This window comes from Amycolatopsis pretoriensis, from assembly GCF_900107925.1.
Taxonomy (GTDB): domain Bacteria; phylum Actinomycetota; class Actinomycetes; order Mycobacteriales; family Pseudonocardiaceae; genus Amycolatopsis; species Amycolatopsis pretoriensis.
The window spans coordinates 1-56,324 of record NZ_FNUJ01000001.1 but is presented as its reverse complement, the minus strand read 5'-3'; the positions used below and the strand labels follow the sequence as shown (position 1 = coordinate 56,324).

Genomic DNA, 56,324 nt, shown 5'->3' with positions numbered 1-56,324 from the left:
CGAAGTTCGAGGAGTCCCAGAGCCTGCCGGACGTCGACTACGCCGGCTTCGCGCTTTCGCTGGGTCTCACGGCCGTCACCGTCGACAAGCCGGACCAGCTCGCGTCGGCGTGGGACACCGCGCTGTCCGCGGGGAAGCCGGCGGTGCTGGACGTCCGGTGCGACCCCGAGGTGCCGCCGATCCCGCCGCACGCGACGTTCGAGCAGGTGAAGTCGGCCGCGCAGGCGGTGCTGAAGGGCGACCCCGACGCGTTCCACCTCGTGGCGCAGGGGGTCAAGACGAAGCTGCAGGAGCTCCTGCCCGGGAAGAAGAACTGATGACCACGATCGAGCGGGTCGGCGCCCGGGCCTACCGGGTGCCGACCACGGCGCCCGAGGCCGACGGCACGTTGGCCTGGGACGCCACCACGATCGTCGTCGTGCACGCCGAAGCCGGCGGAATCCGGGGGCTCGGCTGGACCTACGCCGACGCGGCCTGCGTACCGCTGGTCGAAGGAATGCTCGCGAACGCCGTCCGGGGCCGCGAAGTGCTCGACGTCCCCGCCTGCTGGGCGGCCATGCGGCACGCCATCCGCAACCTCGGGCGGCCGGGCCTGGTCTCCTGCGCGATGTCCGCCGTGGACATCGCGTTGTGGGACGCCGCGGCCCGCTCGCTGAACCTGCCGGTGAGCAGGCTGCTCGGCCGGGTGCACGACGAGGTCGCCGTGTACGGCAGCGGCGGGTTCACCACGCTCACCGACGGCGAACTGGTCGCGCAGCTGGACCACTGGGTCCGCCGCCAGCGCATCCCGCGCGTGAAGATCAAGATCGGCGAGTCGGCGGGCACCCGCGTGGACCGCGACCTGGACCGGGTGGCCGTGACGCGGGACAAGGTCGGCGATGACGTCGAGGTCTTCGTGGACGCCAACGGCGCCTACTCCCCCGGCCAGGCCCGCCGGGTCGCCGAACGGCTGCTGGAGTGGGGCGTCACGTGGTTCGAGGAGCCCGTTTCGAGCGACGACCTGCCCGGGCTCGCCGCGACGCGCTTCCCCGGTGGCCCGGACATCGCCGCCGGCGAGTACGGCTACGACCTGCCCTACTTCGCGCACATGCTGCCGTCGGTCGACTGCCTGCAGGTCGACGTCACCCGCTGCGGCGGCTACACCGAGTGGCAGCGCGCCACGGCGCTCGCCGCGGCGGTGAACCGGGACGTGTCGGCGCACTGCGCCCCCAACCTCTCGGCGCACGCCGCCGTCGCCACGCAGAACTTCCGGCACATCGAATGGTTCGCCGACCACGACCGGATCGAGCGGCTGTTCTTCGACGGCTGCCTCGACCCGGCCGGCGGCACCGTCACCCCCGAGCTGACCGCGCCCGGCCACGGACTCGCGTTCCGGGCCGAGGCCGCCGCCGAGTACGCACTCTGAAGGAGGATCCACGATGGGAACCGTCCAGCTCCCCGACCCCGTGGTGCGCCACCCCGACCACGAGGACCTGGACACCGGCGCGCTCGCCGCGGCCCTGCGCGAGCGGGTCGCCGGTGAAGTGCGCTTCGACCGCGGCACGCGCGCGGCGTACTCGACCGACGCGTCCAACTTCCGCCAGGTGCCGATCGGCGTCGTCGTGCCGAAGACGCCGGACGACGCCGTCGCGGCGATCGCGGTGGCGCGGGAGTTCGGGGCGCCGGTGCTCTCGCGCGGCGGCGGCACGAGCCTGGCCGGCCAGTGCACGAACACCGCCGTCGTACTCGACTTCTCCAAGTACTGCACGGAACTCGAGTCGGTCGACGCCGACGCGCGCACGTGCGTCGTGCAGCCGGGGATCGTGCTCGACGAGCTGAACCGGCAGCTGGCCGACACGGGCCTGCGGTTCGGGCCGGAACCGGCGACGCACATGAACTGCACGCTCGGCGGCATGATCGGCAACAACTCGTGCGGCGCGACGGCCCAGCGGACCGGCAAGGTCGTCGACAACATCCGGCGGCTGGAGGTGCTCACCTACGACGGAACCCGGTTCTGGTGCGGGGAAACGACCGACGAGGAGTACGCCGGGATCGAGCGCCACGGCGACCCGCGCGCGGCGATCTACCGGCAGCTGCGGCGGTTGCGCGACACCTACGCCGACGAGGTCCGCCGCCGGTTCCCGGACATCCCGCGGCGCGTGTCCGGCTACAACCTGGACTCCCTGCTGCCGGAACACGATTTCGACGTCGCCGGGCTGCTGGTCGGCAGTGAGTCCACTTTGGTCACCGTGCTGCGGGCCGAGCTGGAACTGGTGCCGGTGCTGCCCGAGCGGACGCTGGTGGTGCTCGGCTACCCGGACATCGCGAAGGCGGCCGACGCCGTCCCGTCGATCCTGCCGCACGAGCCGGTCGCGCTGGAAGGCGTCGATCACAAGCTGATCCGCGACCAGCAGATCAAGGACATGAATCCGCAGGCCCTGCGGGAAATGCCCGAGGGCCGGGCGTTCCTGATGGTCCAGTTCGCCGCGTCGACGCACGACGAGGCCGACCGCCAGGCCCACAAGATGCTCGAGGCCCTGCACGACACCGAGCACGAGGCCGACGTCGAATTCCTGGACGACCCGGCGCGCGAGAACGAGCTGTGGCAGGTCCGCGAAGCCGGGCTCGGGGCCACCGCGCACGTGCCCGGCAAGGCCGACACGTTCGAGGGCTGGGAGGACTCGGCCGTCGCGCCCGAACGGCTCGGTGAGTACCTGCGGAAGCTGACCGCGCTGTACCAGGAGTTCGGGTACGCCGGCGACACCGGGCCGAGCCTGTACGGGCACTTCGGCCAGGGCTGCGTGCACACGCGGATCCCGTTCGACCTCTACAGCGCCGACGGCGTCGCGACCTACCGCCGGTTCATGGAGCGCGCCGCGGATCTCGTCGCCTCGCTGGGCGGCTCGTTCTCCGGCGAGCACGGCGACGGGCAGTCGCGCGGCGAACTGCTGCCCAAGATGTTCGGGACCGAGCTGGTGACGGCGTTCGGGCAGCTCAAGGCCGTCTTCGACCCCGGGAACCGGATGAACCCGGGCAAGGTCGTCGCGCCGGCGCGGCTCGACGAGCACCTGCGCCTCGGCAGCGGCTGGAGCCCGGCGGACCCGCAGGACCTGCACTTCCGGTTCCCCCACGACGGCGGTTCGTTCGCCCAGGCGGCCAACCGCTGCGTCGGGGTCGGGCGGTGCCGCCAGCACACGACGAGCGGCGGCCAGGTGATGTGCCCGTCGTACCAGGTGACCGGCGAGGAGGAGCACTCGACGCGCGGCCGCGCCCGGCTGCTGTTCGAGATGCTGGACGGGCACGGCGACAGTCCCGTCGCCGACGGCTGGCGCTCCACGGAGGTCCGCGACGCGCTCGATTTGTGCTTGGCGTGCAAGGGGTGCAAGACGGACTGTCCGGCCAATGTGGACATGGCGACGTACAAGGCGGAGTTCCTGGCGCACCACTACGAGGGCCGCCCGTGGCGGCGTCCGAGGTCGGACTTCACGATGGGCTGGCTGCCGGCGTTCGCGCGGATCGTGGGCCGACTGCGGGCCGGCCGGGTCGTGAACGCGGTGACGCACGCACCGGGCCTGTCCCGGCTGGCGACGCTCGCGGCGGGCGTCGAGGATCGCGAAGTTCCGTTGTTCGCAGGGGAAACCTTGCGACAGTGGTTCGCGCGGCGCGGGCCGTCCGGAACCGGGGCGCGCGGCACGGTGGTGCTGTGGCCGGACACGTTCACCGACTCGTTCCACCCGCACGTGGGGCAGGCGGCGGTCCGGGTGATGGAGGACGCGGGCTGGCGGGTGACGATGCCGTCGGCGGAGTTGTGCTGCGGGTTGACGTGGATTTCGACGGGGCAATTGGCCGTGGCGAAGCACATCCTGGCGCGCACGGTCCGTTCGCTGGCCCCGCACTTGCATTCCGGCGGGTTGGTGGTGGGGCTGGAACCCAGCTGCACGGCGGTCTTCCGGTCCGACGCGGCGGAGTTGTTCCCGGGTGACCAGGACGTCCGGCGGCTGGGGGCGCAGACGGTGACGTTGGCCGAGCTGTTGACCGAGCATTCGCCCGGCTATCGGCCGCCCCGGGTTTCGGCGAAGGCGATCGCGCAGGTGCATTGTCATCAGCACGCGGTGCTGGGGTGGGACGCGGACGCGCGGTTGCTCGCCGCCGCCGGGGTCGATGCCGAGCAGCTGGATTCCGGGTGCTGCGGGCTGGCGGGGAACTTCGGGTTCGAGAAGGGGCATCTGGAGGTTTCGGAGGCTTGCGCCGAGCGGGTTTTGCTGCCGCGGGTGCGTTCGGCCGAGCCGGAGACCGCGGTGCTGGCGGATGGGTTCAGCTGCCGGACCCAGCTGCATCAGCTGGACAGCGGGGGCCGGGAAGGGATGCACTTGGCGGAGCTGCTGGCGAGCGGGTTGGAGGCACCGGCGGAAGTGCCGAGGCGGAAGGGAAAGGCGCTGGTTTCGGCGGCCGGCCTGGCGGCAGCGGCGGGCATTGCGCTGGCGCGACGGAGGTCCCGATGACGCGTGGGATCGCAGCGGCGCGAATGGTCTGGGGTAGCGGGGTGCTGATCGCCTCGCGTTACCTGCCGGTTCCGCGGAAACTCGCGGTGGCGCTCGCCGCTCGCCACCTCGCACAGGGCGCGGCCACGCTGCGGCGCCCGGACGGCGTGGTCGCGCGGTGGGGCTGGACGGCCGATGCCGCCCACAGCTTGAGCATGCTCGGCCTGGCCGCGGTGTCACCCCGATGGCGGGCCGCGGCTTTGGCGAATGCGGTCGTCGCGGCCGTTTGGGCTCGTGCGGCCCGAATCCACACCGGAGAACGGAGGTAATCATGTCCAGCAACCAAGTCGTCGTCGTAACCGGGGCCAGTGGGGGCATCGGCCGGGCCGTCGCCCGCGCCTTCGGGGCCCGGCACGCCCGCGTCGCCCTCCTGGCCCGCGGGGAAAAAGGCCTCCACGAGGCCGCCGACGACGTCACCGAAAACGGCGGTACCGCCCTCGAAATCCCCACCGACGTCGCCGACTTCGAGCAAGTCGAAGCCGCCGCCGAACGGGCCGAAAAGGAACTCGGCCCCATCGATGTCTGGGTCAACGTCGCCTTCACCTCGGTCTTCGCGCCCTTCGCCGAAATCGAGCCCGACGAGTTCCGGCGCGTCACCGAGGTCAGCTACCTCGGCTACGTCCACGGCACCATGGCCGCCCTCAAGCACATGAAACCCCGCGACCGCGGCACCATCGTCCAGGTCGGCTCAGCCCTCGCCTACCGTGGAATCCCCCTGCAGAGCGCGTACTGCGGCGCCAAACACGCCATCCAAGGCTTCAACGAGTCCCTCCGCTGCGAACTCCTGCACGAAGGCAGCCGGGTCCGGACGACCATGGTGCAGATGCCCGCCGTCAACACGCCCCAGTTCTCGTGGGTCCTCTCGAAACTCCCCGATCACGCACAACCCGTGCCGCCGATCTACCAGCCGGAAGTCGCCGCGCGGGCCGTCGTGCACGCCGCCGATCACCCGCGGCGGCGCGAATACTGGGTCGGCGGGAGCACCGTCGGCACGCTCGTCGCCAACGCCGTCGCCCCCGGGATCCTCGACCGCTACCTCGCTAAGACGGGCTACAAGTCCCAGCAGACCGGCGACGCGAAACCCGCGGACCAGCCCGCCAACCTCTGGGCCCCGGCCGACCGGACGCGGGACTTCGGCGCGCACGGCGAGTTCGACGCCCAGGCCACCCCCCGCAGTTTCCAGCTGTGGGCGAGCCGCCACCACGGCCTGCTCGCCGCCGGCGGGAGCGCCCTCGCCGCGACGGCGCTGGCGGTGTGGCGCCGAGCGCGGTCGTGACCGGCTTCGCCCCGCACGTCCTGCGGGAATACGCCCTGCTGGCCGACGGCGAGCGCGGTGCCCTCTGCGGCCCGCGCGGGGACATCGCCTGGCTCTGCGCGCCCGGCTGGTCCGACAGCGCGGTGCTGTCCTCGCTGATCGGCGGCACCGGCAGCTACACCGTGAGCCCGGCCGAAACCTGCGTCTGGGGCGGCTACTACGAGCCCGGCACGCTGATCTGGCGCAACCGCTGGGTGACGACGTCGACCGCCGTCGAGTGCCGGGACGCCCTGGCCTACCCCGGGGATCCGCACCACGTCGTGCTGCTGCGCCGGGTCGAGGCGGTCGAGCGGGACGTGCGGGTGCGCGTCCGGCTCGACCTGGCCGACGGCTTCGGCCGCCGGTCGCTGCGGGAACTGCGGCGCCACGACGACGGCACCTGGACCGGCCGCACCGGCGACCTGCGGGTGCGGTGGACCGGCGCCGGAGACGCGACGCCGAGCGAGAACGGGCTGGGCTTCGAGCTGACCGTGCCCGCCGGCGGGCACCACGACCTCGTCCTCGAAATCGGCGGCCGCCTGCCGGACCCGGTCGACGTCGAATCCGCGTGGCTCGCGACCGAAACCGCTTGGCACCGAACGGTTCCCGAGCTGAAGCAGACCGTCGCTCCCCGAGACGCGCAGCACGCGTACGCGGTCCTGCGCGGCCTGACCACCCGCGGCGGCGGCATGGTCGCCGCGGCCACCCTCGGCCTGCCGGAACGCTCGGAAGCCGGCCGCAACTACGACTACCGGTACGTCTGGCTGCGCGACCAGTGCTACGCCGGGCTAGCCGCCGCCGTCGACGAGCCGCACCCGCTGCTCGACGACGCGCTGCGGTTCAGCACGGCCCGCGTCCTCGACCACGGCGACCGGCTCCTGCCCGCCTACCGCACCGACGGCACCCCGCCACCCGACGAAACGACGTTGAAGCTGCCCGGCTACCCCGGCGGCTCGGACGTCGTCGGCAACCACGTCGCCCACCAGTTCCAGCTGGACGCCCTCGGCGAGCTGCTGCAGCTGCACGCGGCCGCGGCCCGCCACGGCCGGTTCGACGGCGACGTCCAGCGCGCCTCCGACGTCGTCGTGCGGCTGATCACCGAACGCTGGGACCAGCCGGAAGCCGGCGTCTGGGAGCTGGAAGACGACTGGTGGACGCACTCGCGGCTCGCCTGCGTCGCCGGCCTGAACGCGCTGGCGCGGGAGGTGCCCGCCCACCACGGGGCGCGGCTGTCCGGCCTCGCCGACAAGCTGCTCGCGGAGACGACGTCGCGCTGCCTCGACGCGCGCGGGTTCTGGCGGCGCGGTCCCGCGCACACCGGGACCGACTCGGCGCTGCTGCTGCCGCCGGTCCGCGGCGCCCTGCCCGCCGACGACCCGCGGACGCGCGCGACCCTGGACGCCGTCCGCGAAAACCTCACCGAAGACGGGTACGTCTACCGCTTCGCGCCCGACGAGCGGCCCCTCGGCGAAGCCGAAGGCGCGTTCCTGCTGTGCGGGTTCACGATGGCGCTGGCGTACGCGCACCAGGGCGAGCGGACCGAGGCGTTCCGCTGGTTCGAACGCAACCGCGCCGCGTGCGGGCCGCCGGGGCTGCTCGCCGAGGAGTACGACGTGCGGCAACGGCAGCTGCGGGGGAACCTGCCCCAGGCGTTCGTGCACGCCATGCTGCTCGAGGCGGCCCAGCGGCTTTCCTGACGGGTTCCCCCGGACCGGTGACGCCGATCGCGCATACTGGGAGGCGTCCTCGGTACTCGGAGGAGGCCAGTTGAGCGCGCCCGCGGATCCGTTCGTCCACCCCGCCTTGTTCTACCGCGACGACGCCGAGTACGTGGCCGGATGCGTTCCGTTCGTGTGGGCCGGGCTCGCCGCCGGCGAGCCGGTCGCCGTCGCCGTGCCGGGGCCCCACCTCGAGCTGCTGCGCCGCGAGCTCGGCGCGGACGCGGGCAAGGTCCGGCTGCTGGACATGACCGACGCCGGGCGCAACCCCGGGCGGATCATCCCGCGCGTGCTGCGGGCCTTCGCCGACGCGCACTCGGCCGGGCCGGTGCGCATCATCGGCGAGCCGATCTGGGCCGGCCGCTCGGATGTCGAATACCCGGCGTGCGTGCAGCACGAGGCACTGATCAACCACGCGTTCACCGGCCGGGACGTGACGATCCTGTGTCCCTACGACGTCTCGCGGCTCGACCCGGCCGCGCTGGCCGACGCCGAGGCCACCCACCCGGTCCTGATCGACGGCGCCGGCCGCCGCCCCAGCACGGCGTACGCCCCCGACGACGTGCTGACCCGCTACAACCGGCCGCTGCCGCCGGGGCCGGCGGCGGACCGGGTGGTGGAGCTGGCGGACACGACGGACCTCGCGGCGGCCCGGGCCCTGGCCCACGTGCACGCGGCGGCCGGTGGGCTGGACGCCGACCAGGTCGCCGACGTCGAGGTGGTCGTGACGGAGCTGCTGTCCAACTGCGTCGAACACGGCGGTGGCACGGGCACGGTCCGGCTGTGGAACGAGGACGGCGAGTTCGTCTGCGAGGTCGAGGACAGCGGCACCCTGGCCGATCCGCTGGCCGGCCGCCACCCGGCGCCGCCCGAGCAGCCCCGGGGCCGCGGGCTGCTGCTGGTCAACTACCTGGCCGACCTGGTCCGCCTGCACACCGGCGACCACGGCACGACGTTCCGCGCGTACTTCCGCGCCTGAGAGCGGCTCAGGGCAGGCCGGCCAGGCCGGCCAGCAGGGCCATGTGGTGCTCGAAGTACTCCGCGCGGGCCTGGATCATGTCGTCGAGGCGGTGGAAGACCTCGAAGTTGACCTGGCCGAACAGGTGCGTCCAGGCGAGCAGCACCCGGTCCAGGCGCTCTTCCGGCAGTTCTCCCGCCTGCTCGTCGACCAGGCGGCGCAGGTCGGCGCGGACCGGGGCCGGCGGCGGCGGGCCGGCCGGGGCCTCCGGCGCCTCGGCGACGATGGCCGCCAGCAGCAGGATGACCTTCGACGCCGGGGCCACGGTGTCCGGCGGCGCCGCGTAGCCGGGGACCGGGTCGCCGTAGAGCAGGCCGTACTCGGCCGGGTGCGCGAGCGCCCACGACCGGACCGCGTGGCAGGCCGCCAGCCACCGGCCGCGCAGGTCGTCGCGCGGGAGCGCCGCTTCGGCTTCGGCCGCCGCGTCGCCCAGTGCGTCGTAGGCGTCGATGATCAACGCCGTCAGCAGCGCGTCGCGGCTCGGGAAGTACCGGTACAGCGCGGAAGCGACGATTCCCAGGTCGCGGGCCACGGCGCGCAGGGACAGGTTCGCGCCCTCCTCGGCGAGACGCCGGCGGGCGACTTCCTTGATCTCCTGGTGCATCTCCGAGCGGACCCTGGCACGCAGCGACGAGGCGGACACGGCCCCAGTGTCGCACAGGCGAGAACACTGTTCTTGACTTGGCGAGCCCGCTGCTCGTACGGTGTTCTTGTTCGAGAACAGTGTTCTCTCCTGGGGGTTCCATGGCTCTGCACGTCATCGTCGGCGCCGGTCCGGTCGGTTCGGCCACCGCGCGCCTGCTCGCCGCCCGCGGCGACGAAGTCCGCTTGCTCAGCCGGCGCGGTGGCGGCCCGGCTGTCGAAGGCGTCGAGCTCGTGGCGGCGGACGCGACCGACGCCGCCACGCTCGCGCGGCACACGGCCGGGGCGGCCGCGCTGTACAGCTGCGCGGGACCGGCGTACCACCGCTGGTCGACCGACTGGCCGCCACTGGGCGCGGCGCTCCTGCACGCGGCCGAGGCGAGCGGCGCGGTGCTCGTCACGACCGGGAACCTGTACGCCTACGGCGCGGTCGACGGCCCGATGACCGAGCAGCTCCCCCCGCGCCCGAACTCGGTCAAGGGCGAGGTCCGGGCCAGGCTCTGGGCCGACGCGCTGGCGGCCCACGAGGCCGGCCGGATCCGCACGGCCGAGGTCCGCGGCTCGGACTACCTCGGCGCGAACGCGTTGTCGGCGTTCACGGCGCTGGTCTTGCCGAAGGTCCTGGCGGGCAAGCGCGCGGCGGCCCCGGCCGACCTCGACGCGCCGCACAGCTGGACCTACGTCGGCGACGTAGCTCGCACGCTGGTGGCGGTCGCGGCGGACGAGGGCGCATGGGGCCGGCCGTGGCACGCGCCGACCCCGCCGCCGATGTCGGTGCGAGCCTTGGCGACGCGGGCGGCGGAGCTGGCGGGAGCCCCGGCGGCCCGCGTGACGACGATGCCGCGGATCGCGTTGCGGCTGGCGGGAGTGTTCAACGTGACGGCGCGCGAGATGCCGGAAGTCGAGTACCAGCTGCGCGGGCCGTTCGTGCTGGATTCCTCGGCGGCGACGGCGAGGTTCGGCATCGAGCCGACCTCGACCGACGACGCCCTGCGCGAGACGATCGAAAGCTTGCGCGAAGTGGCCGGCGAAAGCGCCGCGACACGATGACGGCCAGGATCGACCACCCCGCGGCGGCGAGCGGCCCGGAACCTTCGAACGCCGGCCAAGCGGAGTGAGCCGACTCCGGTCCGCGCACTGATCCGCCCCCGAGGTGGTGCGGCGTGTGCGGCGAGCCGCCAAGTCGGCCGAGTGCTGCGCCCGCCCGCTAGTTCGGGATCTCCGTCGCCCGCTCCCAGCCCGCCGGCAGCGGGCTCAGGTTCAGCGCGTGGTCGAGGCCGCTGCCGGCCAGGGCGCGCCGGACGACGCGGTTCTCGCCGGTGACGATCCGGAGGGTGGTGTTCTCGCGGACCGTCCGCACGTGGATGTCCGCGAGCACGGAAAGCCCGGCCGAGTCCAGGAAGTCGACCTCGGAGAGGTCGAGCACCAGCGTCGGGAACCGCCGGTGCGCCCAGGTGGCGAGGACCGAGCCGAGCTCGGCGGCGCTGTCCTCGTCGAGCGCGCCGCTGATCCGGACCATCACCGCGCCGAAGTACGGCCGGATGACCTTGATGGCGGAGGAACTGCGTTCCACACGGGGAGACGGCACGGGGATCGCCGTCGCGGGGTGCTGCACGACCAACATTGTGTACGCCTTCACTAGCGGATGGCGGTTCGAGCGGTGTCCACTGCCCGCTCGAACGCCGGCAAGTCTGGGGGAGGGCGGCTGCTCCTGAACCGCACCTACGCAGCCTAGTACTTGATCCAAACGGCGCAACCCCGCCAACGGCCGAACCGACGGTGAACGACTGTCGGCCGAAAGCACGTCTTCCCGGCGTAGGCACCAAAAAACCCGCTTCCGGACGGCCCACCCTTGACAGCCCGCGCGGGTGACGGTCATGCTCGTGAGTATCTCAGGGTTCCTGACATAGGAGGTGCGCGGCATGACCCACGGCCCGGCCGGCTTCGGCCTCGGCAGCTGGCCCGCGCGCCGGGCCCGGATCTCCCCCGGGCGCACCGCGCTCGTCCAGCCCGGCCGCACGCGCACCTACGCCGGGCTCGCCGAGCGCGTCGAACGGCTGGCCGGCGCGTTCACCCGGCTCGGCGTGCGGCCGGGCGACCGCGTCGCCTACCTCGGCGTCAACGACGTCACCGTCTTCGAAACGCTCTTCGCGACCGCCCGCCTGGGCGCGCTCTTCGTGCCGCTCAACTACCGCCTCTCCCCCACCGAAATCCGCTACATGCTCGAAGACAGCGGTGCTTCGGTGCTGGTGCACAGCCCGGACACCGACGAGCTGGTGGCCGGTCCGCTGCCGGAGACGCTCCGGCACGTCGTCGCGACGGACCCGGCGTCGTGCCCGGCGGGCGGGCTGGACTACGAAGCCGAACTCGCCGCCGCCGGGGACCCGCCGGTCACCGGCGTGCGGCTGGACGACCCGTGCCTGCTGCTCTACACCTCGGGCACCACGGGCCGGCCGAAGGCGGCGGTCCTCACCCACGGGAACCTCACCTGGAACACCGTCAACCAGCTCGCCCACCTCGACGTCCTGGGCACCGACCGGGCGCTGTGCATCGCGCCACTGTTCCACTGCGTCGGGCTGGGCCAGATCACGCTGCCGACCCTGTTCAAGGGCGGCAGCGTGGAACCGGTGGCGAAGTTCGACCCCGGCACGATCCTCGGCCGGATCGGCGAGGCCGGCATCACGAGCTTTTCCGCCGTCCCGACGATGCTGGAACTGCTGTGCCGCCACGAAGACTGGGACCGCACGGACCTGAGCTCGCTGACGTGCGTGCTCTACGGCGGTTCGCCGGTCGCCGAGCGCGTCGCCCGCGCGTGGCTCGACCGCGGCGTGAAACTCCTTCAGGGCTACGGCATGACCGAGGCCTCGCCGGGTGTCTCGATGGCCACCCACGAGGGCACGCTCGACCACCCGGTCGCCGCGGGGGTGCCGCACTTCTTCACCGACGTCGCCGCTCTCGGCCCCGGCCTCACCCCCGAGCCGGTCTCCGGGACACCGGCGGAGCTGCTCGTGCGCGGCCCGCACGTCTTCGGCGGTTACTGGAACCGGCCGGAAGAATCGAAGGCGAGCTTCGTCGACGGCGACTGGTTCCGCACCGGCGACGTCGTCAAGGTCGACGACGACGGCTGGGCCCACGTCGTCGACCGCGTCAAGGACCTGATCATCTCCGGCGGCGAGAACGTCTACCCGGCCGAGATCGAGGCCGTCGCGGTCCGGCTCGACGCGGTCGGCGACTGCGCCGTCGTGGGCGTGGCCGACGAGCGCTGGGGCGAGGTCGGCGCCGCCTTCGTCGTCCGCCGCGCCGGCGCCGAACTCGACGAAGCCACCTTCCGCGCCCACCTCGAACTGCACCTCGCCCGCTACAAGGTCCCGAAGTACATCCGGTTCACCGATGCCCTGCCCCGCAACGCCACCGGCAAGATCCGCCGCGTCGAACTCCGCGCGCGGGCCGCCGAAGCCCTCCCGAACGGACCCGCATGACCACCGCTTTCCTGCCCCCGTCCCTGCGTCTCGAACTGCACGACGACATCGCCGTGCTGCGGCTCGCGCGGCCCGAGAAGCGCAACGCCCTCGACGACGCCACCGTGCTGGGCCTCGAAGCGTTCTTCGGCGCCCCGCCCCGCGGGGTCAAGGCGGTCGTGCTCGACGCCGTGGGCGAGCACTTCTCCGCCGGGCTCGACCTGTCCGAGCTGACCGAGCGCGACACGTTCGAAGGCCTGGAGCACTCGATGATGTGGCACCGCGCCTTCGAGCGGCTCGAACGCGGGCGCGTCCCGGTCGTCGCCGTGCTGCGGGGCGCGGTCATCGGCGGCGGCCTGGAACTGGCGGCGGCCGCGCACATCCGCGTCGCCGAGCCGTCGGCGTTCTACGCGCTGCCCGAAGGTCAGCGCGGCCTGTTCGTCGGCGGCGGCGCGTCGGTGCGGCTGCCGCGGCTGATCGGCGCGCACCGGGTGGCCGACATGATGCTCACCGGCCGCGTCCTCGACGCCGGCGAAGGCCACGCCGCCGGGCTGTCGCACTACCTCGTCGACGACGGCTCCGCGCACGCGCTCGGCCTGGCCCGCAAGATCGCCGCGAACTCCCCGGTCACGAACTTCGCCGTGCTGCAGGCGCTTCCCCGCATCGCCGAGGCCAACCCGGCCGAGGGCTACCTGCTGGAGGCGCTGATGGCCGCCGTCGCGGGCGGCAGCCCCGAGGCCAAGGAACGGATGCAGGCGTTCCTCGACAAGCGCGCCGGGAAGGTCGGCCGATGACCGAAATCGACCGGTACCTGGCGTGGCTGGCCGAGCGCGGCCACCCCTTCGACGGCTACTCGGCGCTGCACCGCTGGTCGGTGACCGACCTCGACGGCTTCTGGGCGTCGATCAAGGACTTCTTCGGCGTCCGCTTCCACTCCCCGGCGAGCGCGGTCGTCCCGGACCGGCGGATGCCGGGCACCGAGTGGTTCCCCGGCGCGACCCTCAACTACGCCGAGCACGCCCTCGGCGGCCCCGCCGGCGACGTCGCCGTGATCGCCTACTCGCAGACGCGCGACCGCACCGAACTGACCTGGGGCGAGCTGCGCGACCAGGTCGCCCGCGCTCGCGCGGGCCTGATGAGGCTCGGCGTCGGGCGTGGCGACCGCGTTGTGGCGTACCTGCCGAACCTCCCCGAAACCGTGGTCGCCTACCTGGCCGTCGCGAGCCTCGGGGCGATCTGGGCCTCCTGCGCGCCGGAGTTCGGCGCCCGCTCGGTCGTCGACCGGTTCGGCCAGATCGAACCGCGGGTGCTGCTGACCGTGGCCGGCTACCGCTACGGCACCAAGGACGTCGACCGCCGCGCCGAGGTGGCCGAGATCCGCGCGGGCCTGCCGACCGTCGAGCACGTCGTCCACGTCCCCTACGGCGGCCACGACCTCCCGGACACGCTCGCCTGGAACGACCTGCTCACCGAAAGCGCACCCGGGTTCGAGCCGGTCGGCTTCGCGCACCCGCTGTGCGTGCTGTTCTCCTCGGGCACCACCGGCAAGCCGAAGGCGATCGTGCACGGCCACGGCGGGATCCTCCTCGAACACCTCAAGAACCACGCCCTCAGCTGGGACCTGCGCCCCGGCGACCGGATCCTGTGGTTCTCCACCACCGCCTGGATGATGTGGAACGCGCTGGTCTCGGGGCTGCTCACCGGCGCGTCGATCGTGCTGGTCGACGGCAACCCGCTGCACCCCGACCTCGCGTGGCAGTGGCGCCTGGCCGCCGAGACCCGCGCGACGCTGATGGGCGCGAGCCCGGGTTTCCTGATGGCGTGCCGGAAAGCGGGCCTCGACCCGGCCGCGTCCCACGACCTGAGCGCGCTGCGGCAGCTCGGCGCGGCCGGCAGCCCGCTGCCCGCCGAGGGCTACCACTGGGTGCACGAGCGATTCCCGGGCGTCCTGCTCAACGTCGGCAGCGGCGGCACCGACGTCTGCAGCGGGATCGTCCAGGGCGGCCCGCTGCAGCCGGTCGTCGCCGGGGAGATCTCCGGGCCCTGCCTCGGGGTCGACGCCAAGGCGTTCGACGAGCACGGCGCGCAAGTCGTCGGCGAACTGGGCGAACTCGTGATCACCGCGCCGATGCCGTCCATGCCGGTCGGGTTCTGGGGCGACGACACCGGTGCGCGCTACCGCGACACGTACTTCGGCACCTACCCCGGTGTCTGGCGCCACGGCGACTGGATCCGGTTCTCCCCCGAAGGCAGCTGCGTCATCGCCGGGCGCTCGGACGCCACCCTGAACCGCGGTGGCGTCCGGCTCGGCACCGCCGAGTTCTACGCCGTCGTGGAGGAGCTGCCGGAGGTCGACGACTCGCTCGTCGTGCACCTGGAAGACCCGGCGGGCGGCAACGGCGACCTCCGCCTCTACGTCGTGCTCCGGGACGCCGTCCTGGACGCGCCGCTGCGGGCGAAGATCGCTTCGGCGTTGAAGAGCGCGCTGTCGCCGCGGCACGTGCCGGACACGATCACCGCCGTCCCGGTGATCCCCCGCAACCGCACCGGGAAGAAACTGGAGCTGCCCGTGAAGAAACTCCTGCTCGGCGCCCGGGCCGGCGACGTCGTCGGCGCCGACGTCCTGGCCGATCCCACCGCGCTGGACCACTTCGGGGCACGCGCGTGACCACGGTCGCGGTCGTCGGCACCGGCGTGATCGGCGCGAGCTGGACACGGCTCTTCCTCGCGAACGGCCTCGACGTCGTCGCCACCGATCCGGCACCCGGTGCCGAGGAACGCTTGCGAAGTGCGCTTGAGGACCCGGATCGGCTGCGGTTCGTCGCCGACCCCGGCGAAGCGGCCTCGGTCGCGGACTTCGTCCAGGAGAACGGACCCGAGCGCGAGGACGTCAAGCACGCGCTGTTCGCCGTCCTCGACGAGGCCGCGCGGCCGGACGTGGTGCTGGCGAGCAGCTCGTCCGGGCTGCTGCCGAGCGCCATCGCGCGCGGCTGCCCGCGCCACCCCGAGCGGGTCGTCGTCGGGCACCCCTTCAACCCGCCGCACCTGATCCCGCTGGTCGAGGTCGTCCCCGGCCGCGACACCGCGCCCGGGGTCGTCGACCGGGCCGTGGCGTTCTACACCTCGATCGGGAAACGCCCGATCCGGCTGGCGCGCGAGGTGCCCGGCCACGTCGCGAACCGGCTGCAGGCCGCGCTGTGGCAGGAGGCGTACTCGCTGGTGGAACGCGGCATCGCGACCGTCGCGGACATCGACACCGCGATCGCCAACGGGCCCGGTCTGCGCTGGGCGGTGCTCGGCCCGTTCGTCAACCAGCACCTCTCCGGCGGCGCGGGCGGGCTCGCGCACGTCCTCGCGCACCTCGGGCCGCCGACGGAAGAGTGGTGGCGCGACCTCGGCCGCGTCCACCTGACCCCGGAGCTGGCCGACACGCTCGTCGCCGGCGTCGACGCCGAACTGGCCGCCACCGACGACCGATCCCTCGCCGCCGCCCGCGACGCCGTCCTGCACCAGCTGCTGGCCGCCAAGGCCGCGCAGCCCGACCTGCCCTGAGCACCGGAGATTCCCGTGGACCTTTCCGCACTGACCGCCATCGACGTCCACACCCACGTCGAACAGGACGGGCACGGCTGCTTCGCCCTCGACCAGGAGCTGCTGGACGCCTCGGCGAAGTACTTCCGCGCCGACCAGGACCGCACGCCGACGGTGGCCTCGATCGCCGAGCACTACCGCGCGCGGAACATGGCGGCCGTCGTCTTCACGGTCGAGGCGCCGGCCGCGACCGGGCACCCCGCGCTGTCGAGCGAGGAGATCGCCGACGCGGCGGCCGAGCACGCCGACGTGCTCATCCCGTTCGGCTCCGTCGACCCGCACGCCGGGAAGGCCGCCGTGCACCGCGCGCGGCGCCTGGTCACCGAGCACGGCGTCCGGGGCTTCAAGTTCCACCCGAGCCTGCAGGCGTTCGAGCCTCATGATGTGCGCTACTACCCGCTGTACGAGGCGATCGCCGAACTGGGGGTGCCGGCGCTGTTCCACACCGGGCAGACCGGGATCGGCGCGGGCCTGCCGGGCGGGCACGGCATCAAGCTGCGCTACTCGAACCCGATGCTGCTCGACGACGTCGCCGCCGACTTCCCGGAGCTGACGATCATCCTGGCCCACCCGTCGGTGCCGTGGCAGGACGAGGCGATCTCGGTCGCGACGCACAAGGCTAACGTGTACATCGACCTCTCCGGCTGGTCGCCGAAGTACTTCCCGCCCCAGCTGGTCCGCGCGGCCAACTCGCTGCTGAAGCGCAAGGTGCTGTTCGGCTCGGACTTCCCGGTCATCACCCCGGACCGCTGGCTCGCCGACTTCGCCGCCCTCGATCTGAAGGACGAGGTGCGCCCGCTGATCCTGAAGGAGAACGCCGTCCGGGTACTCGGCCTGGGCTGAACGTTTGTCCGGTCCGTCCCCGGGCACCCGGCAGGTCTGGCGGATTGCGGACGGAGGCGGACGTCGTGGCCGAAGGTGACGTGCACACCTACTTCGAGGACGGGCTGTGGAAGAACCGCGTCGAAGGCGGCAGCCGGGCGTCCAACACCTCGCCCCGCCGGACCGACGCGGTGCTGGCGGGCCGGCTGATCGCGAAGAAGCGGCGGGTCGGGCACGTGGTCCACACGCCCGAGGGGGACGTCGAGACCGAGCGCGACTTCCGGCCGCGGGTGAAACGTCCACAGTAGACGGAAGGCCGGCCCCGCCCGGCGAAGGCTGGGGGTTACCTGCGAGCGGGAGCCGGTACTCGTTACAACGCAGGGGAAACGGCGGTGTTCCCCGACGTGACGCGGGCCTCAGCGACGGGCCAGCACGGCCCACACCGTCTTGCCGCCGGAGCGGCGCCGGCTGCTCCCCCACGTCGTCGCGACCTTGGCGACCATCCGCAGGCCTAGTCCCGTCTCGGTGAGGTCCAGCCCTTCGCGGACGACGGCGGGGCGCGAGCTTCCGTCGGCCACCTCGACGGCCAGCCGCCCGCGACGCAGCTCCAACCGCAGCCGGGGCACCGAATCCGTGTGCCGCAACGCGTTTTCGACGAGTTCGGTCGCGATCAGCTCGGCGTCCTCGGCCAGTTCGGGCACCCGCCACTCGGCGCACGTGCCCCGGACGAACTCGCGGGCGCACGCGGACGTGCGGGAGGACCGGACCAGGACCCGCCGGGCCCGTTTCCGCGCGGGGCGGCTCAGCGCGGCTCGGGCCGCGGCGACGTCGGCGTAGACGGGCACGCGCTGGCCGGCCAGCACCGCCCGCTGCTCGGCCCGCGCGGTCACGAGAGCGAAGGGGACGGCGGGCCAGTCGCCGACGCGCAACGCGACCAGCGCGAACACCCGCAGCAGCTCCGGGTCGCGCAGGGCGAGGCGCTCGACGTCGACGAGCACGGTGTCCTGGGAGTCGGCGACGAGCTCGAGCAGGCTGTCGCGCAGCCGCGGATAGGTGGTCCGGTCGAGGACGCCGAGAACGGATGCGGTGACGGCCGAGCGCGCCGGGGAAACCAGCCACACGGAATTGTGCCGGACGAGCACCGGGGACCTCCTCCTGGTGAGTACAGAACCGGATATCCGGTCCCGGAGCGCTCAAACGGCCGGTTTCGGCGGTTGATCGCGGCGAACGGGGGAACTCGCGCGGTTCGGAAGGGAGACGACCTTGTTCCGTCACACGAAACTGCTGCAGTTCGAAGCCAAACCCGAGAAGCCCGATCCCGTGTACGCCCACAAGCTGCAGGAACTGATCGGTGGCGCCTACGGCGAAATGACCGTCACGATGCAGTACCTGTTCCAGGGCTGGAACTGCCGCATCGAGGGCAAGTACAAGGACCTGATCATGGACACCGCGACCGAGGAGATCGGGCACGTCGAGATGCTCGCCACCATGGTCGCTCGCCTGTTGGAGGGCGCTCCCGCGACGGCGACCGCGGAAGCCGTGAAGGACCCGGTGATGGCTGCGGTGCTCGGCGGGATGGATCCGCAGCAGGCCATCGTCGCCGGTGGCGGGGCGCTGCCGGCCGACAGCAACGGCATCCCGTGGAACGGCGAGTACATCGTCGCCTCCGGCAGCCTGCTCGCCGACTTCCGCGCCAACGCCGCCGCCGAAGCCCAAGGCCGCCTCCAGACCGCGCGGCTGTACAACATGACCGACGACCCCGGCGTCAAGGCGATGCTCAAGTTCAACCTCGCTCGCGACACCGTCCACCAGAAGCAGTGGCTGGCCGCGATCGAAGAGCTGGAAGCCGACGGGCTCGAAGGCCCGATCGCGCCGACCGCGCTGTTCGACGAAGAGGACCAGACCCACAACCGGACGATCTGGCACCTCTCCGACGGCCCGGACGGTGCTGCGGTGACCACAGACCTCGAGTATCTGATCGACCCGGAACCGCTGGGCGGCCCGGGAACCGCGCCGAAGCCGGACCCCGCGCTCTACAGCACTCACACGACGGCGTCGTCGTCGCTCGCACCGGCGGAGGGCGACATCGAGACGTTCCACGACGGGGAAGTCTGGAAGAACAAGGTGGTCGGCAACGCGCGGGCGTCGGGCAGCGCGGAGAAGAAGTCGGACGCGGTGACGGCGGGCCGGAAACTGGCGATCAAGCGCGGCACGGCCCACTTCATCCACACGAAGGACGGCCGGATCGGCGAGCGCCGGACGTACCCGCGGGCCCGCTGAGGCGCTGCCGCGACCGAGGTCGCGAATGACCCATTGGGGACCTCCGAAGCCCCGAATGAGTCATTCGCGACGCCACGGCCGGCGGTCCGCTTCGTCCGATCGGGCGAAACCGGGGCACCCCCGGCGGCCGAAGCGGTACCACGCGTTTGCCAGGCCCCGCGCCGGGCATGCCGCCCCGGCGCGGCCCCCGGCCGAGGGCCCGTCCCATCCGAATCGGAGGAACCACCATGGCATCGACGGAGACCGCCGTCCGGCGGACCCCGCGCCAGCTGCTCGCGGCGATCGTGGGAGTGGTTTTCCTGCTGGTCGGCGTGCTGGGATTCATCCCCGGCGTGACGACGAACTACGACATGCTCACCGGTGCCGGGCACCACTCCGGGGCGCTTTTGCTCGGGATCTTCAACGTCTCGATCCTGCACAACATCGTGCACCTGGCGTTCGGCGTCGCGGGCCTCGCGCTGGCGCGGACTCCCGGCGGCGCCAAGGCGTACCTCGTCGGCGGCGGCGTGATCTACCTGGTGCTGTGGCTCTACGGCCTGGTGATCGACCAGGACAGCGCGGCCAACTTCGTCCCGGTCAACACGGCCGACAACTGGCTGCACTTCGGCCTGGGCGTCGGCATGATCGCGCTCGGCCTGATCCCCCTGGGCGCGACGCGCAGCCCGATCGCCGACTCGCGGTGAGCCGCACGGGCCGGGCGGTCGTCACGACCGCCCGGCCCGGCTGCCCGCGTAAGCCCGTTCCCGCAACCCGGCCAGCCATTCCGGCGCCACGTCGACGCCATCGGGACGGTGCAGCACCGGATCGAACGCCGGCGCGTCCCCTCCGGCTTCCGACAACCTCAGCTCCGCACTGTCGCACCAGCGCCCGTCCTCCCGACCGGTCCGGAGCACGAACCCCAGGCCACCCGCCGCCGCGACGGCTTCCAGTGACGCTTCGAGCCGCGGCGAGTCCGCCGTTGCCCACGCCCCCAGCCAGATCAGCCGATCCGCGCGGCGGTAGGGCACCAGGCTGCTGTACGCGCCGCCGGTCCACGTCGCCACCGGGCGAGGCAGCATCCGGCCGAGGTGCCCACTGCCCGCCGTCGTCAGGGTGAGGTCCCACGGCTCGCCATCGCGGCCCGCGCCGGGGATCCGCACCGCCAGGCCGAGGGCGTCCGGCAGCCGCCCCGGCGTGCCCGCGCCCTTGGACAGCCGCGCGACGATCGCCGTCGGTGCGGACGGCCACGGCAGGTCGTCGTCGACGGCACGCAGCTCGCCGCGCAGCGCCAGCCCGGTGGGGTGGAACGCGCGGGCGCGGCGCACGGCAGCGAGCCCGCGGAAGCCGGCCGCCACCAGACCGGTCAACGGTCTTCGGTCGCTTCGCGCTCGGCCGCCTCGCGCTGCTCGCCCGGCTCGAGCTCGGCGGTGTCAGCGAGCTCGCGGTCCAGCTCGGTCGCGGCGTCGCGGTCGTCCGGCGTCGTCATGTGTAGGTCCTTTCGCGTCGGGTACCCGCTCGGCGATACCCGCCCGGAGCCCGCCGAAACCCGAGGAGCCCACCATCGCCACCGCGGTCCTGTTCGACGTCGACGGCACGCTCGTCGACTCCAACTACCTCCACGTCCACGCCTGGCGGCGGGCCTTCCACGAGCTGGACCGGAAGGTCGACTCCTGGCGCGTGCACCGCGCGATCGGCAAGGGATCGGGCAAGCTGCTGAGCACCCTGCTGGGTGACGAGGACGCCGAGCGCGTCGGCGACGAGGCCAAGGAACTCCACAGCCGCTTCTACCTCGAGACGGCCGAGCTGCTGCGGCCGTTCGACCAGGCCCCGGAACTGGTGCGGGCGCTCGCCGCGAAGGACGTGCGCGTGGTCCTGGCGACGTCGGCGGGTCCCGACGAGCTGGACGTGCTGCGCAAGGCCCTCGGCGTGGACGACGTGGTCAAGGACATCGTCGCGGGCTCGGACGTCGAAGCGACGAAACCCGACCCGGAACCGGTGAAGGTGGCCCTGGAGAAGGCGGGCACGGCACCGGAGGACACGATCTTCGTCGGCGACGCGGTCTGGGACGTGCGGGCCGCGACGAAGGCCGGCGTGCGCACGATCGGCGTGCTGTCGGGCGGGGTCAGCGCGGCGGAACTCGAAGAAGCCGGCGCGATCGCGACGTACGACGACGTCGCCGCGCTGCTGGCCGACCTCGAGAAGAGCCCGTTGGCGACGTTGTTCAGCTGACTTTCCGCGCCACCAGCCGCTCGACCAGGCCCAGCTTGAACCGCTCCCGCCGCTCGATCGGCATCCCGAGCGCCTCCACCAGCTTCAGCGGCCGGCGCCGGAAGTGCTCGCCCGCCAGCGGGACGCTCGCCAGCTCCACCAGCCACTGCGCCGCGCGGACGACGACCGGTGAGCCGGCCACGTGGTCGACCAGGATCAGCCGGCCGTCCGGGCGCAGGACGCGCTGCATCTGCGCCACCGCCGCCGCGGGGTCCGGGATCGCGCAGAGCCCGAACGTGCACACGACCGTGTCGAACGACGCGTCCGCGAACGGCAGTTCGTGCGCGCTGCCCTCCCGGAACGTCACCTCGCGGCCCAGGTCGCGAGCGCGGGTGCGGGCGATTTCCAGCATCCCGGCGCTGAGGTCGAGGCCGGTGAGCGTCACTCCCGGCGGGTACCAGGGCAGGTTGAGGCCGGTGCCGACGGCGACTTCCAGGACGTCGCCGGTCGCCTGTCCGCAGGCCCACTCCCGGGAGTCGCCGAAGAGGCGGCGGTCCCAGACGCCCATCTCCGCGTCGTAGGTCACCGACTTGCGGTCCCAGTACCGGTTCCACCGCTGCGTCTTCGCCATGTCCCCCAGCGAAGCACGAACCGGCCCGGGATCGGGTGATCCCGGGCCGGAAAGCGTCAGCCGAACATGCCGGGCTCGTAGGAGCCACCGCGCTGGTGCAGGATCACCGCGAGCCGGTTGGCCGAGTTCATCTGGGCCACCAGCGCGACCAGCGCGGCGGTCCGGTCGTCGTCGAAGTGCTTGCGCACGCTCTCCCAGGTGTCGTCGGAGACGCCCGGGGCGGCGTCGGCGACCCGGGTGCCCTCCTCGGCCAGCGCCAGCGCGGCCCGCTCGGTCTCGGTGTAGACCGTGGCTTCGCGCCAGGCCGCGACCAGGTTGATCCGGACCGCGGACTCCCCGGCGGCGGCCAGCTCCTTCGTGTGGATGTCGACGCACCAGCCGCAGCCGTTGATCTGGCTGACGCGCAGCGACACGAGCTCTTGCGTGACCTTCGGCAGCGGCGACTGGATGATCGCCAGGCTCGCGGTGCCGAAGCGCTTGGCGAACTTCGCGCCGATTTCGTTGTCGGTCAAGGTGAACCGGGGTTCCATGGTTCCTCACTTCGTGGTCGCGGAACGGTCGACCAGGAGATGCCGGACCACCCCGGTCCCGTGACAGTGACCACCGTCACGGTCACAGCCGGGGCGTGGCCGGCATCTGGTGGGAAACTCGACGGCGACCGAGGAGTCACCCATGGCCGACCCCGCGACCGAGGCGTTCCTCGCCCACCGCAACCTGCTGTTCACCGTCGCCTACCAGATGCTGGGCTCGGCCGCCGACGCCGAAGACGTCCTGCAGGAGACGTGGCTGCGCTGGGCGGGCGTGGACCTCGGTGAAGTCCGCGACGAGCGCGCGTACCTGGTCCGGATCACCACCCGTCAGGCGCTGATGCGGCTGCGAACCCTGGGCCGGCGCAAGGAGTCCTACGTCGGGCCGTGGCTGCCGGAGCCGCTGCTGACCACGCCGGACGTCGCCGAGGACGTCGAGCTGGCCGACAGCGTTTCGATGGCGATGCTGCTGGTGCTGGAGACGCTGACCCCGGCCGAACGCGCGGTGTTCGTGCTGCGCGAGGTGTTCGACCTGGGCTACGCCGAGATCGCCGAGGCGGTGGGCAAGACCCCGGCAGCGGTCCGCCAGATCGCCCACCGCGCCCGCTCCCACGTCGCCGCCCGCCGCCCCCGCGGCGACGTGTCACCGGCAACGTCCCGCGACGCATTGGAGGCGTTCCGGCGCGCGGTGGAAACGGGCGACCTTCGGGAACTGCTGGACGTCCTCGCGCCGGACGTGGTGTTCCTCGGCGACGGCGGCGGAGTGGTCCAGGCGGTCCTCGAACCGGTGGTCGGATCGCCGGCGGTGTCCCGCCTGCTCACGGCGGGCCTGGGCAACTTCGCGACCGGCGCCCTGGCAGCGGCCCAGGTCAACGGCCACCCGGCCCTGGTCCTCCGCCGCGACGGCGAGGTGGACACGGTTCTGGCCCTGCGCATCGACGACGGGCTCATCACGGGCCTGTACGCGGTGCGCAACCCCGAGAAACTGTCCCGTTTGGACAAAGAAACCCCGCTGCGGCGATGACCAGGACAAGAGCAACCACCACCCACGGGGCAAAGGCGGTGTCGCTCGCACCCGCCAGGACAGAAACGATCTCGACTACGGCACCCAAGCTGTTTCGGCCGGAAGTACCTTCACGCGCGCTCATCATCCACGACCTTTCCTCTGCGTGAACCCCGGGAAGGGTTTCGCATTCGAGGTATAGCGGCGCATTCGGTTGCCGGGGAGAGGTCCGGGCGATGCCGCGGAGTGACCGGACTACAACGATCTTCCGCAGGCATGCGCGGATTTACGGGGACTTCGCGGACAATGACGGGCAAAGGCGGACCCGCCGTTTTCGGAGGCCACACCATGCCGGCACAGCCACGTCGCCTGGACCCGGATCTGCCCGTCGAGCGGTTCGCCCTCGCACTCCGCGATCTCCACCGGCAGGCGGGGCGCCCGAAACAACGGCAGCTGGCCACTTCGCTGCACGCCAGTCACGCCACGGTTTCGGCCATTCTCAACGGCCATCGGTTTCCTTCGTGGGAGCAGACCGAGGCGCTCGTTCTCGCCTGCGACGGCGACCTGGCCCGGTGGAAACGACGCTGGCTGCAGACGAGCCGGGAGATCGACTCCGACACGACCCTTCCGGATGCCTCGCCGGGCCTTTCCGCCCTGCGCCCGCTGTCCGGCGGCGAGTTCTACCGGACCATGCTCGAGGAGGTGGACCGCGCCCGGCACCGGATCATGACGACCTTCCTCCGGCGCCGACCGCCGGCGTACTTCCTCGGGTTCACGGACGAGGAGACCAGCCGGGCCGCGTCGGCCTACTTCGAGGGTGTTCTGGCGTGGTCGGACCGGCCTGGCCCCCGATCGGTCAGGCGCCTCATCTGTACGCCCAATGTCGAGATGCGGGACTGGGCCGAGCAGTTCCGCCGCGAAACGGCCGGCCACTTGCATCACGAAATCCGCGTGGTGGACTGGCCGTTCGCCACCGACGCCGTGAACATGGCCATCTTCGACGACTCCGTGGCCCTCCTCGCCTTCACGGCCGGCTCCGCCCAGCAGCTCGTCGCCTTCCGGGCGGATCAGCCCGACTTCGTGCGCTGTTGCGTCGGGCAGTTCGAGTGCCTGTGGCTCGAATCCCGCGCCTAGTCGTGCTTTTCCTTGAGGTCCTTCGCTTTCACCCCGACGAGCAGCACCACCACGGCGAGCAGCACGATCCCCGAGCTGATCACCAGCCCCAGCGACAGGCTGCCGGTCGCCGACTGGATGAACCCCAGCAACGACGGTGAAGCCGCCGCCGCGAACGAGCCCATCGACGTCACCACCGCGATGCCCGTCGCCGCCGCGCTTTCGCTCAGGTAGATCGACGGGATCGAATAGAACACCGTCAGGCCCGAATAGTGCGCCGCCGCCATCACCGCCAGGAGGACGACCACCACCAGGACGCTGCCGCCCGAGAACGCCAGTGCCAGCATCGCCGCCGCCGCCACCAGCCAGCTGATCGCCGCGTGCCAGCGGCGTTCCAATGTGCGGTCCGAATGGCGGCCGACCAGCAGCATCACGACGATGCCGAGCAACGGCGGAATCGCCGAGAAGAACCCCAGGTTCAGCACGTCGCCGACGCCGGCCTCGGCGATGATCCGCGGCGTCCAGTACGACACGGCGTTGGCCAGCGTGTAGGCGCCGCACGCGCACAACCCGAGGATCCAGACCTTCGGATCGCGCAACGCCGAGAGCATGCCGCCGTGCTGTCCGGCCGGCTTCGACGACCGCTCGGCCTCCAGGTCGGCCCGGACCAACGCCTTCTGCGCCGGCGTCAGCCACTTCGCCTGCTCCGGCTCGTCGACCAGGAAGAACGCCACCAACACCGCCAGCAGGATCGGCGGGATCCCCTCGATGAGGAACAGCCACTGCCAGTCCGCCAGGCCCGCGACGCCGCCGAGCGCGTGCATGATCCAGCCCGACACGAGCGAGCCGAGCACACCCGACACCGGGACACCGATGAAGAACACCGCCGTCATCCGCGTCCGGCGCGCGGACGGGAACCACCGGGACAGCAGGTACAGCGCGCCCGGGAAGAACCCCGCTTCGGCCACGCCGAGCAGGAACCGCGCGACGTAGAACGTGATCTCGTCCTGCACGAACAGGGTCGCGATCGTGACGACACCCCAGGTCGCCATGATCCGGACGAGCGTCTTCCGGGCGCCGATCCGAGCCAGCAGGGCGTTGCTGGGGACCTCGAACAGGATGAACCCGACGAAGAACAGCGTGACGCCGAGCCCGTAGACCGCCGAGCCGAAGCCGAGGTCGCGCTTGAGGCCCTGCTGCGCGATGCCGATGTTCGTCCGGTCGATGAAGCTGACGACGTAGCAGACCACCAGCAGCGGCATGACCCGCAGCGCGATGGTCCGGTAGGTGGACGCGCGGCCGGCGACCGCGGGAGGCCGTCCGGTGACGGCGGGGTGTTCGGCCACGGCTACTCGACTCCTTCGTCAGGCGGGGCGTGCGGCTGAAGTGTTGGCATCAGGTGTTGTGTTTGTCAACACCTGATGCACAGCGGCTACGATGACCGGCATGGCGGAACGCGCGGACGGCCGGGACCTGGTGCCCATCTCCGGACTCCTCTCCTACCGGCTCTCCCGCACGTCGTCGGCGATGTCGCGCAGCGCCGCGCTGCGCTACCGGCGGGAGTTCGACGTCAGCCTCGGCGAATGGCGGGCGATCTCGCTCATCGCCGCCGACCCCACCTTGACTCTCAACCGGCTCGCCCGCCGTGCGGGCCTGGACAAAGCGCAGATGAGCCGGGTGGTTACCCGACTGACCGAACGCGGGCTGGTCGACCGGACGGCCGGCTCGGGCCGCACGTCGCAGCTCGCCCTGACCCCCGAGGGCACCCGCGTCTACCGGGGGCTGATCGCCGCGGCGAACGAGCGCGACGCCGAGTTCCTGGCCGCGTTGACCCCGGCCGAGGCGGCGACGCTGAGCGGGGCGCTGGACAAGCTCGCCGACCTGGCGCTGGCCGTCGAGGAACGTGAGCGCGCCCACCCCGTCACCGACGACTGTTGACTTTATCAACACAGCCGCGTAGTTCTGGAGCCACCGAACAGGAGGTGGCCCGATGCCCGACGCCGTCACGATCTGCGAGTGCTTCGCCCGCGACGGGCTGCAGCACGAACCGGAGTTCGTGCCGACCGCGACGAAGGTCGCGCTGCTGGACGCCTTCGCGGACGCGGGGTTCCGGCGGATCGAGGCGACCAGCTACAGCCACCCGGAGCGCGTTCCCGGTTTCTCGGACGCGTCCGAGGTCCTGGCGAAGGTCAGCCGTCGTCCCGGCGTCAGGCTCAAGGCGACCTGCCCCAACCCGCGTGCCGTGCACCGGGCGCTGGCCGACCTCGACGCCGGCCACGGCGCCGACGAGCTGAGCCTGCTGGTCTCGGCCAGCGAGTCCCACACCGAACGCAACCTGCGGACGTCGAGAGCCGGGCAGTGGGAGCGGGTCGAGGAGATGGTCCGGCTGGCCGGCGGCCGGTTCAAGCTGGTCGGGGTCGTCTCGGTGGCGTTCGGCTGCCCGTTCGAGGGCGCGGTCGACCCCGCTCGCGTCGCCGAGGACGTCGCGCGGTTCGCCGACCTCGGCGCCGGCCTCGTCACCCTGGGCGACACGACCGGCGTCGCGACTCCGCCCTCGGTCGAAGCGCTCTTCAAGCGGCTGGACGCCCAGGTGCCCGTGGTCGCGCACTTCCACAACACCCGCGGCACCGGCGTCGCCAACGCCGTCGCCGCCCTCGACGCCGGCTGCCGCAACTTCGACACCGCGATGGGCGGCGTCGGGGGTCACCCGAGCGCGATCCGGTACGGCGCCGGGCTGACCGGCAACGTCTGCACCGAGGACCTGGTCAGCCTGTTCACCGCGATGGGCGTCGAGACCGGCCTCGACCTCGACCTGCTCGCCAAGGCCTCGGCGGCCTGCGAGGACGCGCTCGGCCGTCCGCTGCACAGCATGGTGGCCCGCGCCGGTTTCACCCCGACCCCGAACCAGGAGACCCCGTGACCGTCATCGCCGAGGACCACGGCCCCGTCCGCGTCCTGACGCTGAACCGGCCCGACAAGCTCAACGCCCTCGACACCGCACTGACCCGGGCGCTCAGCGAGGCGCTCACCGCGGCCGACGCCGACCGCGACGTCCGCGCGCTGGTGCTCACCGGCGCCGGCCGCGGCTTCTGCGCGGGAGCGGACCTCGGTGAGTTCGCCGACCTGACGCCCGGCCGCGCCGACGCCGTCCTCGAGCGGGCCGCGCTGACCGCGAAACTGCAGGTCCAGGCGCGACAGCTGCGGATCCCCGTGGTCAGCGCCGTGCGCGGCGCGGCGGTGGGCGGCGGCGCGGGCCTGGCGATCGGGGCGGACATGGTCGTCGCCGGGACGGACCTCAAGTTCGGCTACCCCGAGCTGAAGCACTCGATCGTGCCCGCGCTGGTGATGACCGGGCTCGTCCAGCACCTCGGCCGCAAGCTGGCGTTCGAGCTGGTCAGCACCGGACGCCTGCTCACCGCCGCCGAAGCCTTCGAACACGGCCTGGTCAACCGGGTCGTCGCGCCTGCCGACACCCTTCCCGCGGCCCTGGAGATCGCCGAGCGGTGGGCCAAGGTCGAGCCGCGCGCGATCGCCGCCGCGAAGGACCTCCTCTACCGCGTTGCCGACCTGCCGACCGACGCCGCGATGCGCGCCGGCCAGGACGTCAACGCGCTGATGCGGGGGTTCCGCGCATGACCGGCCCGCTCACCGGAATCACCGTGCTCGACTTCTCCCGCGTGCTGGCCGCTCCCCTGGCCACGCAGGTGCTGGCCGAGCTGGGCGCCACCGTCGTCAAGGTCGAACGGCCCGGCTCCGGCGACGAGACCCGCGGCTTCGAACCCCGCCTGCCACACGGCGAAAGCGCGTACTTCTTCGCCTTCAACCGCGGCAAGAAGTCGGTGACCCTGGACCTCAAGGATCCGCGCGGCCAAGAGGTGGCGCGACGGTTGGCGTCCCGTGCGGACGTCGTCGTCGAGAACTTCCTGCCCGGCGCGATGGACCGCCTGGGCCTCGGCTACGCGGACCTGGCGCGGCCGGACCTGGTGTACGTGTCCGCGACCGGGTTCGGCCAGACCGGCCCGGACCGCGACCGCAAGGGCTACGACACGGTCTTCCAGGCGCTGTCCGGCGTGATGGCGATGACCGGCGAGCCGGACGGGCCGCCGGCCAAGACCGGGATTCCCGTGGCGGACATGACGTCCGGGCTCTGGGTGGTCATCGCGGTGCTGTCCGGACTGGCCGGGCGCGCGGCTTCGGGGCGGGGCCGGCACCTCGACGTGTCCATGATGGACGTCCAATTGAGCCTGCACGCGCTCAACGCGGCCCGGCTCTTCGCCCTCGGCGAGGACCCGGTGCGCACCGGCACCGAGCACCCCGGGCGCGTGCCGTCGGCGGCGTTCCAGGCCGGCGACGGCGCATGGCTCCACATCAGCGGCAGCGACCAGCACTGGGGTCCACTGTGCACGGTCCTCGGGCTCGACGACCTGGCCGCGGATCCCGCGTTGCGGGGCAATTCCGGCCGCGTCGAGCAGCGCGCACGCGTCATGAAGGCCCTGCGCGGAGCCATCGCCCAGCACGACCGCGACCCGCTCGTGAAGGAGCTGCGCGCCGCCGACGTCCCGGCGGGGGCGGTCCGGTCGGTGCGCGAGGCCCTGGCCGACCCGCACGCCGTCGCGCGCGGGGTCGTCGGCCAGTTCACCCACCCCGTCGAGGGGAAGTTCCCGGCATTGCGGACGCCGTTGCGCGAGACTGCCGGGGACGCCCCGGCGCCCGGCGTGCCGCCGCTGCTCGGCGCCGACACCGACGACGTCCTGGCGGAGCTGGGGATCTCTCCGGCCGAAATCGGAGAACTGCGTGCCGAAGGGGTGATCCGGTGACCGAGCGCGTGTCCGTCTCCGTGGCAGGTGGGATCGCCCGGGTCGAACTGGCCCGGCCCGAGGCCCGCAACGCCCTCGACCTGCCGATGTGCCACCAGCTGCGGGAGGCGTTCGAGTCCCTGCCCGACGACGTCCGCGTGGTGCTGCTGAGCGGGCGCGGGCCGGTGTTCTGCGCGGGCGCCGACCTCAAGGAGCGCACCGGCAAGGACGCCGCGTGGGTGCGACGCCGACGTCTCGCCTCCTTCGCCGCGTACGCCGCCATCGAGGCGTGCCCGGTGCCGGTCGTCGCCCTGGTGCAGGGCGCCGTCGTCGGCTCGGGCGGTGAGATCACGCTGGCCGCGGACTTCGCGCTGGCCGCTTCGGGAACCGTGTTCCGGTTCCCGGAGCCGCACTGGGGTACGGTCGGCGCGACCCAGCGCCTGCAGCGCGCCATCGGCAAGCGCCGGGCCAAGGAGCTGCTGTTCACCAACCGCGCGCTCGACGCCGCCGAGGCCGCCAACCTGGGCGTCGTCACGCGCGTCGTCCCGGCCGAGGCGTTGTCCGAGGCCGGCGACGAGACGGCCGCGAGCATCGCGAAGGCGCCCCCGCTGGCCATCGCGCTCACCAAGCGCGCGGTCGACCTCGGCTCGGAAACCGACCTGGACCGCGGGATCCGGATCGAGCTGGCGGCGATCGAACAGTGCCTCGCCGACGGCGGCTGGCGCGACGGCGTCGCCCGCTTCACCGCCGGGAACGGAGAACCGCGATGACCGACCTGCGCACCGCCTGCCCGCTGACCACGCACGAGGTCCTGGCGCGCGCGGCCCTGCTCGCGCCGGACGTCGAAGCCGTCGTCACGGCCACCGAACGGATCACCTACGGCGAGCTCGCGACGCTCGTCGCGCGGATCCGGGCCGGGCTCGCGGCCGCCGGGATCGGCCGCGGCGACCGCGTCGGCCTCTGCCTCGGCAACGGGCCGGACTGGGTGGCGCTGTTCCTGGCGATCGGGGCGGCGGGCGCGGTCGCCGTGCCGGTCAACACCCGGTTCACCGCCGACGAAGTGCGCTACACCCTCGACCACGCCCGCGTGCGGACGCTGTTCGTCGCGTCCCGGGTGCTCAACGTGGATTTCGCGGCCATGCTGCGGGAACTCGACGTCTCGTCGATCCCTTCGCTCGAAAAGGTCGTCGTGCTCGGCGAGGATGTCCCTCCGTTCGCTTCTTCGTGGAACGAGTTCCTGTCCGGTTCTTCCGAGGTGCCTCCCGCTGTCGGTGCACCGGACGACATCCTGCTGGTGCAATACACCTCAGGGACGACGTCGCGGCCGAAGGGTGTCCTGCTCACCCATCGCGGCATGTGCGCGGACGCGTTCTTCTCCGGCGCGCGGATGGGCCTGCGACCGGGCGACCGGTTCCACTCGGCGCGGCCGTTCTTCCACGTCGCCGGCAGCACGCTGTCGGTGCTGGCCTCCCTCCAGCACGCGACGACGTTGGTCACGATGCCGAAGTTCGAGCCCGAAGAAGCGTTGCGGCTGCTGGAAACCGAGCGTTGCACGCACTTCTCCGGCAACGACACCATCGCGCTCCTCCTGCTCAACCATCCCTCTCTGGCCCAGCGCCGGCTGTCGCTGCGCGGCGCGTGGGTGGCGGCGTCGCCGACCGTGATCCGGCGGGTGATCGACGAGCTGGGCGCTGCCGAATGCGTTGCGGGGTATGGGCTTTCCGAGGCGTCTCCGAACGTCGCGCAGTCGGCGTGGTGGGAGCCCGTGGAAATCCGCGCGTCCGGGGCGATGGCCGTCCAGCCGGGGGTCGAGGTGCGGATCCGCGCGTTCGACGGCGACCGCGACTGCGGCCCCGGCGAGCCGGGTGCGGTGCTGGTGCGCGGCTGGAACGTGATGGTGGGCTACCTCGACGACCCGGCGAAGACGGCCGACACGATCGACGCGGACGGCTGGCTGTCCACGGGGGACGTCGGCCTACTGGACGCGGGCGGACGGCTGCACTTCACCGGGCGCACCAAGGACATCATCCGCGTCGGCGGCGAGAACGTGGCCCCGGCGGACATCGAGGACACGCTGCACCGGCACCCGCTGGTCCGGCAGGCGGCCGTCGTCGGCGTCCCGGACGCGCGGCTGGTCGAGGTGCCGTTCGCGTTCGTCGTCGTGACTTCGCCCGAGGTCACCGAAGCCGAGCTGCTGACGTGGGCGCGCGAGCGGATGGCGGGGTTCAAGGTGCCTCGGCACCTGCGGATCGTCGAGGGCTTCGAGGGCATCGGGATGACGGCGAGTTCGAAGGTCCAGAAGAACCGGCTGGCGTCCCACGCGCGTTCGCTGCTGGAGCGGGCATGACCCGCATCCCGACGTCGGTGACCCGGCTGCTGGGGATCGACCTGCCGATCGTGCAGGCCGGGATGTCGTGGGCGTCCTCGTGTTCGGCGTTGCCCCTGGCCGTGTCGAACGCGGGCGGGCTCGGCGTGGTGGCGGCGGGACCGATGCGACTGTCCGATTTGGACCGCGTGCTGACGGAGGTGGCGGCGGGCACTTCGCGGCCGTGGGCGGTCAACTTGCCACTGTACCGCGCCGGTGTCGACGAGGTGATGGACCTGGTGCTGCGGCACCGGCCGCCGGTGCTGATCGCGTCGCAGGGCGGGCCGCGGAGGTACCTCGACCGGTTCCACGAAGCCGGGACGCGCTGCCTGCACGTGGTGGCCGGGGTTCCGCACGCCCTCAAGGCCGCTTCGGCCGGCGTCGACGGCCTGGTCGTCGTCGGCGCCGAAGCCGGTGGACACCCACCGCCGGCCATGGTGACGACGACGGTGCTGGTGCGCGCCGTGACGCGGGCGGTTTCGCTGCCGGTGATCGCGTCCGGCGGGATCGCGGACGGTTTCGGCTTGGCGGCCACCCTGGCGCTCGGCGCCGGCGCCGCCCAGTTCGGCACGCGGTTCCTGGCCAGCGCCGAGGCTTCCGTGCACCCGGCGTACAAGGAGGCGGTGGTCGCGTCCGATGTGGACGGCACCCGCACGGTGGGCCACGGCCTGGGCGTGATCCGCGCGCTGTCCAACGACTTCACCTCACGCATGGCGGCCCTGGAGTCCACGGGTGCGGAAGAATCATTGCGGCACAAGACGTTCGAGGCGTCGACGTTGAAGGACGCGGCCCTGCACGGCGACGTCGTGGACGGCAAGGTCGAGGCGGGCCAGTCGGCCGGGCTGGTCGACGCCGTGCTGCCCGCGGCCGAAATCGTGGCGAACATCGTGCGCGAGTACGGCGAAGCACGCGCGGGGCTCCCGCCGGTCGGTTAGATTGCCGAGGTGCGGCGGGTGGTGGACTCGGAGTTCCTCGGGCCGCTGCGGGCCGAACTGGCTTCGCACGGGATCGAAGCGGCCTGAGCGTGCGGACCGGGGCGGCGCCCGGTCCGCACGGCGGGTCACTCGGCGGCGGCCGCCGCGATCACCTCGGCGACGACACCGGGCTGCGACACCGCGACGGCGTGCGAAGCGTCGATCCGCCGGACGGTCGAGGACGCGCGCTCGGCCATGAACTCCTGCGCCGCGGCGGGGATGGCGTTGTCCCGGTTGGCGATGAGCGTCCACGACGGGAGCTTCGACCAGGCCGGGGTGCCCTCGAACGGCGCGGCCAGGGCCTGCTGGGCCACCGGGCGCTGGGTGACGGCCAGGATCGCGGCCGTCTCCGCCGGGACGTCGGCCGCGAAGACCTCGGAGAAGTCCGCCGGCTTGATCGACAGTTCGGGCGTGCCGTTGTGGACCAGGACGTTCGTGGTCTCCGGGCCGAGCTTCGCGCCCGGGTAGCGGCCGGACAGCTCGAAGACGCTCTCCCCCGCGTCGGGCTGGAACGCGGCGATGTAGACGAGGGCGCGGACGTTCGGCGTCTCGGTCGCGGAACGGGTGATCAGGGCGCCGCCGTAGGAGTGGCCGGCGAGGACGACGGGGCCTTCGACGCCCTTGACCACGTCCGCGACGTACGCCGCGTCGGATTCGACGCCGCGCAGCGGGTTCGCCACCGCGACGACCGGGAAGCCCTGCTCCTGCAGCTTCGCGACGACGCCGGTCCAGCTCGACGAGTCGGCGAAAGCGCCGTGGACCAGGACGATGGTGGGCTTGCTCATGGCTGGCTCCTTAGGTAGAACGATCGGTCTTTCTGTCTCCATACTCTGGCCGTTCGCGGGCAGCGTGACAATGTGACGTAGCCAATCTGGCAGAACGACTGTTCTTTCTCTATGCTGGCCGGATGACGACTGCCGACGTGCACCCGAAGGACCGGCTGCTGGCGACCGCGTCGCGGCTGTTCTACGCGGAGGGCATCCACGCGGTCGGGGTGGAGCGCCTGGTGTCCGAGGCATCGGTGACGCGGGCGACGTTCTACCGGCACTACCCCACGAAGGACGACCTGGTGGCGGCGTACCTGGCGGAGACGAGCCGCCGGATCCGCGCGGCGGTGGACGCGGCGAGGTCGGGCAAGCCCCCGCGCGAGGCGCTGGCGGCGGCGCTGTCGGTGGTGGGAGAGGCAACGTGCGGAGAGGATTTCCGCGGCTGCCAGTTCCTCAACGCGGCGGCCGAGTACCCCGACCCGGAGAGTGAGGTCCGCCGGGTGATCGAGGACCACCGGAGGTGGTTCTTCGAGGTGTTGAGGTCCGACGCGGCGGAGGCGGGCCACCCGGAGCCGAACCACGCGGCCCGTGTGTTGGTGTTGCTGCGCGACGGAGCGTTGCACGGCGGCGAGCTGGACGACGCGGAAACGGTCCGAGCGACGCTACGGCGGGCGGTCGAGGACTTCTTTCCGGCCTGAGCGGGTCCGGCCCCGCCGCACCTCCGCGCCGAGGCCCGCAGCGCCCGGCGACCTCACGCCACCCGAGCCACCTCCGCTCGCACCTACCTCGCGGCGAGCGAGGCACCTTTGCGCCGCCACCGCCCACCCCGCGGCATCGCGCGCGGAGCCCTGAGCACTCGCAAATCTCGCGCCACCCAAGCCACTCCCGCCACCACAACCGGCCACCCGCACACCGAAGCCTGCAGCGCCCGCCAAACTCACACCACTCCAGCGACCTCCCCTCCGCCGCCGCACCCACCCCGCCGCGAACGAAGCCCCCGCGCCGCCACGGCCCACCCCGGCGGCATCGCGCGCCGAAGCCCGCAGCACCCGCCAAACGCACGCCAACCAAGCCACCCCCCACCCCGCCACGAACGAGGCACCCCCGCGCAGCATCGCGCGCCGAAGCCGGCAGCGGCCGCGAAACTCACGCCACCTAGACACCTCCGCACCGCTGCAGCCGCCTCGGTCCCGCCGCACCCCGCACACCGAGGCCCGCACCGCCCGCCAACCTCACGCCACCCGAGCCACCGCTCGCAACCACCTCTCCCCCACCACCCGCGCAGCGACGCACCTCACCCCAGCGCTCGGTCCACCCGATCCCTCCCCACCCCGCGTGCTGGAATGTCAGCCGTGCGTCCGAGGATCCGCTTCCCCGCATCGCCCGCCCCCGGGCCTTGCTCTTCGCGCTCCCCGCTGCCGGCCGGCGGTGGAGCGCCGGGCTGCGGGCCGCGACTGTCGTCCTCCTCGCCGGCGCCATCGTCGTCCTCACCGGACACCCCACCGAAGCCCTCTTCGTCACCTTCGGCGCCTTCGCCGTTCTCTACGGCGAAGGCCGCCCCTACCGCGTCCGCGCCCGTGTGGTCCTCACCGCCGCCGCCACTCTCCTGCTCGCCGCCGGGCTCGGGACCGCCGTCGGCACCGAAGCCGGCACCAAAGCCGGCGTCGTCATCGTCGTCACCGCGGTCGCCGTCCTCGCCGTCTACGCCGTCGATGCCCTGCGGCTCGGCCCGCCCGGCGCCCTCTTCTTCGCCCTCGTCTGCGGTGGTGCGCTCATCGCCACCGAAGCCGGCGCCGCGCCGCTCTCCCTGCTCCTCTGCACCGCGCTCGGCGGCGCGTCCTCCGTCGTCGTGTCCATGGCCGGCGCCCTCGCCGACCGGCACAAGCCCGAACGCACCGCCGTCGGCAAGGCCGTCAAAGCCGTCGATACCTTCCTCGAAACCGGGACGCCCACCCGGCACGCCGCCGCGTCGGCCATCTCGGCCGCCTGGAACGCCGTCCACGACGCCGGCCACGGCCCCGGCTCCGAACTCGCCACGACGCTCATCGCCGCCCACCGGCGCTTCACCGCCGCGACCGACGAGGAAACCGCGGCCCTGCCCCTGCCCCGCCCCAGCGTCGGTTACCGGCTGCGACGGTCGGCGTCCCTCCGTTCCCACGCCACGGTGACCGCCCTGCGCGTCGGTGCCACCTGCGTGATCGCCGGAACCCTCAGCGCGGCGCTGGGCCTGGACCGCCCGCACTGGGCGGTCCTCAGCGCGCTCGTCGTCCTGCAGCAGGGCACCGATCGCCTCCACGCGAACGTGCGAGGCCTGCAGCGCTTCGCCGGAACCGCCGTCGGCCTGGGCCTCTTCGCCGCGCTCTCCCTGCTCGCTCCCACCGGGATCGCGCTGGTCGCCGCCGTCGCGGTGCTGCAGTTCTGCATCGAACTGTTCGTCCCGCGCAACTACGCGGTCGCCGTCGTCTTCATCACGCCGGTCGCCCTGCTGGCCGGCGGCGCCGCGGCGGCCGGCTCGATCGGCCCCGTCGTCCGCGACCGCCTGGTGGAGACGCTGATCGGCGTCGCCCTCGCGGTGCTCGCCCAGTACCTGCTCGCCCCGAACGCCCACCGCACGACGTTCGGCTGGACCGAAGCCCGCGTCCGCGCCGCCGCGCTGGCCCTGCTCGCGGCCGGCCCGTCGGCGATGGAACTCCGCCGCGACCTGCAGTTCGAGCTCGAAGGCACGACGCGCGCGGCGGTCGACTCGGCCCACAACGACCTCGCCTGGACGCGCCGGCACTGGCCGGCGCACGCCGAACTCGTCCACCGCGGCTATGACATGCTCGCCGCGTGCTGGGCGGCCACACCGCTCGCCCCGGAGTGGGAACAAGCGTTCCGGTAGCTTTCACCTGCACAAACCCAGCGAGGCTAGGCCGAACGGGTTACCTTCGGGAGGCACACACGGAGGTTCGGCATGGCTGGTCACGACGCACCCGGCGTCCCCGCGTGGGTCGAGCCGATGCTGGCCAAGGCCGACGGCGGCCGGCTGCGCAGCGGCGCCGAGTGGGCGTACGAGTACAAACTGGACGGCTACCGCGCCGCCATGCGGATCGCCCCGGACGGCACCACCGTCCTCACCAGCCGCAACAACATCGACTTCACCGCCGAGTTCGCCGAGCTCGCCGGGGTGCTCGCCCCCGCGCTCGACGGCCGGGCCGCCTACCTCGACGGCGAGGTCGTGGTCTACGGCGAAGACGGCCGGATCGACTTCGAGCTCATGCAGGAACGCCGCGGCCGCTGGGTCCGGCACCAGAGCGGACCGAAGGGACGGCCGTTCGACGACGTCGCGGTCCGGTTCCTCGCCTTCGACCTGCTGCGGCTCGGCGACCGCGACCTGCTGAAGGAGCCGTACGACGAGCGCCGCGGCCTGCTGGCCGGCCTGCCGATGCCCGATCCGTACCGCGTCTCGGTGGTCCGCGCGGTCACCTTCGACGAGCTCGCCGCCGACCGCCGCACGCCGGCGGACTTCCTGGCCCACGCCGCGTCGGCCGGCTACGAGGGTGTGGTCGCGAAGCTGCGCGGCTCCGCCTACGTTCCCGGGCAGCGGCCGGATTCCTGGCTGAAGCACCCGCTGATCCGCACTCAGGAGGTCATAGTCTGCGGCTGGCGCCCCGGCCAGCGCAGCTTCACCGGCACGCTCGGCGGCCTCCTGCTCGGCGCGCACGACCCCGGCACCGGCGACCTCGTCTACATCGGTGACGTCGGCACCGGCTTCAGCCAGGCCACCCGCGCCGACCTGATGGCGCAGCTGCAGCCGCTCGAACGCCGCACGCACCCGTTCGCGACGACACCGCCGCGCGAAGACACCGTCCGCGCGCGCTGGGTCGAGCCGCGGCTGGTCGGGGAGATCGTCTACCGCCAGTTCACGCGCGGCGGCCGCGTCCGCCACACCGCCTGGCGCGGCCTGCGGGCCGACAAGGAGCCGGCCGACGTCGTCGCCCCGCGCGCGACGGAACCCGCCGCCGCTCCACCCCCGCCTCCCGAACCGGCCGGCCAGCGGATCACCGTGCAGGCCGGAAACCGGCGGCTCACCTTGTCCAATTTGGACAAAGTGTTGTACCCGGCGGACGGCTTCACCAAGGGCGAGGTGATCAACTACTACTCGCGGATCGCGCCGGTCCTGCTGCCGCACCTCGCCGGCCGCCCGGTGACGTTCATCCGCTACCCCAACGGGGTTGCCGGCGAGAAGTGGTTCGAGAAGAACGTCCCGAACGGCGCGCCGCCGTGGTTGCGCACGGTCCGGCTGCCGAGCACGGGTTCGCGCGGCAGCGGCGACACGATCGACTACCCGCTCCTCGACGACCTCCCGGCGCTGGTCTGGTCGGCGAACATGGCGGCCGTCGAACTGCACGTTCCCCAGTGGACGGTCGAACCGGACGCGACGCGCCGGCCGCCCGACCGCCTGGTGTTCGACCTCGACCCCGGCCCGGGCACGACGGTCGTCGACTGCGCACGCGTCGCCGAACGCCTGCACGACGTCCTGGCCGCCGACGGCCTGACCGCGTTCGCGAAGACGTCGGGGTCGAAGGGGATGCAGCTGTACTGCGGCATCCGGACCGACGACCCGGCGGCGCCGTCGGCGTACGCGAAGCGGCTCGCGCAGCAGCTCGCGAAGGAGACGCCCGGCGAGGTGACCGCGGTGATGGCCAAGGCGCAGCGCGGCGGCCGGGTGTTCATCGACTGGAGCCAGAACAACCCGGCGAAGACGACGGTCGCCCCGTATTCACTGCGCGGCCGCGATCATCCGACGGTGTCGACGCCGGTGACGTGGGACGAGGTCCGCGCGTGCCGGCACGTGAACCACTTGACGTTCACGGCGGAGGAGGTCCTCGACCGCATCGACGAGCACGGTGACCTGCTCGCCGGTTTGGCCGAGGACCGGGCGCCGCTGCCCTAGTGCCGGTTGAGGATGCGCTTGGCTTGGTGCAGGAGGCCCTGCACGCCTTTGCGGCCGCCGGTGGTCTTGCCCGGCGGCGGTTTCTCGGTCGGGGTTTCCTCGACGGACTGGGTTCGCGGCGCGGGGATTTCGCCGGCGATGGTTCCCGACTCGCTCGCCGAGGCTTCCGGGCGCGGCTCGACGGGTGGGGCTTCGACGGGCCGCGGTTCGGCGCCACGGGCCGGCGCGGCCGCCGATCGCGCGGCGACGGGCGCCTGAGCACGAAGGGGCTGTCGCGGGAGTTCGGGTGCGGCCTGCGGCTCGGTGCGAGGCTGGGTTTCGGCGGCGGGCTGCGCCTCCCTTCGAGGCTGGAGCCGGCTCTGCGGCGCGGGTTCGGGTCGCGGCTCGGCACGGACCTGAGGCTGGGTTTCCGCCCGCACCTTCCCTTCAGCCCGGATCTGGCTCTGCGGCGCGGATTCGCGCAGCGGCTCGGCACGGACCGGAGGCTGGGTTTCCGCCCGCACCTCCCCTTCAGCCCGGATCTGGCTCTGCGGCGCGGATTCGCGCAGCGGCTCGGCACGGACCTCAGGCTGAGCCTCCGCCCGCACCTCCCCCTGATCCCGGAGCCAGCTCTGCGGCGCAGATTCGGGCAGCCGCTCGGCACGAACCTCACGCTGAGCCTCCGCCCGCACCTCCCCCTGATCCCGGAGCCAGCTCTGCGGCGCAGATTCGGGCAGCCGCTCGGCACGAACCTCACGCTGAGCTTCCGCCCGCACCTCCCCCTGATCCCGGAGCTGGCTCTGCGGCGCAGATTCGGGCAGCTGCTCGGCACGGACCGGAGGCTGCGTTTCCGTCCGCACCTCCCCTTCAGCCCGGGTTTGGCTCTGCGGCGCGGAATCGGGCAGCGAGGCGGCACGGACCTCAGGCTGAGCTTCCGCCCGCACTTCCCCCTGCCCCCGGACCTGGCCCTGCGACACGGAATCAGGCACCGGCTCGGCACGAACCTGAGGCTGACCTTCGGCCGCAGGCTGAGGCGCAGCCCGCACCTCCTGCCCCCGAGCCGGCGACTCGACCGGCCGCTGCGCCCGGACCTGGTTCAGCGGCTGCTCCGACCCGAGCATCTCCGGCGTCACGACCGGCGTCATCAGCGGCGTGTGCGCGGCATCGGCGTTCGGCCGCGCCGGTTCCTGCGCCTCCGGGTAGCGGGCCAGCGGGTCGGTCTCCGTCGGCACCGTGCGGCTTCGCAGCAACCCCACGCACCCCAGCAGGCCGAGCAACCCGATCAGACCCCAAAACACCGTCATGACGGTCCTCCCTTTCCACGCTCCCGCCTCGGATAACCGGCCACGCGCGGCCCAACCGGACCGCTACCCGTGTGAGTGACAGCTCAGCCCAGCTGCGGCACATCGCCCGGGAACGAAATCGGCAGTTCGTACATCCCCCTCGCCGTGCGCGCGCCGCCGAGCCAGCCGTGGAAGTAGATGTGGCCGTCCACGACGTCGGCGCCGCCCGGGGCGTCCACCTTGGCGCCGAGCAGTTCCGTCGACAGGAACTGGGCGTCCGCCTTCACGAACGGGCCGGTCACCGTCGGCGCCGACGCGTAACACGTGTGGTAGCCCGAACTCTGGAACGTGTCCGCCGAATAGAACAGCAAGAAGCGGTTCGCGGTCTTCACCACCGACGGTGCTTCGACGACCGCCTTCTCCGCGTTCAGGTCCGCGCGCAGCAACTCGGTGCGCGCACCGGTGAGCGTGCGCCCGTCGGCCCCGAGCTTCTGCAGCCAGATCGCGGCCGGCACGCCGGTCGCGGCGCCGTCGGCCTTGTAGAGCAGGTAACGGGTTCCGTCCGCGTCGAGGAACGTCTGCGGGTCGATGTCGCCGTGGTCCTCCGGCACGCAGACCAGCGGCTGGTCACCGGCCGGGGTGTAGGGGCCCGCCGCCTTGGCCGCGGTCGCCGCACCGAGGCACATCTCGCCGCCCGCCGTCTTCGCCGCCGAGAAGTACAGGACGAAGGTGCCGTCCGGCAGCTGGGTGACGTCCGGCGCCCAGAACCCGCCGTCCGGTTTGGCCCACGCGGGGACCGCGCCGAGCGCGTCGCCGGTGACGCGCCACGGCCCTTCCGGCGCCGTCGCCGTCGCCACCGGGACCCGGCCCGAGCCGGTGCTCGTCGAGAACGCGAAGTAGCCGCCCGGCGTCTTCACGACGTCCGGGTCGGGGAAGTCCTGGTTGATCAGCAGCCGGGGTTCGCTGGCCGCCGCTGCCGCCGGGCAGACGGCGAACGCGGCCACGAGCGCGATCACGGGAGCGAGCAGGAGTTGCCGGGTGCGCATACGCGATTCTGGTGACATTCCCAGGCTCTCGGCAGTATCAGGTGGACGTGGTCACCGGGAAGCGTGGACTTGCCCGCGCGCCCGGATCGGGTGGATTCGACCGGCCGCCAAGGGGTAGCCGCCAGCGCATGCACGCACCGAAAGGCCGTGGCGCCTACCGCGCCGGGCACGCCGTCGGGGAAGCCGAAGGCGCGGCCACCCGGCAGGAGAAACCCCTGGGCACGCCGGGAAAGCCGCTCGACCGCCGGTCGCCGTTCTTCGCCGGGCTGACCGCCGCGGCCGGGGTGGTCGTCACGGTCGCGATCGTCGAGGTCGTCCTCGCGGCGTCCGACGTGCTGCTGCTGATCGGCATCGCGTTCTTCATCGCGGTCGGGCTGGAACCGGTGACCGCCCGGCTCACCCGCCGGATGCCCCGCGCGCTCGCCGCCGGGGTCGTCGTCGTGACCGGGCTGGCCGTCTTCGCCGCCGCGGTCGCCGGCGCCGCCGTTCCGCTGTCCGACCAGATCGGGCAGCTGCGCGACGGCGCGCCGCACTTCCTGGCGCTGCTGCGCGACCCGGGCACGCTCATCGGCCGCGCGAACGAGACGTTCGGGCTCGAAGCCGCCCTCCGGGGCATCCACCTGACGGACGTCGCGAAGTCGGTCGCCGGCGTGCTGGGTGACGCCGCGATCGTCGTCGTGCTCAGCACGTACTTCGTCGCTGACTTCCCGCGGGTTCGCACGGCGCTCTACCGGCTGGCTCCCCGGTCGCGACGCCCGCGCGTGATCCTGATCGGCGATGCCGTCTTCCGGAAGGTCGGTGCCTACCTGGTCGGCAACGTCGTGGTGTCGCTGATCGCGGGGGTCCTGACGTTCGCGTGGCTGTGGTGCTTCGGCGTGCCCTATCCGCTGGTGCTCGCCCTGCTCGTCGCCGTCCTGGACCTCGTGCCCGTCGCCGGTTCGGTGGCGGCCGGGATCGGCACCACGCTCGTCGCGCTGACGGTTTCGGTGCCCGCCGGTCTCTCGACCGCCGGCTTCTTCGTCGGCTACCGCGTGCTCGAGGACTACGTGCTGCTCCCGAAGATCGTCGGCCGGGCCGTGCGGATCCCGGCGCTCGTCACGGTCGTCGCGGTGCTGATCGGCTTCGAGCTGCTCGGCGTGGTCGGCGCCTTCGTGGCGGTGCCGGTTGCGGCGGCCGTCCTCCTAGTGCTGCGGGAAGTGGCCGTGCACCGGCTCGACCGGACGTGAAACCGCCGCGCGGGGGGCAACCGCGCGGCGGCTTCGACCAGGACCGGTCAGTTGTCCTGCGCGGTCCCGCCGTCGGAGATGGCACCGCTGGCGCAGTTGAACGGGGACTTGCCGTCCGCCTCGTGCTCGCCCGGGGAGAGCACCGGCACGCCGACGCCCTCGGCGACGTGCTGGACCGGCACCTGGACGCCGAGCACGTTGACGTTGTCGTCGCAGACGCCGGCGACCGCGTCCAGGTTGTGCACCGCGTCGAGGTTCTGCACGTTGGCGAGGCCGACCTGGTCGCTGTGGTCGATCGGGTGTCCGGCGACGGTGACGCCGGCCGCGGACGCGGACCCGCCGAGCACCGCCATCCCGGCGGCGAGAGCGGTGGCGACGAAGCCGAGCTGCTTGATCACTTGAAGAACTCCTTTAAGCGACCCACCGGACCGTCCGGTGGGGGATCAGGGGACGAGAACGGGGCCCGGCTTCGGTTCGCCGGACCGCGGCAAGTCGGTTAGGGTGCGGTTCACGCCGGGTGGGACCGGCGCACTTTCTCCAGGTCGTGACCGGTCCCACCCGTGCCGGCGACGTCCGGCGTCGCGGCGGGCCCGGGACGCGGAACCGGAGTGTGCAGCTCGCTCCGCGTTCCGGGCTCGCGTCACGACGTCGACGCGGATCGCCGTTTCCCGTGCCGGCCGCCGGCGTCCGCACACACAGCGGGCGGCGGCGGCACGGAACCTCAGTTGCTCTGGCTCGTTCCGCCGTCGGCCAGCTCGCTGGCGGCGCAGTTGTACGGCGCCTTGCCGTCGGCCTCGTTCTCGCCCGGCGACAGGATCGGGACACCGATGCCGTTGAGCGACTCGCGGATCGGCACCTGGACGCCGAGGACGTTGACGTCGTTGCCGCAGAGGCCCGGCGTGACGTCGACGTTGTGCAGCACGTCGGTGTTGTTGAGGTTCACGAGGCCGACCTGGCCCGAGTAGTCGTAACCGCCGTGGGTGTGGCCGTGGTGGCCGTGCTCGTCCGGGGTGCCGGCGGCGGCGACCCCGCCGGCCAGGAAGGCGCCCGCCGCGGCGGCGGCCGTGACGAAGCCGAGCTTCTTCAGCATGGGAATTCTCCTCGATCGACAATTGCGTCGGATGGGCGGCAGTGAAGGTGTGTTCTCCGCCTGGTGTGAGGGAAACGTACTGATCTCGCCGCACCGGTTCCACTCCATGCCACCATCGTGTGGGTGCCGCAAGCCCCTGACCGGCCTACTAGTGGTCCGAACGGGTTAACCGCATCCGTTTCGCCGCAACTGTTCGCCCACCATGGTGCGCCCGCATTCCTTGTGCGGCAAGGGCGTTCTCCGGGTACGACGAAGAGCCCTGCGCCGCCTCGGTGGAGGCGACGCAGGGCTGGTGTGCCGGGGTTTCCTAGCCGGGCCAGGCCTCCGCTTCGGCGGTGAGGGCCGTCGTCACGTCGATTTCGCCGGACCGCACCCGCCACGCGAGCGAGCCGGGGCGCGGTTCGAGCAGGTGCCAACCTGTGACGTTTTCGTCGGTGTAACAAGGGTTTTCGTCATCACCGATGCCGAGCGCGGCGAAGTACTGACGGGCGGGCCAGGTCTCGGGCACCCAGGCGCGCGCCCAGCGCACGACGATGCGCGCGAGGTCGTTGCGGCCGTCCGCCGGGTGGATCAGGCGGTCGCCGGTGGTGCAGATCAAGCGTGCGGAGAAGGTCGCGCCCAGCGGGGCGACCACGAGCTGACTGTTCATTACTCCCCCGGGTCCACGGCGGTGGACGGTATTTCCCGATACGGATGCGCACTCGCGAGAAAAGGGGAAGGACTCAGGTGGCGGACGCACACGTCCTTCCATGGCTCCTGCTTGAACCGACGGCCATTCTACAAACGGCGCCCGGGCCCCGGAATCGGGGTCGGGTCGCCCGTTCCCGTGACAGCGGGTGTGAACGCGGACGGCCCGGGTAAGCGGCCGGTGACCGCCCGCCCGAACGGAAGGAAGAACCGAGATGAACCGAACGGCACGAAACCTCCTGGCCGGCACCGCCGCGGCGGCCGCCATCGCGATGACCGGGACTTTCCCGGCCGCGGCGGCGCCGAGCACCCCGGTATCGGCGGCGCAATCGGACAACGACGGCACCGTCCGGGACGACAACGACGGCAACGGTTTGTGGGGCCTGCTCGGGCTGGTCGGGTTGCTAGGCTTGGCCGGGTTGGCCCGGCGCGGGCCGAAGACCGGAGCCATGGCCGGGTACCCCGCCGCGGGAGGGACTGCCCGTCCCGAGGCGGTTCCGCACGCGGAGGCGGCTCCGCGGGCCGGACAGGCTCCGCCGGTGAACACGTACCCGCCCGCGGAGCCGCGTCGCACGCCGCCGGGAGCCTGAGGTTCGGGGGACTCGGCGGGGCGGCCGGGTTCGCGGAGGGTCGGGTTGGCGACCGCCGCGGCGCGACCGGTCCCGCCGGTTTCCCGGGTTCGCGGGGCCCGCCTCGGAGAAGCAATTCTGCAGTGGAGTTCCGCGACCAGGCGCGCGACCGCTGCGCCGCGACCGAGCCCGCCAGTCTCCCGAGATTCCGGAAACCGAGCACCGCAGCCGAACTCACCGGCAACCAGTCGGGCGACCGCCGAGCCGCGACTAAGCCCGCTAGGCTCCTGACCACCGCAGCCAAACCCACCGGCGACCAGGCGAGCGGCCGCCGGGCCGCGACCTAGCCCGCCAGGCTGCTGACCATCGCAGCCGAACTCACCGGCAACCAGTCGGGCGACCGCCGGGCCGCGACCGAGCCCGCCAGACTCCTGACCACCGCAGCCAAACCCACCCGCAACCGAGCGAGCGGCCACTACACCACGACCAAGCCCGCCGGTCTCCTGACCGCCGCAGCCGAACCCACCGGCAACCGAGCGAGCGGCCCCACCCGTCACCCGAGGTCTCGGCCACACGAGGCCACCCGCGGGATCGGCTGGGCCGGCACCGCCAAGCGCGTCGGCACAGCCGGGCGCGTCGGAACTCCTCCCGCGCACCGCTTCCGGTGGCCGAGTTCCCCTGCCGCGCCGCACCTGATCCCCTCTTCTCCCGCACAGAACGTCCCGGCACCAGCGGTGCCGGGACGTTCTGCGTTTTGGTGTTCTCCAGAAGGTGTCCAAGTTGTCAGGTCTCGGCACCGAGGAAGCCCCGGAAGACCGGAAACCGGGTCCGGCGGCCGCCGCTCAGATTAGCGAAGCACTCAGCGCGCAAGAAGTGGTTTCGCATCGTACCCTTCTTAAGAGTGGCTTTCCCCGTGCAGGCAAATGCGCATGGTTACCCATGAAAAACCCTGACAAACCTCACAATCGAGTGAAACTCGCCTGCCACGCGAGAACCACTCCAGTCATACCTTCCGTGAAGAAACCAGGCTCATTTCAGCCGTTCATCGTAACGAACACTCACCAACGAGTGATGCGATCACACTTCGTAATCGGCGTGCGGAATTGTCGATCACCGGCTTCACGCGAACTTGATGTTTGTTCCGCGGATCCCGAACCGCCGTGCACCGAGCGAAATCGCCGGGTCCGCCGAGGTCAGAGGATCCGCTCGCGGTATTCGCCGCACGCGATCACGATGATCTCCAGTCGGTATCGGAATTCCGGAGGAGTACGACATGAAAAGTGCACTGGCCCGGGCGGTCACGGTTTTCCTCACCGCGACGGCGGTGACCCTGACCGGGGTGGGCGTGGCGTCGGCGGGTGGACCCGGCGGCAGCGGCTCGTCGAGCACGACGAGCGCGGCGGCCCAGGTCCAATCCCTGCGCGACCAGCTGGTCTCGCGAGCGGACGACGGCGACGTCGCCGGCACGCGGGTCACCCTGACCAACCTCGATCCGGTCCTCACGGATCTGGCCCAGGGCAAGCGGTACACCATCCAAGCCGACACCCGCGACAAGGCGGCGACGGCTCAGCAAGACACCACCGAAGCACGCGACGGCGTCGACCGGCTGGCCGCGGACCTGAAGGCCCGTCAGAGCCTCCCGCCGGTCTCCGCGCTCCTCAACGCGTTGCTGCAGCGCGTGCTGATCTCGCTGTCCGCTCTCGTGAACGACCTTCTCGGCGGGCTGCCCGTCCCGATCGGCTAGGGAGCGATCGGAACCCCGGACGGACAGCCGGCGATGGCCCGGTGCGGCTCACCTCCCCGCACCGGGCTTTCGTCGTCTCCGGAAACCCGGTGCGGACCCACGAAAAGCCCGGTGCGGATCCGCACCGGGCTTTCGCGCCACCGCTCCTATTCGTAGACGACGTAGGCGGGCACCGGGCTCAGCGCCAGCACGTCCGCCGGGGTCATCAACGCGGCGCCGCGGCGGGTGTCCTCGTCGAAGAACAGCTTGAACCCGGGCCGCACGTGCTCCGGCCTGGTCCTCATGAGCGTCTTCCACGTCGCCTTCTTCGCCGCCGCCGAACCTATTCCGTCGACGACCTTCACCGGCGCGACCCCGGCGTGCGCGAGCAGGAGCTCTTCGTCGCGCACCACCGACGACGCCACCTGGTGGTACACCATGACCTTCGCCGGCAGGCGGTGCGCTTCGGCCAGGTCGCCGAGGTAGCGCGCGACGCCGTCGAGCTCGTCCCCGGTCGTGCGGCCGAACTTCTTCCCCGGCACGACACCCGGTTCCACCGCCCACTCGGGGTCGAGCGCGACGCCGACGTCCGGCTCGGTCAGCCACCGTTCGTACGCCCGCACCTCCGGCAGGAAGTCGGCGCGGCCGGGCTGGATGTTCAGCAGCAGCAACCCGTTCAGGGCGCGCGCGGCGTCGAGGTAGTCCCGGACCGTCTCCTCGCCGCAGCGGCTGCGGTACATGCCGTCCTCGCCGGGCGAGCGGTGCACGGTCGTCGCGATCAGCTCGACGACCGGGGTGACGGGCCGGCCCGCCGGGAAAGCGCGGATCCGCTGGCGGAGTTCGCGGCTCGCCGCCGCCAGGTCGCCGGTCATCCGGCCGAGCGCCGGGGACCCGGGCGCTCCGCAGAAGCCGACGAGCAGCCCTTTGTCCAGGGGGTTCGGCGGTGGCGTGGGCGGGGCCGGCGTCGCGGTGACCGGCACGACGAGCGCCCGCCCCGCCTGGCGTGCGCCGCACGCGCTCGCCGCCAGACCGGTGAGGGCGGCGGTGAGGACCAGGCGACGATCGAAGGTGCGTCCGGCGGCGGACGGCGTTTTCGGGACCATCGCAGGGAAATACCCGCGTCGATCTTCGCGCAAACGTCGTGGGCGATGATCACCGCATCGTGCCGGAGGCCGATTCGTGACCATGCCCGCGGCCTGCGGAAACATGGAAATCCGGACTGTGGCGGGGAAATCCGCGCTCACCCGACCCGGTGCATCGGGCCGCGCCGCGGCGGGCCCGCCCCCAGACTTCCCGCATGCGTAGCCTTTTCCGGTTCGGCGCCGGGTTCGCCGTGGTGGCCGCCGTGACGGCGTGCGGCGCCCCGGCGCCCGCCGAGACCCCGGTGCCCCGGCCGGCGCCCGCCGCCGCCACGCCCGCCCGCGTCACGCCCGCGCTCGCGCGCCAGGTCGGCGCCGACGAGCTCGGCCGGGTGCCGATCCTGATGTACCACCGGATCGTCGAGCGGCCGCGGTCGGTGTACGACCGCACGCCCGCCGACTTCACCGCGGAGCTCGAGCGGCTGGCGGCGGAGGACTACGTCCCGGTGACGACGGCCGAGCTGGTGTCCCGCCGGCTCGACCTCCCGGCCGGCGCGCACCCGGTGGTCCTGACGTTCGACGACGGCGACCCGAGCACGTTCGCGTTGACGCCGCAGGGACAGCCGGCGGCGGGAACGGCGATCCGGATCCTGCTGGACGTCGCGGCGGCGCACCCGCGGTTCCGCCCGGTGGCGAGCCTGTACGTCAACGAGCACCCGTTCGGCGCGCCGGACGACGGGCCGGCGCTGCGTTGGCTGGCCGCCCACGGCTTCGAGATCGGCAACCACACGCGCCACCACACGAACCTGCGCACGGCATCGGAAAGCGAGGTGACGACGGCGATCACGGAGGAGGACGCGGCGATCCGCGCGACCGGCTACCAGCCGCGGACGCTGGCGCTGCCGTACGGGACGCACCCCCGCCACCCGGAGTCGGCGTTGCGGGGACCGGGCTACGCGTACGAAGGGGCGTTGCTGGTGGGGGCCGGGCCGGCGCCTTCGCCGTGTTCCGCCGATTTCGACCCGGGGGCGATCCCGCGGATCCGGTCGCAGTCGAGCGGCACGGAGGCGGAGTACGGCTCGTCGCACTGGCTCGACGTACTGGCCGCACCCCACGGCAACCGCTACACGTCCGACGGCGACCCGGCGACGGTGGCGTACCCCCGATCGGCGGAGGCCCCGGGCCCGGCGTGCGCGAGCGTGGGCCTTGCCTACTGAACCGGCGCGCGTCGATTGGCTGCCCCAGCCCCGGCCGCGGCCGGCCCGGCTGGTGGAGGAGGAGATCCCGGCGGCGGGGGTGCCGCGAGCTCGCCGGCGGTTGCGGTTCCGCCGCGCGGGGGCGGTGCCCCGGCCGCGTTCGGCTGTGGAGGGGTGTGCGGCGGGGGTTCCGGTGGCTCCAGGGGTTCCGGTGGCTCCGGGGGTTCCGGTGGCGCCGGAACCTCGGCTGCCGGAGCCGCCCGCGGCGGAATCGCCGTTGCGGGCCGAGCCGCCGACGGAACCATTGCGGCGGCCGGTGTTCGGGGTGTTCGAGCGGCCGGAGCCACCGATGGTCCCGGCGGCTGAACCGGCTGCGCTGCAAGGACAAGCGAGTCCGCCGACCGCGCCGGCCGAACTACGCCGGCCGGCTGCACACCCGACCACGCCGGCCGAACCGCTCGCCCCGGCAGCACCAGCCAACCCCGCGACCGAACGCCCGGCCGCAACAGCACAAGCGGGCCCCGCGACAAAGCCCCCGGCCGCGCCCACGACCGCAGCAGTGCAGGCGCGCCTCGCGACCAAACCCCCGACCGCACCGCTCGAGGCACTCAGCCCGGCAGCACAACCGAGTCCGGCGGGCGCGCCGGCCGAACCACGCCAGCCGGCTGCACACCCGACCACGCCGGCCGAACCGCTCGCGCCGGCAGCACAAGCGAGTCCCGCGACCGAGCGCCCGGCCGCGCCGACGACCGCAGCAGTGCAGGCGAGCCTCGCGAACAAACCCCCGACCGCGCCGCTCGGCGCACTCAGCCCGGCAGCACAAGCGAGTCCGGCGGGCGCGCCGGCCGAACCACGCCGGCCGGCCGCACACCCGACCACGCCGGCCGTACCGCTCGCCCCGGCAGCACCAGCGAGTCCCGCGACCGAGCGCCCGGCCGAACCGCTCGCCCCGGCGACACAAGTCAACCTCGTGACCGAACCCTCGGCCGAACCACCGACCGCTGCAGTGCAAGCGATCCTCACGACCGAACCACTGCTCCCGCACCCGACCACGCCAGCCGAACCACCCACCGCGACACCACAAGCCAACCCCGCGACCAAGCCTCCGACGGCGCCGGCTGAGGCACTCAGCCCGGCACCACAAGCCAACCCGGCGACCGAGCCGCCGGTCCCGGCAGCACAAGCGACCCTCGCGACCGAACCACCGCTCGCGCGCCCAACCACGCCGACCGAACCACCCACCGCGACACCACAAACCAACCCGGCGACCGAGCCGCCGGTCCCGGCAGCACAAGCACGCCTCGCGACCGAACCACCGCTCGCGCACCCGACCATCTCAGCCGAACCGCTCGCCCCGGCACCACAAGCCAACCCCGCCACCGAGCCGCCCCCACCCGCCGATCCCACTGCCTCGCCCGAGCCGTCGCCCATCATCTGGCCGTCCGGGCCCGAACCCGCGCCGCCCACCACCGCCGTTCTCCCGCTGGCGACCGAACCCCGTCGCTCCCCCGAAGAACTCACCGCGGCCAAGCTCCTGGAGACACCAGCCGAGGTCCCCGCGCCCATGCCCTGGTGGCCGCCCGCCGTACTCGTCTTCGCCGTCGTCCTCGCCGTGGCCCTTCTCCTGCTCCCCCGCGCCGCCGAACCGCGGCGGCTCGGTGGCATCCCCACTCCCCTCTCCCCCACCGCCGCGCCGGTCACGACCCGGCCGCCGGAACCCGCCGCGCTTCCCGACGGTCCGCCGGTCACCCCCCTCGGGAACGGGACCTGGCACGTCCTCGACGGTCCCGCCACCCTCGCCGGGGCCGGCAAAGGTGCCGAAGAGTTCACCTACACCGTCGAAGTCGAAGACGGCGTCGACGCCCCCGGGTTCGCCGAACAGGTGGACGCCGTCCTCACCGATCCGCGTGGCTGGATCGGCCAGGGCAAGGTCGCTTTCCGGCGGGAAACCGCGGCCGACGCGAAGCCGGAAGTGCGGATCAGCCTCACCACCCCCGGCACCAGCCGCCGGCTCTGCGGGTTCGCCATCCCCTACGACTCCTCGTGCCACCTGACCCACCGGATCGTGCTCAACCTCGCCCGGTGGATCCGGGGCGCCCACTCCTTCGGCGGCGACCTCGCCGGCTACCGGGCCTACGCCGTCAACCACGAGATGGGGCACGCCCTCGGCTTCGGGCACGTCGGCTGCCCGGCACCCGGCGCGCCCGCGCCCGTCATGATGCAACAGACCTTCGGGCTCTCCAACACCTACCTCGCCGAGCTCAACCGCGCCGAACCCGGGGCCGCCACGCGGATCCGGGCCGACGGTGCCGTCTGCCGCCCGAACCCCTGGGTCGGCTGACCGTGGTTTGGACCGCCGGACGCCGGGTACCCACCGCAGGCTCTGCCGCGGGGAAGGGGTGCCATGGTGCGGAAACTTCTGGCCGGTGCGGGAGCCGTCCTGCTGCTCGCAGGGTGCGGTGGGGTCGGGTCGAGCGGTGGCGGCGAAACCTCGTTGACCACCATGGGGTTCGGCCTCGGTGACGAGATCGCCACCACCCGCGCCGACCTGGCCGGGAAGGCCATCGCGCCGGCGACGGTCAAGATCGGCGGCAGCGCCTTCGACGCCCAGCAGTTCCTGGCCGCCGTCGCCTCGCACACCCCGCCGGACCTCGTCTACCTCGACCGTCAACTGCTCGGTACCTACGCCGCCCGCGGCACCCTCGAACCGCTGACCGGCTGCATCGCGCAGCAGCACGTCGACGTCGGCCAGTACCGGCCCGCCGCGCTGAAGGAGGTCACCCTCGACGGCGTCGTCTACGGCCTGCCCGAGTTCTACGACAACCGGGTCCTGCTGGTCAACGACGCCGCCGTCGAAGCGGGCGGCCTACGCCCGCAGGACGTCACCACGACCGATCGCGACAAGCTCGCGGACTCGGCCCGGAAGCTGACCGCGCGCACGGGGAGCGGGCTGACGCGGATCGGGTTCGACCCGAAGATCCCCGAGTTCCTCCCGTTGTGGGCCAAGGCGAACGGCGTCGCGATGCTGAGCGGCGACGGCCGGACCGCCCACCTCGACGACCCGCGGCTGGCCGCCGTCCTCGAGTACACCAAGTCCCTGATCGACGCGCAGGGCGGCTGGGGCGCGGTCAAGGCGTTCCGCGACTCCTTCGACTTCTTCGGCGAGAAGAACCCCTTCAAGCAGGGGCAGCTGGCCTCGACCCTCATGGACGACTGGTACCTCAACGTCCTCGCGAACTACTCCCCCGACGTCCGGATGTCGGCCAAGCCCTTCACCGACACCGCGGGCACGCCGATCGACTGGGTCACCGGCAGCGCCTGGGTGATCCCCGCCGGCAGCACCCACAAGGACCAGGCCTGCGCCTGGATCAAGACGATGACCGACGCGCCGACGTGGGTCGCCGCCGCGAAGGCGCGCGCGGAGAAGCGCCGCGCCGCCGGCAAGGCGTTCACCGGCGTCTACACCGGCAACCGCGTCGCGGACCAGGAGATCTTCGGTTCGATCGTGCAGCTGGCGGATCGCCCCGCGTTCGGCTCCGCCGTGCAGGCCGTGCTCCGCGCGCAGGACAGCGCGTTCACCATCCCCGCGTCCCCGGCCGGCTCCGAGTTCAAGACGGCCTGGCAGAACGCCGTCAACCGCGTGCTGTCGGGCGAGCAGCAGCCCGCCGACGCGCTGCGCCAAGCCCAGCAGGAGGCCCAGCGCGCGCTCGACGCCGCGGTGGCCCACCGGTGAAGCGGCGCACGAAGGAAGCTTGGGCCGCGTACGCCTTCCTGTCGCCGTGGATGATCGGCTTCGTGGTCTTCATGGCGGTCCCGATGGTCGCCAGCCTGGTCCTGTCGTTCACCGACTACGACGCGCTGCGCTCGCCGGACGCCGTTGGCTGGGCGAACTACCGGCGGCTGCTCGACGACCCGGCCGTGCGCAAGAGCCTCGTCAACACGCTGGTGTACACCGTGCTTTCGGTGCCGTCGACGATGGCCGTCTCACTCGCGCTCGCCGCGTTGCTCAGCCGGGCCGGGCGCCGCTCGGCCGGCTTCTTCCGCACGGTGTTCTACCTGCCCGAGATCACGCCGAAGGTCGCCGTCGGCGTGCTGTTCCTCATCCTGTTCAACGGCCAGGCCGGCCTGGTCAACGCCGTGCTGGGTCTCGTCGGCATCGACGGTCCCCAGTGGAGCACCGACCCGGTGTGGGTGAAGCCGGGGCTGGTGCTCATGCACCTGTGGTCGGTGGGCAGCACGGTGGTGATCTACTTGGCCGCGCTGCGCGGCGTGCCGCGGGAGCTGTACGAGGCCGCCGAACTCGACGGCGCGTCGGCGTGGCAGCGGTTCCGGCGGATCACCGTCCCGATGATCAGCGGCGCGCTGTTCTTCACGCTCATCGTCCAGACGATCGCGGCACTGCAGTCGTTCGACGAGGCGTACACGGCCTTCTACGGCTCCGCGGCGTCGGCGACCTACAGCAGCGACGCGGCGTTGTTCTACCTCATCTACCTGTTCCGGCAGGCGTTCGAGTTCCTCCACCTCGGGTACGCCTCGGCGATGGCGTGGCTGCTGTTCCTCGTGATCCTGGCGATCACGCTGGTGCAGGTCCGGCTCAGCCGGCGTTTCGTGCACTACGAAGGCGGCGACCGGTGACCGCGCGGCGCGTGCTCCGCTGGGTGCTCCTCACCGCGGCGACCGTCCTGTTCCTCTACCCGTTCGTGTGGTTGCTCAGCGCCTCGCTCAAGCCCGGCGGGCAGGTCTTCGACAACGCGCTGCTCCCACACACGTGGGCGTGGGGCAACTACGCCGACATCTGGCGGGCGGCCCCGGTCGCGGCCTGGCTGCTCAACAGCGTGGCCGTGTCACTGGCCGCCGCCGTGACGGTGACGCTCACCAGCTCCCTGGTCGCGTTCGGGTTCGCCTACTTCCGGTTCCCCGGCCGCAACGCGCTCTTCGGCCTGGTGCTCGCCACGATGATGCTGCCCGGCGCGGTGACCATGATCCCGGTCTACCTGATCTGGAACAGCGCCGGCCTCGCGCACACGCAGGTGCCGCTGTGGGCGGGCAACCTGTTCGGCAGCGCGTTCTACATCTTCCTGCTGCGCCAGTTCTTCCTCGGGCTCCCGCGCGAGGTCTTCGAGGCGGCCCGGGTCGATGGCGCGAGCCACTGGACGCTCTTCTGGCGCATCGCGGTGCCGCTCTGCCGGCCGGCGCTGATCGTCAGCTTCGTCTTCGAGCTCAAGGCCAGCTGGTCGGACCTGCTCAAACCGCTGATCTACCTGCGCGACCCGGCGCTGTACACGCTGCCGCGCGGGCTCAAGGCACTGTCCGACCAGTTCGGCCAGGCGGGTGAACAACGCTGGGAGATCGTCCTCGCCGGCAGCGTCCTGACGACCGTGCCGCTGCTGATCGTCTTCTTCCTCGCCCAACGCTACTTCCTCGCCGGCATCACCACCGACAACCGACGAGGCTGACGACCCACGGTCGCGCCTCGTCAGCCGGACGAGTCACGGCCGATCTCGATAGGGTTCCTCCGCGGCTGCCGTCCACCACCGCGCGCAGGGTCCCCGTTGGGCCAGACGGGCCACGCCCGGGCAGCGCGAGTGAAGCTCCTTGTCCCCGCCGATCTTTCCTCGCTAGCGTCGACGGAGAGGGGACGACCCCGGCCTGTCCGGAGAGTTCCTTGCCCCCCAAGGAAAAACGCGAATGAGGAGTTTCTCGATGACGGCTCTCGACCAGCCCGTGACCCGCACCGCGTACCAGCAGTCGGTCGCCGACTACTGGAACGCGGAGAAGGACCCGGTGAACCTCCGGCTGGGCGATGTCGACGGCCTGTACCACCACCACTACGGCCTCGGCGACTACGACCCGGCCGTGCTCGAAGTGCCGGAGTCCCAGCGCGACCAGGCGATCATCGCCGAGATGCACCGGCTCGAGACGGCGCAGGCCGATGTCCTCCTCGACCACCTCGGCCCGATCGGGCCCGCCGACCGGCTGCTCGACGCCGGCTGCGGCCGGGGCGGCACGAGCGTCATGGCGCACCAGCGCTTCGGCTGCCAGGTCGACGGGATCTCCATCTCCGAGCAGCAGGTCGGGTTCGCCAACGACCACGTGCGGCAGCGCGGGATCGACGGCTCGGTGCGCTACCACCTGAAGAACATGCTCGACACCGGCTTCGAATCCGGCGTGTTCCAGGGCATCTGGAACAACGAGAGCACGATGTACGTCGACCTGCACGAGCTGTTCGCCGAACACGCCCGGCAGCTCAAGCCCGGCGGCCGGTACGTGACCATCACCGGGTGCTACAACGACGTCACCGGCGGCCGGTCGCGCGCGGTCAGCCAGATCGACCAGCACTACATCTGCAACATCCACGCCCGCGGCGACTACTTCAAGGCGTTGTCGGACACCGGCTTCGTGCCGATCAACGTCGTCGACCTGACGGCCGCGACGATCCCGTACTGGGAGCTGCGGGAGCGGTCCTCGGTCGCCACCGGCGTCGAGAAGCCGTTCCTGACCGCCTACCGCGAAGGCAGCTTCCACTACCTGCTCATCGCCGCCGACCGCGTCTGAGCCGGGCGTGCCGAGGGAGAGCACCATGACGACCGGGACCGCGTGTCCACAGTGGACCACCGAGGGCGCCGCGAGCCTGCTCGCGGGCCCGTTCGGCCTCGGCACGGCCGCGGCCCGGATCGCGACGCAGTTCGCGCCGGCGCCCGGGCAGGATCCGGCCTACGCCCACCTGCCCTGGGGCGACGGCACCGCGACGCCGTTGTACTGCCCCGTCCAGGGACGGGTCGACGACGCCCTCGCCGGGGAGGTCGACCGGCGGCTGGTCGCGTGGGCCGAAGACTGCGGGTTCACCGGTGAAGGCCTCGAGCAGATCGCCCAGGCCGGGTTCGGCCGGCTGGTGATGCTCGCCCACTCCGACTGCGACGACCCGGACCGGCTGCTCGTCGCGGCGCAGCTGAACGCGACGTGGTGGGCGGCCGACGACTACTACGCCGACGACAGCACGCTGGGCGCGGCGCCGACCGAACTGCCGCCACGCCTGGCGCTCGTCATGGCGGCCATGGACCCGGTCGCGCCGGCCGGGGAGTTCTCGGCGCCCCTCGAGGAAGCGCTGCGGGCGGACCCGATCCTCGTCGGGCTGCACTCGGCGATCGACCACCTGGGCCGGCACGGCTCCCCCGTGCTGGTCCAGCGGGTCTGCTACTCGACGTTCGCGATGTTCGTCAGCTGGGACGCCTACGCGGCGTGGCGCCACACCGGCCGCTACCCACCGGCGTGGGAGTACCTGGCGGCCCGCCAGCACGACAGCTTCTACACGTCGATGACCCTCGTCGACGCCGTCGGCGGCTACGAGCTGCCCGCGCCGTTCTACTACGACCCGCGCGTCCGGGAGGCGATGATGCGGGCCGGCACGGCGTCGGTGCTGGTCAACGACCTGCATTCGGTGGCCAAGGACGCCGCCGACGAGAAGCCGGTCTGCAACATGGTGCTGCAGATCGCCGCCGACCGGGGGTGTCCGGTCGAGGAGGCGGTCGAGGCGACCGTCGAGCTGCACAACAAGATCGTCCACGAGTTCGAGGACGGCCACCGGGAGCTGATGGCGGTCCCGTCGCCGGAGCTGCAGCGATTCCTCGTGGGCGTCCGCTCCTGGATGGGCGGCGGCTTCACCTGGCACGCCACCAACCCCCGCTACCAGTCTTGACCTACGAATGATTGGGTGGTTTTCGCTGTGACCGTCACCGACCCGGTGGACACCGACCAGGCACCACTGAGCCTCGGCCGGGCCGCCGCCCGCACCCTGGCGACCACG

General features: G+C 72.3%; 54 protein-coding genes and 1 pseudogene (1 of these 55 running past the window's edge). 40 read left to right on the top strand and 15 right to left on the bottom strand.

The window, feature by feature from the left end; all coding sequences use genetic code 11:
• From BLV96_RS00270 to BLV96_RS00240, 7 genes are all read left to right on the top strand, one after another.
• Positions 1 to 317, top strand: partial view of a thiamine pyrophosphate-requiring protein gene (locus tag BLV96_RS00270; RefSeq protein WP_086680749.1) — the 3' portion only. It extends 1,477 nt beyond the left edge of the window; only the last 317 of its 1,794 coding nucleotides appear in the window; its start codon lies beyond the left edge, outside the window; it ends in the stop codon at positions 315 to 317.
• Entirely contained in the window at positions 317 to 1,405 is a 1,089-nt protein-coding gene (locus BLV96_RS00265) for an enolase C-terminal domain-like protein (RefSeq protein ID WP_086680746.1), read from the top strand. Before BLV96_RS00270 ends, BLV96_RS00265 begins: the two co-directional genes overlap by 1 nt.
• A 13-nt stretch (positions 1,406 to 1,418) precedes the next feature.
• On the top strand, positions 1,419 to 4,481 hold the full coding sequence (locus BLV96_RS00260; RefSeq protein ID WP_086680745.1) for an FAD-binding and (Fe-S)-binding domain-containing protein: 3,063 nt from the start codon (positions 1,419 to 1,421) through the stop codon (positions 4,479 to 4,481).
• The gene (locus tag BLV96_RS00255) at positions 4,478 to 4,789 is read left to right on the top strand and encodes a hypothetical protein (RefSeq protein ID WP_143050896.1); all 312 of its coding nucleotides are present in this window, start codon (positions 4,478 to 4,480) and stop codon (positions 4,787 to 4,789) included. The genes BLV96_RS00260 and BLV96_RS00255 overlap by 4 nt, the downstream gene beginning before the upstream one ends.
• 2 nt (positions 4,790 to 4,791) lie before the next feature.
• Positions 4,792 to 5,796, top strand: coding sequence for an SDR family oxidoreductase (locus BLV96_RS00250; RefSeq protein ID WP_086680741.1), 1,005 nt, complete (start codon positions 4,792 to 4,794; stop codon positions 5,794 to 5,796).
• Positions 5,793 to 7,511, top strand: coding sequence for a glycoside hydrolase family 15 protein (locus BLV96_RS00245; protein WP_244179978.1), 1,719 nt, complete (start codon positions 5,793 to 5,795; stop codon positions 7,509 to 7,511). Before BLV96_RS00250 ends, BLV96_RS00245 begins: the two co-directional genes overlap by 4 nt.
• Before the next feature lie 70 nt (positions 7,512 to 7,581).
• Positions 7,582 to 8,511 (top strand): sensor histidine kinase, encoded by a 930-nt coding sequence (locus tag BLV96_RS00240; RefSeq protein ID WP_086680574.1) that lies wholly within the window; start codon positions 7,582 to 7,584, stop codon positions 8,509 to 8,511.
• Between the two features lie 7 nt (positions 8,512 to 8,518).
• Here the strand turns inward: BLV96_RS00240 and BLV96_RS00235 are convergent, their stop codons facing one another.
• The gene (locus tag BLV96_RS00235) at positions 8,519 to 9,154 is read right to left on the bottom strand and encodes a TetR/AcrR family transcriptional regulator (RefSeq protein WP_086680572.1); all 636 of its coding nucleotides are present in this window, start codon (positions 9,152 to 9,154) and stop codon (positions 8,519 to 8,521) included.
• 140 nt (positions 9,155 to 9,294) lie between these two features.
• Here BLV96_RS00235 and BLV96_RS00230 point away from each other — a divergent pair, with 140 nt between their 5' ends.
• Positions 9,295 to 10,242: an NAD-dependent epimerase/dehydratase family protein gene (locus BLV96_RS00230; protein WP_086680570.1), complete on the top strand. Its 948-nt coding sequence runs from the start codon at positions 9,295 to 9,297 to the stop codon at positions 10,240 to 10,242.
• A gap of 157 nt (positions 10,243 to 10,399) precedes the next feature.
• Here the strand turns inward: BLV96_RS00230 and BLV96_RS00225 are convergent, their stop codons facing one another.
• Positions 10,400 to 10,816: an STAS domain-containing protein gene (locus BLV96_RS00225; RefSeq protein WP_086680568.1), complete on the bottom strand. Its 417-nt coding sequence runs from the start codon at positions 10,814 to 10,816 to the stop codon at positions 10,400 to 10,402.
• Between the two features lie 298 nt (positions 10,817 to 11,114).
• Between BLV96_RS00225 and BLV96_RS00220 the strand changes: the two genes are divergently transcribed.
• The 6 genes from BLV96_RS00220 (at position 11,115) to BLV96_RS00195 (ending at position 17,371) form a co-directional block, all read left to right on the top strand.
• Positions 11,115 to 12,671, top strand: a complete 1,557-nt coding sequence (locus BLV96_RS00220) for an acyl-CoA synthetase (protein ID WP_086680566.1) — start codon at positions 11,115 to 11,117, stop codon at positions 12,669 to 12,671.
• Positions 12,668 to 13,444 (top strand): crotonase/enoyl-CoA hydratase family protein, encoded by a 777-nt coding sequence (locus tag BLV96_RS00215; protein ID WP_086680564.1) that lies wholly within the window; start codon positions 12,668 to 12,670, stop codon positions 13,442 to 13,444. Before BLV96_RS00220 ends, BLV96_RS00215 begins: the two co-directional genes overlap by 4 nt.
• Complete coding sequence (locus BLV96_RS00210) at positions 13,441 to 15,318, top strand: acetoacetate--CoA ligase (RefSeq protein ID WP_086680562.1); 1,878 nt, start codon at positions 13,441 to 13,443, stop codon at positions 15,316 to 15,318. Before BLV96_RS00215 ends, BLV96_RS00210 begins: the two co-directional genes overlap by 4 nt.
• Positions 15,315 to 16,202, top strand: coding sequence for a 3-hydroxyacyl-CoA dehydrogenase NAD-binding domain-containing protein (locus BLV96_RS00205; RefSeq protein WP_086680561.1), 888 nt, complete (start codon positions 15,315 to 15,317; stop codon positions 16,200 to 16,202). The genes BLV96_RS00210 and BLV96_RS00205 overlap by 4 nt, the downstream gene beginning before the upstream one ends.
• A 15-nt stretch (positions 16,203 to 16,217) precedes the next feature.
• A complete protein-coding gene (gene couO, locus BLV96_RS00200; protein WP_086680559.1) occupies positions 16,218 to 17,084 on the top strand; it encodes a 4-hydroxyphenyl-beta-ketoacyl-CoA hydrolase in 867 nt (288 codons plus the stop codon).
• A gap of 65 nt (positions 17,085 to 17,149) precedes the next feature.
• On the top strand, positions 17,150 to 17,371 hold the full coding sequence (locus tag BLV96_RS00195) for a DUF2188 domain-containing protein (RefSeq protein ID WP_086680578.1): 222 nt from the start codon (positions 17,150 to 17,152) through the stop codon (positions 17,369 to 17,371).
• Positions 17,372 to 17,479: 108 nt separating this feature from the next.
• On the opposite strand, the gene BLV96_RS00190 is transcribed toward BLV96_RS00195, so the two are convergent.
• Positions 17,480 to 18,205: an ATP-binding protein gene (locus BLV96_RS00190; RefSeq protein ID WP_086680557.1), complete on the bottom strand. Its 726-nt coding sequence runs from the start codon at positions 18,203 to 18,205 to the stop codon at positions 17,480 to 17,482.
• Between the two features lie 121 nt (positions 18,206 to 18,326).
• On the opposite strand from BLV96_RS00190, the pseudogene BLV96_RS00185 reads away from it, so the two are divergent.
• The 3 genes and pseudogenes from BLV96_RS00185 to BLV96_RS00180 all read left to right on the top strand — a co-directional run.
• Positions 18,327 to 19,148: pseudogene (locus tag BLV96_RS00185) on the top strand (manganese catalase); the annotation flags it as partial.
• Complete coding sequence (locus BLV96_RS50440; protein WP_279627523.1) at positions 19,149 to 19,343, top strand: DUF2188 domain-containing protein; 195 nt, start codon at positions 19,149 to 19,151, stop codon at positions 19,341 to 19,343.
• A gap of 227 nt (positions 19,344 to 19,570) precedes the next feature.
• Positions 19,571 to 20,026 (top strand): DUF4383 domain-containing protein, encoded by a 456-nt coding sequence (locus tag BLV96_RS00180; protein ID WP_086680553.1) that lies wholly within the window; start codon positions 19,571 to 19,573, stop codon positions 20,024 to 20,026.
• A gap of 21 nt (positions 20,027 to 20,047) precedes the next feature.
• Here BLV96_RS00180 and BLV96_RS00175 read toward each other — a convergent pair whose 3' ends face one another.
• Entirely contained in the window at positions 20,048 to 20,689 is a 642-nt protein-coding gene (locus BLV96_RS00175) for a hypothetical protein (protein ID WP_086680551.1), read from the bottom strand.
• Complete coding sequence (locus tag BLV96_RS51145; protein ID WP_279627525.1) at positions 20,686 to 20,808, bottom strand: hypothetical protein; 123 nt, start codon at positions 20,806 to 20,808, stop codon at positions 20,686 to 20,688. The genes BLV96_RS00175 and BLV96_RS51145 overlap by 4 nt, the downstream gene beginning before the upstream one ends.
• Before the next feature lie 35 nt (positions 20,809 to 20,843).
• On the opposite strand from BLV96_RS51145, the gene BLV96_RS00170 reads away from it, so the two are divergent.
• The gene (locus BLV96_RS00170) at positions 20,844 to 21,551 is read left to right on the top strand and encodes an HAD family hydrolase (RefSeq protein ID WP_086675326.1); all 708 of its coding nucleotides are present in this window, start codon (positions 20,844 to 20,846) and stop codon (positions 21,549 to 21,551) included.
• On the opposite strand, the gene BLV96_RS00165 is transcribed toward BLV96_RS00170, so the two are convergent.
• Positions 21,544 to 22,161, bottom strand: a complete 618-nt coding sequence (locus BLV96_RS00165; protein WP_086675325.1) for a class I SAM-dependent methyltransferase — start codon at positions 22,159 to 22,161, stop codon at positions 21,544 to 21,546. The genes BLV96_RS00170 and BLV96_RS00165 overlap by 8 nt on opposite strands.
• A gap of 56 nt (positions 22,162 to 22,217) precedes the next feature.
• Complete coding sequence (locus BLV96_RS00160) at positions 22,218 to 22,691, bottom strand: carboxymuconolactone decarboxylase family protein (protein ID WP_086675324.1); 474 nt, start codon at positions 22,689 to 22,691, stop codon at positions 22,218 to 22,220.
• Between the two features lie 142 nt (positions 22,692 to 22,833).
• Between BLV96_RS00160 and BLV96_RS00155 the strand changes: the two genes are divergently transcribed.
• A complete protein-coding gene (locus tag BLV96_RS00155) occupies positions 22,834 to 23,712 on the top strand; it encodes an RNA polymerase sigma-70 factor (RefSeq protein WP_086675323.1) in 879 nt (292 codons plus the stop codon).
• A gap of 225 nt (positions 23,713 to 23,937) precedes the next feature.
• The gene (locus BLV96_RS00150) at positions 23,938 to 24,825 is read left to right on the top strand and encodes a helix-turn-helix domain-containing protein (RefSeq protein WP_143050895.1); all 888 of its coding nucleotides are present in this window, start codon (positions 23,938 to 23,940) and stop codon (positions 24,823 to 24,825) included.
• Here BLV96_RS00150 and BLV96_RS00145 read toward each other — a convergent pair.
• A complete protein-coding gene (locus tag BLV96_RS00145) occupies positions 24,822 to 26,150 on the bottom strand; it encodes an MFS transporter (protein ID WP_244179976.1) in 1,329 nt (442 codons plus the stop codon). The genes BLV96_RS00150 and BLV96_RS00145 overlap by 4 nt on opposite strands.
• A gap of 100 nt (positions 26,151 to 26,250) precedes the next feature.
• Between BLV96_RS00145 and BLV96_RS00140 the strand changes: the two genes are divergently transcribed.
• The 7 genes from BLV96_RS00140 to BLV96_RS00110 are packed head-to-tail and all read left to right on the top strand — an operon-like array spanning position 26,251 to position 32,900.
• The gene (locus tag BLV96_RS00140; RefSeq protein ID WP_086675327.1) at positions 26,251 to 26,742 is read left to right on the top strand and encodes a MarR family winged helix-turn-helix transcriptional regulator; all 492 of its coding nucleotides are present in this window, start codon (positions 26,251 to 26,253) and stop codon (positions 26,740 to 26,742) included.
• 52 nt (positions 26,743 to 26,794) lie between these two features.
• A complete protein-coding gene (locus BLV96_RS00135; protein ID WP_086675321.1) occupies positions 26,795 to 27,724 on the top strand; it encodes a hydroxymethylglutaryl-CoA lyase in 930 nt (309 codons plus the stop codon).
• A complete protein-coding gene (locus tag BLV96_RS00130) occupies positions 27,721 to 28,440 on the top strand; it encodes an enoyl-CoA hydratase/isomerase family protein (protein WP_086675320.1) in 720 nt (239 codons plus the stop codon). The genes BLV96_RS00135 and BLV96_RS00130 overlap by 4 nt, the downstream gene beginning before the upstream one ends.
• Positions 28,437 to 29,621, top strand: coding sequence for a CaiB/BaiF CoA transferase family protein (locus tag BLV96_RS00125; protein WP_086675319.1), 1,185 nt, complete (start codon positions 28,437 to 28,439; stop codon positions 29,619 to 29,621). Before BLV96_RS00130 ends, BLV96_RS00125 begins: the two co-directional genes overlap by 4 nt.
• Positions 29,618 to 30,370: an enoyl-CoA hydratase/isomerase family protein gene (locus tag BLV96_RS00120; protein ID WP_086675318.1), complete on the top strand. Its 753-nt coding sequence runs from the start codon at positions 29,618 to 29,620 to the stop codon at positions 30,368 to 30,370. Before BLV96_RS00125 ends, BLV96_RS00120 begins: the two co-directional genes overlap by 4 nt.
• A complete protein-coding gene (locus tag BLV96_RS00115; protein ID WP_086675317.1) occupies positions 30,367 to 31,947 on the top strand; it encodes an AMP-binding protein in 1,581 nt (526 codons plus the stop codon). The genes BLV96_RS00120 and BLV96_RS00115 overlap by 4 nt, the downstream gene beginning before the upstream one ends.
• Positions 31,944 to 32,900, top strand: coding sequence for an NAD(P)H-dependent flavin oxidoreductase (locus tag BLV96_RS00110; RefSeq protein ID WP_086675316.1), 957 nt, complete (start codon positions 31,944 to 31,946; stop codon positions 32,898 to 32,900). The genes BLV96_RS00115 and BLV96_RS00110 overlap by 4 nt, the downstream gene beginning before the upstream one ends.
• 125 nt (positions 32,901 to 33,025) lie before the next feature.
• Here BLV96_RS00110 and BLV96_RS00105 read toward each other — a convergent pair whose 3' ends face one another.
• Positions 33,026 to 33,724 carry an alpha/beta fold hydrolase gene (locus BLV96_RS00105; protein WP_086675315.1) on the bottom strand — a complete coding sequence of 233 codons (699 nt, stop codon included), beginning with the start codon at positions 33,722 to 33,724 and terminating at the stop codon, positions 33,026 to 33,028.
• Positions 33,725 to 33,846: 122 nt separating this feature from the next.
• Here BLV96_RS00105 and BLV96_RS00100 point away from each other — a divergent pair, with 122 nt between their 5' ends.
• The 3 genes from BLV96_RS00100 to ligD all read left to right on the top strand — a co-directional run bounded on the left by BLV96_RS00100 (position 33,847) and on the right by ligD (position 38,642).
• Positions 33,847 to 34,404, top strand: a complete 558-nt coding sequence (locus BLV96_RS00100) for a TetR/AcrR family transcriptional regulator (protein WP_091388629.1) — start codon at positions 33,847 to 33,849, stop codon at positions 34,402 to 34,404.
• Between the two features lie 698 nt (positions 34,405 to 35,102).
• A complete protein-coding gene (locus BLV96_RS00095; RefSeq protein WP_208608091.1) occupies positions 35,103 to 36,587 on the top strand; it encodes an FUSC family protein in 1,485 nt (494 codons plus the stop codon).
• 72 nt (positions 36,588 to 36,659) lie between these two features.
• Positions 36,660 to 38,642, top strand: coding sequence for a DNA ligase D (gene ligD, locus BLV96_RS00090; protein WP_086683497.1), 1,983 nt, complete (start codon positions 36,660 to 36,662; stop codon positions 38,640 to 38,642).
• Here the strand turns inward: ligD and BLV96_RS00085 are convergent.
• Entirely contained in the window at positions 38,639 to 39,925 is a 1,287-nt protein-coding gene (locus BLV96_RS00085) for a hypothetical protein (protein ID WP_158104230.1), read from the bottom strand. The two genes, ligD and BLV96_RS00085, sit on opposite strands and share 4 nt — an antisense overlap.
• Positions 39,926 to 40,008: 83 nt before the next feature.
• A complete protein-coding gene (locus BLV96_RS00075; protein WP_086683505.1) occupies positions 40,009 to 40,950 on the bottom strand; it encodes a glycoside hydrolase family 43 protein in 942 nt (313 codons plus the stop codon).
• Positions 40,951 to 41,078: 128 nt separating this feature from the next.
• Here BLV96_RS00075 and BLV96_RS00070 point away from each other — a divergent pair, with 128 nt between their 5' ends.
• Positions 41,079 to 42,176: an AI-2E family transporter gene (locus tag BLV96_RS00070; RefSeq protein ID WP_244179975.1), complete on the top strand. Its 1,098-nt coding sequence runs from the start codon at positions 41,079 to 41,081 to the stop codon at positions 42,174 to 42,176.
• A gap of 47 nt (positions 42,177 to 42,223) precedes the next feature.
• On the opposite strand, the gene BLV96_RS00065 is transcribed toward BLV96_RS00070, so the two are convergent.
• From BLV96_RS00065 to BLV96_RS00055, 3 genes are all read right to left on the bottom strand, one after another.
• On the bottom strand, positions 42,224 to 42,574 hold the full coding sequence (locus BLV96_RS00065) for a hypothetical protein (protein ID WP_086683523.1): 351 nt from the start codon (positions 42,572 to 42,574) through the stop codon (positions 42,224 to 42,226).
• A gap of 323 nt (positions 42,575 to 42,897) precedes the next feature.
• Positions 42,898 to 43,266, bottom strand: coding sequence for a hypothetical protein (locus BLV96_RS00060; RefSeq protein ID WP_086683526.1), 369 nt, complete (start codon positions 43,264 to 43,266; stop codon positions 42,898 to 42,900).
• A 307-nt stretch (positions 43,267 to 43,573) separates the two neighbouring features.
• On the bottom strand, positions 43,574 to 43,900 hold the full coding sequence (locus BLV96_RS00055) for a hypothetical protein (RefSeq protein ID WP_244179974.1): 327 nt from the start codon (positions 43,898 to 43,900) through the stop codon (positions 43,574 to 43,576).
• A gap of 268 nt (positions 43,901 to 44,168) precedes the next feature.
• On the opposite strand from BLV96_RS00055, the gene BLV96_RS00050 reads away from it, so the two are divergent.
• Both BLV96_RS00050 and BLV96_RS00045 read left to right on the top strand, forming a co-directional pair.
• Positions 44,169 to 44,543, top strand: coding sequence for a WGxxGxxG family protein (locus tag BLV96_RS00050; protein WP_167379506.1), 375 nt, complete (start codon positions 44,169 to 44,171; stop codon positions 44,541 to 44,543).
• A 1,252-nt stretch (positions 44,544 to 45,795) separates the two neighbouring features.
• Positions 45,796 to 46,266: a hypothetical protein gene (locus BLV96_RS00045; protein WP_086680070.1), complete on the top strand. Its 471-nt coding sequence runs from the start codon at positions 45,796 to 45,798 to the stop codon at positions 46,264 to 46,266.
• A gap of 146 nt (positions 46,267 to 46,412) precedes the next feature.
• On the opposite strand, the gene BLV96_RS00040 is transcribed toward BLV96_RS00045, so the two are convergent.
• Complete coding sequence (locus BLV96_RS00040; protein ID WP_086680072.1) at positions 46,413 to 47,348, bottom strand: hypothetical protein; 936 nt, start codon at positions 47,346 to 47,348, stop codon at positions 46,413 to 46,415.
• A 194-nt stretch (positions 47,349 to 47,542) separates the two neighbouring features.
• On the opposite strand from BLV96_RS00040, the gene BLV96_RS00035 reads away from it, so the two are divergent.
• From BLV96_RS00035 to BLV96_RS00005, 7 genes are all read left to right on the top strand, one after another.
• Positions 47,543 to 48,541: a polysaccharide deacetylase family protein gene (locus tag BLV96_RS00035; RefSeq protein ID WP_086680074.1), complete on the top strand. Its 999-nt coding sequence runs from the start codon at positions 47,543 to 47,545 to the stop codon at positions 48,539 to 48,541.
• Between the two features lie 1,543 nt (positions 48,542 to 50,084).
• Positions 50,085 to 50,861 carry a DUF3152 domain-containing protein gene (locus BLV96_RS00030; RefSeq protein ID WP_091388620.1) on the top strand — a complete coding sequence of 259 codons (777 nt, stop codon included), beginning with the start codon at positions 50,085 to 50,087 and terminating at the stop codon, positions 50,859 to 50,861.
• A gap of 63 nt (positions 50,862 to 50,924) precedes the next feature.
• The gene (locus BLV96_RS00025; RefSeq protein ID WP_086676834.1) at positions 50,925 to 52,253 is read left to right on the top strand and encodes an extracellular solute-binding protein; all 1,329 of its coding nucleotides are present in this window, start codon (positions 50,925 to 50,927) and stop codon (positions 52,251 to 52,253) included.
• Positions 52,250 to 53,155 (top strand): carbohydrate ABC transporter permease, encoded by a 906-nt coding sequence (locus BLV96_RS00020; protein ID WP_086676835.1) that lies wholly within the window; start codon positions 52,250 to 52,252, stop codon positions 53,153 to 53,155. Before BLV96_RS00025 ends, BLV96_RS00020 begins: the two co-directional genes overlap by 4 nt.
• Entirely contained in the window at positions 53,152 to 53,976 is an 825-nt protein-coding gene (locus BLV96_RS00015; protein WP_086676836.1) for a carbohydrate ABC transporter permease, read from the top strand. The genes BLV96_RS00020 and BLV96_RS00015 overlap by 4 nt, the downstream gene beginning before the upstream one ends.
• Before the next feature lie 247 nt (positions 53,977 to 54,223).
• Entirely contained in the window at positions 54,224 to 55,075 is an 852-nt protein-coding gene (locus BLV96_RS00010) for a geranyl diphosphate 2-C-methyltransferase (protein ID WP_086676837.1), read from the top strand.
• Positions 55,076 to 55,082: 7 nt separating this feature from the next.
• Complete coding sequence (locus tag BLV96_RS00005; protein ID WP_086676838.1) at positions 55,083 to 56,216, top strand: family 2 encapsulin nanocompartment cargo protein terpene cyclase; 1,134 nt, start codon at positions 55,083 to 55,085, stop codon at positions 56,214 to 56,216.
• Positions 56,217 to 56,324: the final 108 nt, after the last annotated feature.

Bases quoted from the DNA above. Each gene is read 5' to 3' on its own strand.
- BLV96_RS00265 (WP_086680746.1), top strand. From the start codon at position 317: ATGACCACGATCGAGCGGGTCGGCGCCCGGGCCTACCGGGTGCCGACC.
- BLV96_RS00260 (WP_086680745.1), top strand. From the start codon at position 1,419: ATGGGAACCGTCCAGCTCCCCGACCCCGTGGTGCGCCACCCCGACCAC.
- BLV96_RS00255 (WP_143050896.1), top strand. From the start codon at position 4,478: ATGACGCGTGGGATCGCAGCGGCGCGAATGGTCTGGGGTAGCGGGGTG.
- BLV96_RS00250 (WP_086680741.1), top strand. From the start codon at position 4,792: ATGTCCAGCAACCAAGTCGTCGTCGTAACCGGGGCCAGTGGGGGCATC.
- BLV96_RS00235 (WP_086680572.1), bottom strand. From the start codon at position 9,154: ATGCACCAGGAGATCAAGGAAGTCGCCCGCCGGCGTCTCGCCGAGGAG.
- BLV96_RS00230 (WP_086680570.1), top strand. From the start codon at position 9,295: ATGGCTCTGCACGTCATCGTCGGCGCCGGTCCGGTCGGTTCGGCCACC.
- BLV96_RS00225 (WP_086680568.1), bottom strand. From the start codon at position 10,816: ATGTTGGTCGTGCAGCACCCCGCGACGGCGATCCCCGTGCCGTCTCCC.
- BLV96_RS00220 (WP_086680566.1), top strand. From the start codon at position 11,115: ATGACCCACGGCCCGGCCGGCTTCGGCCTCGGCAGCTGGCCCGCGCGC.
- BLV96_RS00215 (WP_086680564.1), top strand. From the start codon at position 12,668: ATGACCACCGCTTTCCTGCCCCCGTCCCTGCGTCTCGAACTGCACGAC.
- BLV96_RS00210 (WP_086680562.1), top strand. From the start codon at position 13,441: ATGACCGAAATCGACCGGTACCTGGCGTGGCTGGCCGAGCGCGGCCAC.
- BLV96_RS00180 (WP_086680553.1), top strand. From the start codon at position 19,571: ATGGCATCGACGGAGACCGCCGTCCGGCGGACCCCGCGCCAGCTGCTC.
- BLV96_RS51145 (WP_279627525.1), bottom strand. From the start codon at position 20,808: ATGACGACGCCGGACGACCGCGACGCCGCGACCGAGCTGGACCGCGAG.
- BLV96_RS00165 (WP_086675325.1), bottom strand. From the start codon at position 22,161: ATGGCGAAGACGCAGCGGTGGAACCGGTACTGGGACCGCAAGTCGGTG.
- BLV96_RS00160 (WP_086675324.1), bottom strand. From the start codon at position 22,691: ATGGAACCCCGGTTCACCTTGACCGACAACGAAATCGGCGCGAAGTTC.
- BLV96_RS00155 (WP_086675323.1), top strand. From the start codon at position 22,834: ATGGCCGACCCCGCGACCGAGGCGTTCCTCGCCCACCGCAACCTGCTG.
- BLV96_RS00140 (WP_086675327.1), top strand. From the start codon at position 26,251: ATGGCGGAACGCGCGGACGGCCGGGACCTGGTGCCCATCTCCGGACTC.
- BLV96_RS00135 (WP_086675321.1), top strand. From the start codon at position 26,795: ATGCCCGACGCCGTCACGATCTGCGAGTGCTTCGCCCGCGACGGGCTG.
- BLV96_RS00125 (WP_086675319.1), top strand. From the start codon at position 28,437: ATGACCGGCCCGCTCACCGGAATCACCGTGCTCGACTTCTCCCGCGTG.
- BLV96_RS00115 (WP_086675317.1), top strand. From the start codon at position 30,367: ATGACCGACCTGCGCACCGCCTGCCCGCTGACCACGCACGAGGTCCTG.
- BLV96_RS00110 (WP_086675316.1), top strand. From the start codon at position 31,944: ATGACCCGCATCCCGACGTCGGTGACCCGGCTGCTGGGGATCGACCTG.
- BLV96_RS00105 (WP_086675315.1), bottom strand. From the start codon at position 33,724: ATGAGCAAGCCCACCATCGTCCTGGTCCACGGCGCTTTCGCCGACTCG.
- BLV96_RS00100 (WP_091388629.1), top strand. From the start codon at position 33,847: ATGACGACTGCCGACGTGCACCCGAAGGACCGGCTGCTGGCGACCGCG.
- ligD (WP_086683497.1), top strand. From the start codon at position 36,660: ATGGCTGGTCACGACGCACCCGGCGTCCCCGCGTGGGTCGAGCCGATG.
- BLV96_RS00085 (WP_158104230.1), bottom strand. From the start codon at position 39,925: ATGACGGTGTTTTGGGGTCTGATCGGGTTGCTCGGCCTGCTGGGGTGC.
- BLV96_RS00075 (WP_086683505.1), bottom strand. From the start codon at position 40,950: ATGCGCACCCGGCAACTCCTGCTCGCTCCCGTGATCGCGCTCGTGGCC.
- BLV96_RS00070 (WP_244179975.1), top strand. From the start codon at position 41,079: ATGCACGCACCGAAAGGCCGTGGCGCCTACCGCGCCGGGCACGCCGTC.
- BLV96_RS00060 (WP_086683526.1), bottom strand. From the start codon at position 43,266: ATGCTGAAGAAGCTCGGCTTCGTCACGGCCGCCGCCGCGGCGGGCGCC.
- BLV96_RS00050 (WP_167379506.1), top strand. From the start codon at position 44,169: ATGAACCGAACGGCACGAAACCTCCTGGCCGGCACCGCCGCGGCGGCC.
- BLV96_RS00045 (WP_086680070.1), top strand. From the start codon at position 45,796: ATGAAAAGTGCACTGGCCCGGGCGGTCACGGTTTTCCTCACCGCGACG.
- BLV96_RS00040 (WP_086680072.1), bottom strand. From the start codon at position 47,348: ATGGTCCCGAAAACGCCGTCCGCCGCCGGACGCACCTTCGATCGTCGC.
- BLV96_RS00035 (WP_086680074.1), top strand. From the start codon at position 47,543: ATGCGTAGCCTTTTCCGGTTCGGCGCCGGGTTCGCCGTGGTGGCCGCC.
- BLV96_RS00030 (WP_091388620.1), top strand. From the start codon at position 50,085: ATGCCCTGGTGGCCGCCCGCCGTACTCGTCTTCGCCGTCGTCCTCGCC.
- BLV96_RS00025 (WP_086676834.1), top strand. From the start codon at position 50,925: ATGGTGCGGAAACTTCTGGCCGGTGCGGGAGCCGTCCTGCTGCTCGCA.
- BLV96_RS00010 (WP_086676837.1), top strand. From the start codon at position 54,224: ATGACGGCTCTCGACCAGCCCGTGACCCGCACCGCGTACCAGCAGTCG.